Source organism: Rathayibacter sp. AY1D1, assembly GCF_002932635.1.
Classification (GTDB): domain Bacteria; phylum Actinomycetota; class Actinomycetes; order Actinomycetales; family Microbacteriaceae; genus Rathayibacter.
Genome location: NZ_PSVY01000001.1, coordinates 1 through 57,091, shown reverse-complemented (window position 1 = coordinate 57,091; position 57,091 = coordinate 1). Strand labels below are relative to the sequence as shown.

Below are 57,091 nucleotides of genomic sequence, written 5' to 3'. Positions count from 1 at the left end.
AGCTCGTCGAGGCCTTCCTCCGGCTGCTCCCCGACGGCTGCGTGCTCGACGGCGAGATCGTCCTGGCGACCGGCGAGCCGGGTGCCCAGCGGCTCGACTGGGACCTGCTCTCGCAGCGCATCCATCCGGCCGCGAGCCGCGTGAGGATGCTGGCGGAGACCACCCCGGCGATGCTCGTCGCCTTCGACCTGCTCGCCGTGGACGGGCGCAGCATGCTCGAGGAGCCGTACTCGGCGCGGCGGGAGGCGCTCGCCGCGGTGATGGCCGGCGTCCCGCATCCGCTGCACCTCGGCCGCGCCACCGACGACGAGGCCCTGGCGCGCGACTGGCTGGAGCGCTTCGAGGGCGCAGGACTGGACGGCGTCGTGGCGAAGCCCCTGGCCGCGCCCTACTCCCCCGGGAAGCGCGCCGTGCTCAAGGTCAAGCACAACCGCACGGCAGACGTGATCGCGATCGGGTACCGCGAGCACGCCTCCAAGCCGGGCGTGGGCTCGATCCTGCTCGGCCTGCACGGCGACGACGGAGAGGTCCGCCAGGTCGGCGGGGCCTCGGCCTTCAGCGACGAGCGTCGCGTGCAGCTGCTGGAGGAGCTCGCACCCGCGGTCGAGCGCGACGCGGGGGGAGCGCCGGTGCGCGGCGAGGGCGAGCGGAGCCGGTTCTCGAGCGGCCGCGACACCTCCTTCGTGCGTCTGCGTCCCGAGCTCGTGCTCGAGGTCCGCTACGACCAGCGCGAGGGCGACCGCTTCCGGCACACCGTGCAGTTCGAGCGCTGGCGCCCGGACCGCGACGCCGCCTCCTGCACCATGGAGCAGCTGGAGCAGCCGACCGCGTACGACCTCGGCGACGTCCTCGGCTAGGCCTTCTTCGCGCGGCTGGGCTGCACGCGGGGCGGCTCGCCCGGCATCTTGGGGAAGTCGGGCGGGAACGGCAGCTCGCCGAGGCCGGCGGCGACATCGCGCTCCCACCAGCCGAGCAGGGCGTCGAGGTGACCGGGGGCGTCGTGCATCCGGGCCCACGGATCACCGCGCTCGGCGAGGCGCGCCGGGACCGTGCGGATCGTGAAGGCCCGCGGGTCGACGCCGTCGAGCTCGTCCCAGTCCAGCGGAGTGGAGACGGGAGCGTGCGCGAGCGGCCGCGGGCTGTAGGCACCGGCGATCGTGCGGTCGCGGTTGGCCTGGTTGAAGTCGACGAAGATCCGCTCGCCGCGCTCCTCCTTCCACCACGCCGTCGTGACCTGCTCGGGCATCCGCCGCTCCAGCTCGCGCGCCGCGGCGATCACCGCGTGGCGGACGTCGAGGAACTCGTGCTCGGCGACGATCGGCGCGAAGACGTGCAGGCCGCGGTTGCCGGACGTCTTCACGAACGGGTCGAGGCCGGCCTCCCGCAGGACCTCCCGCAGCGCGTGCGCGGCGACGACCGCGTCGGCGACGTCGGTGCCGGGCTGCGGGTCGAGGTCGATCCGGAGCTGGTCGGGCAGGTCGGGCGCATCGGCGCGGGACGCCCACGGGTGGAAGACGACGGTGTTCATCTGCGCCGCTCAGACGGCGGCCGCGGGCTCGTCGATCACGAGCTGCGGATGCACCCGCCCGCTCGGGTACGTCACCGGGACGGACCGGACGTACTCGGGCGCGCCCTTGGGCGGGTTCTTCGAGAAGAACTGCTCGCCCTCGATCCCGGAGGAGAACCGCTGCAGCGAGACGGGGCGGCCGCCGTTCGCCGCGACGAACGGCTCGCCGACGGCGATCAGGTACTCCGCGACCTCGCGCTTGGTGATGCCCGGCTCCGGGAACAGCACGCGCTCGGGGCTCGAGATCCGCACCTCCCGGTCGCCGTGCGGTCCGGGGACGGTGAGGACGACGGCGTCGCTGCTGGGCATCTGCTGAGGCTAGCCCGCGGCGCCGCCCGGCGACAGGGGTCCTCCGGGGCGTCGCCGCAGCCGGATCGGGCCCTTCGCCCGCGAGGGGTCGACGACCTGTCCGCCCTGCACGATGTCGATCTCGCCCCGGTCGACCAGGCGGCGCGCGGCCCGGCGGACGGGCTCCATCAGCGGCCGCCACTCCTCGCCGCCGACCCGGCGCGCGACCTCGGACGGGCACGCCGTCGACGACGCCGCTCGCGCGAGCAGGACGGTGCGGATCTCCTCCTCGAGGCGCGCCTCCTCCGGTCCGACTCCGCGACGGCGGCAGGCGTCCGAGCAGTAGCGGACGTCCTCCCAGTCCCGTGCCCACTTCGCGCGCCACTCGATCTCGCGACCGCAGGAGGCGCAGGTCTTGCTCTCGGGGTGCGCGGTGGACGTGCGCTGACGGTGGGCCATGCCCTCGAGTCTGCGCGCAGACCGCGGCCGCGGCGACGGGTTGCGCTGAGGGCGAGCGACGGGTGCGCGGGCTCCGGCGCCGAGGACGGGCACCCGATGCGGCGTGATCGGGAACAGGGAGCGGCGGATCGGCGTTCCCCGAGGTGGCGGCGTCATACTCCGCAATAGGGCGGCCCTCCCCCGGTCGGTGCGCCAGTCTGGAGGAGCCGTGCTGCGGCGCGACGGCGGGCCACCACCCCGTGCCGCACCCTCGATCGATCAGGAGTCTCCGATGAGCCGCGAGAACCTCGCCACCACCCCGGACCGCGAGCCGGAGCACCGCGCCTTCGCCGGACTCTCCCCGGAGGACTTCAAGCTCGCGTTCCGCAACCACGCCGCCGGAGTCGCGCTGATCACCGCGGACCCGGGCACCGGCCCGGTCGCCCTGACCGCGACCTCCGTCTTCTCGGTGAGCGCCGAGCCGCCGCTGTTCGTCTTCTCGCTCTCGTCCGCCTCGTCCAGCTCTCCGGCCATCCAGGCGTCCGAGACGCTGGTCGTGCACCTGCTCGGGGCGGAGCAGCTCGACCTGGCGCGTCTGGGCTCGACCAGCGGCATCGACCGCTTCGCCGACACGTCGCTCTGGTCGCGGCTGCCCACGGGCGAGCCGTTCTTCCCGGGCGCCGCCGCCTGGATCCGCGGCACGGTGATCAACCGCATGGAGGCGGGATCGTCCACGATCGTCGCCGTGCACGCCCTCGAGGCCCACGTGCCCGAGGACTCCGAGACCACGGCGCCGCTCGTCTACCACAACCGCACCTGGCACCACCTCGGCGAGCACTCCCGCCTCAGCTGAGCTCCGCGGGCGCTCCGGAGCAGGCGGTTCAGGCCTCCGGGCCGGTCGCCACCGTCCGGCCCGGCGTGCTCGACCACTGCGACCAGGAGCCCGGGTAGAGCGCCGGCGCGAAGCCCGCGAGCGTGAGCGCGACGACGTCGACCGCGGCCGAGACGCCGCTGCCGCAGTACACGCCGACGGGGGCGTCCTCCCGTACGCCGAGCGCCTCGAATCCCGCGCGCAGGTCGGAGGCGGGCCGGAACCGCCCCTCGGAGTCGAGCGCCGCGGACGCGGGAGCGTTCCGAGCGCCGGGGATGTGGCCCGCCCGCGGGTCGATCGGCTCGACCTCGCCGCGGTACCGCTCAGGGGCGCGGGCGTCGAGCAGGACGCCCGCCGAGGGCAGCGCCGCCGCCTCGTCGATGTCCAGCACCGGGAGCCGACCGTAGGCCAGCTCGACGTCGCCCCGCTCGCGCGGGACGTCGCCCGTCTCGAGCTCCCGCCCCGAGCGGATCCAGCCGGCGAGCGACCCGTCGAGCAGGCGGACGTCCTCCACTTCCGTCGCCCGCAGCAGCCACCAGGCCCGCGCGGCCGGGACGCTACGCGCGTCGTCGTACACGACGACGGACCGGCCCCGGCGGAGCCCCCAGCCGCGCGCCGCCTCCTGCAGCACCTCGATCGGAGGCAGCGGGTGGCGCCCCTCCTCCGGCTCGCCGTGGGCGGCCAGCTCGTGATCGAGGTCGACGTGCACCGCGCCGGGCAGGTGGCCCGCGAGGTACTCCGGGCGGCCGTCGGGCCGGTCGAGGCGCCAGCGCACGTCGAGGACGAGCGGCGGCTCGGTGGAGGCCATGAGCTCGGCGAGCTCGTCAGGGGTGACCAGCAGGCTCTCGCGGCTGGAGGGGGTCGTCGGGGTCATGGCGTCCTTCCGATCCGCGTCGTCGGCGGAGTCCTGCCCCAGCATGCCGCGTCACCCGGCGGCGCGGGAGCTCGCGCGGCAGCGGAGCATCAGTGCGCAAGGCGCCTTGTCGATGGTCGTCCGCCGGAGAGCCTCTCGCGCAGGCGGGTTGTCTTCGCCACTCGATACCCGCGAGCGTGGCCCGGAGGCCTGCAGGGGACCGCTCGGACCTGAGAGAGGAGGGTGAGGCTCTCGTCGTCGGAGGACGGCCGAAGGCCCGCCCCTCCGGCAGGGGCGGACCTACGCTGCCTTCAGTTGGACTCGCAGGCGAACCCGTCGTCGTCCCTGTCGAGCCCTGCGACATCGCCGTAGTACGGGTAGTACAGGTCGAAGTACCGCTGAGCTGAGGCCTGGTCCGGGAAGTCGTCGCAGTTCACAGCGTCGCCGGGATAAGCAGGTCGTCCCGGGCCGGGCGCCGGTGCCGGCGCCGGTGCCGCGGCCTGCGTGCTCGCCCAGAGTGCGCGGCCCTGCGGCGAGTAGATCACCAGGTTGCCGTCGTTCTGCATGACCATCCGGGAGCCCGGGCTGCCCGCCGTGCCGGACTGCCAGCGTGCTCCTCCGGAGCCCGCGTAGACCACGGCGTTGCCGTCGGACTGCATCTCGAGCCGGTTGCCGCCTCCGGACGTGCCGGCCGCCCAGCGGGCCGAGCCGCGCGAGTAGACGACGAGGTTGCCGTCGCCCTGCATGACCGCCTCGCTCCCTCCGTCGGAGGAGCGCAGCAGCTGTCCGGAGGTGAGCCGGCTCCCGGAGGAGAGGGTGTCCCGGACGGCGGGCGCGGGCGGCGCCGGAGGGGTGTCGCTCGCCCACAGCGCGCGGCCCGAGGCGGAGTAGACGACCAGGTTGCCGTCGTTCTGCATCTGCAGGCGGGATCCCGGGTTGCCCGCCGTACCCGAGGCCCAGAGGGGTCGGCCCGAGGCGGAGGTGACCACGGCGTTGCCGTCGGACTGCATCGAGAGCGTCTCGCCCTCGCCCTGGGTGCCGGCGCCCCAGCGGACGTCCCCCCGCGAGTAGACCGCGAGATTGCCGTCGCCCTGCAGGGAGGCGCGCGACCGGCCGTCCGGCGAGGTGAGCTGCTGTCCCCGGCTGAGCCGCGAGCCGGAGGAGAGGACGTCGCGGATCTCAGGCGCGCGCGAGGTCGAGCTCGCCCAGAGCGGCCGTCCGGAGGCGGCGGTGATCACCAGGTTGCCGTCGTTCTGCATCCGCATCCGCGCGCCCGGGTTCCCGGGCGTTCCCGCCTGCCAGCGCACGCCGGACCCGGGGGCCGAGACCACCGCGTTCCCGTCGGTCTGCATCGCGAGGCGGTTGCCCGCTCCGGAGGTGACGGAGCTCCAGCGCGGCGATCCGTCCACGGAGACGACGAGATTGCCGTCGCTCTGCATCGCGGCGCGCGAGCGGCCGTCGGAGGCGGTCAGCTGCTGTCCCGGAGAGAGCTCGCGCCCGCTGTCGAGGACGTCGGCGATCGGCTCCGGCTCGGGCTCCTGCTCGTCGGCCGAGGACCAGGCCGTGTCCCCGTTCGGGCGGACGAGCACGAGCTGCCCGTCGTCCTGGATGAGGGCGAGCGCGCCGGTCTCTCCCGCGGTCCCGGACGCCCAGACGGGCGTGCCGGAGCCGGTCACGACGACGAGGTTGCCGTCCTCCTGCATCCGCACCGTGGTCGCTCCGGTGCCCTGGGTCCTGGTGCTCCAGACGGGGCGGCGCCCGGCGTCGTAGATCACGGCGTTGCCGTCCGCCTGCATCTCGAAGCTCGCGGAGTCTCCGTTCGAGAAGATGCGCTCGCCCGCGTCGAGCGAGTCGCCGCCGAGGAGGGCGTTCGTGTAGGTCTGCGATCCGCGCGCCTCTGCGGGCGGAGTCTCCCCCGGGACGAAGGCGGTCGGAGTCTCGGCGACGGCCTGCGTCGCGAGGGCGGACGGCGCCAGAGCGGCGGAACCGCCCGCGGCGAGCAGGCAGGCGAGGGCCATCGCCGCGAGGCGATGAGGAGGTCGTGGCACGGAGAGCCCTTTCGGAGGCGGCGGCGGCGGAAGCCGGGGTCGAGCGGAGCCTGGCACGCGCTCGCCACGGCCGTCCATCCGGGCCGCGCGGAACCACTCAGCCGGAGCGGGCGATCCGCGCCGGCTGCGCGGGCGCCGCCTCCGGACCACGGAGCCTCCGCCCGGCTCGCGCGCCCCGGTCGGGGGCGGCGGCGATCGACGCGGATCGACGGAGGACGTGCTCCCACGGCCGGAGCGCACCCCGCGCGGGCGCCCCGGGAGGCGGCTCGGACCTCCCGCGGCACGGAGGAGGTCCCCGTTCCTCCTAAAATCGGAGGCATGTCGAAAGTGTTGAGCAGTCTGCCCGTGGGCGAGCGTGTCGGAATCGCATTCTCGGGAGGCCTCGACACATCCGTCGCCGTCGCCTGGATGCGCGAGAAGGGCGCGGTGCCCTGCACGTACACGGCCGACATCGGCCAGTACGACGAGCCCGACATCGAGAGCGTCCCGTCCCGCGCAGCCCAGTACGGCGCCGAGATCTCGCGCCTCGTCGACGCGAAGAGCGCGCTGGTCGAGGAGGGGCTCGTCGCCCTGCAGTGCGGCGCCTTCCACATCCGCTCCGGCGGCAAGACCTACTTCAACACCACCCCCCTCGGCCGCGCCGTGACCGGAACCCTCCTCGTCCGCGCCATGCGCGAGGACGGCGTCGACATCTGGGGCGACGGCTCGACCTACAAGGGCAACGACATCGAGCGGTTCTACCGCTACGGCCTGCTCGCCAACCCCCGCCTGCGCATCTACAAGCCCTGGCTCGACGTGCAGTTCGTCAACGAGCTCGGCGGCCGCACCGAGATGTCGGAGTGGCTGGTCGCCCGCGGCTTCCCCTACCGCGACGCCACCGAGAAGGCCTACTCGACCGACGCCAACATCTGGGGCGCCACCCACGAGGCCAAGCGCCTCGAGGAGCTCTCCAGCGGCCTCGAGCTCGTCGAGCCGATCATGGGGGTCGCGTCGTGGCGCGACGAGGTCGAGATCGCCTCCGAGGTCGTCTCGGTGCGCTTCGAGGCCGGCCGCCCCGTCGCGCTGAACGGCGTCGAGTTCTCGGACGCCGTCGCGCTCGTGCTCGAGGCGAACGCGATCGGCGGACGCCACGGGCTCGGCGTCTCGGACCAGATCGAGAACCGGATCATCGAGGCCAAGAGCCGCGGCATCTACGAGGCCCCCGGCATGGCGCTGCTGCACATCGCCTACGAGCGCCTGCTGAACGCTATCCACAACGAGGACACCGTCGCCCAGTACCACTCGGAGGGCCGCCGTCTCGGCCGCCTGATGTACGAGGGCCGCTGGCTCGACCCGCAGTCGCTGATGCTGCGCGAGTCCATCCAGCGCTGGGTCGGCTCGGCCGTCTCCGGGGAGGTCACCCTGCGCCTGCGTCGCGGCGACGACTACACGATCCTCGACACGACCGGCCCCGCGCTGAGCTACCACCCCGACAAGCTCTCGATGGAGCGGGTCGGCGACGCCGCCTTCGGCCCCGAGGACCGCATCGGGCAGCTCACGATGCGCAACCTCGACATCGCCGACTCCCGCTCGCGGCTCGAGCAGTACGCGGCCGCCGGCCTCGTCGGCGGTCCGACCGCCGAGCTCGTCGGCGAGCTCGAGATCGGCGAGGCCGACGCGATCACCGAGGGCGGCGGGTCCGCAGCGGCCGATGCGCTCGGACGCGCCACCGACCTGGCCTCGGAGGGTGCGGCGTTCGACGCCGGAACCGACTGACCCCGCCCGTCCGACGCCCCCGCGCGCATCCGTCCCACCGGGACGCGAGGCGCACGGGGGCGTCGTGCTGTGCGGGGCGACCCGGCGCGCCGGGTGCGAGGGCGGGCCCGGCGCGAGAGCGGTGCTCCGGCGTTCGTCGCCACGGCCGTCAGGGCGCGGAGGATCGGACGAGCGCGAGCGCGGCGTCCACGGTGGCGAGCGACTGCGCCGGATCGACGCGGGCCAGCACGAGCGCGGCCACCAGGAGCGACACGAGGACGTCCGCCTGAGCCGACGCCCACGCCTGCGCGTCGGGCCAGCGGGCCAGCGCTCCGGCGCGCAGTGCGCCCAGCAGCTCGGCCCGGTAGTCGGCGATCACCTCGCGCACGGCGTCGTCGCGCGCGATCGGCGCGCCCGCGGCGTTGAGCAGCAGGCAGCCGCTCCTCGCGGAGAGCGTGCGAGAGTCGGCGAGCGCCGCCCGCAGCCCGGTGAAGTACTCCTCGAGCGCCGTCGGCGACGCCCCTCGCGGATCGACGAGCGGGGCGAGCCGGGGCCGCACCACCTCGTCGAGGTAGCTCTGCACGGCAGCGTCGAAGAGCCCGCGCTTGCTGCCGAAGGCGTGGTAGAGGCTGGAGCGGCGCAGTCCGGTCGCGGACTCCAGGTCCGGGAGCGACGCCTCCTCGAAGCCGCTCTCCCAGAAGACGGCGCGGGCGGCGCGGACGACCTGCTCGGTGTCGAAGCCCTGCGTGCGACCCACGGTGCTCCTCCTGAGGGGTGACAGCTGCGGCGCCGCACTGGCGCGGACCGCTCGCTCCAGTATATTGTGGACTGGTCGTTACACAATCGGTGCGGAGCCCTCCGCATCACGACCATCGCCTGGAGGCCCGCCGTGATCGTTCTCGGACTGGTGCTCGCCGCTCTCGCCGCGGCGCTGCACGTCTACATCTTCGTGCTCGAGTCGGTCCTCTGGACGACCTCGCGCGCCCGATCGACGTTCGGCACGACCGCCGGCGAGGCGGAGGCGACGAAGGAGATGGCCTACAACCAGGGCTTCTACAACCTCTTCCTCGCCGTCGTCACCGTGGCGGGCATCGTCGCCGTCGCGATCGGCGCCACCGCCGTCGGCGCGGCCCTCGTGTTCGCCGGCGCCGGATCGATGGTCGCCGCAGCACTCGTCCTGCTCCTCTCCGCTCCGACCAAGCGCCGCGCCGCGCTGACCCAGATGACCCCGGGTCTGCTCGCGGTTGTCGCTCTCGCCGTCGGCCTCGCACTCTGATCCCCTCCGCTCCACCACCACGAAAGGTCCTATGAGCACCGTCACCAGCACCCAGATCCAGCTCGTCCGCCGCCCCGACGGCTGGCCCGTCGCCGAGGACTTCCGGACCGCGACCGTCGAGTACGGCGATCCGGCCGCGGGCGAGATCCGCGTCGAGAACGCCTTCCTCTCGGTCGACCCCTACATGCGCGGCCGCATGAACGACGTGAAGAGCTACACCCCGCCCTTCGCCCTCGGCGAGACCATGACCGGCGGTGCCGTCGGCCGGGTGACCGTCTCCGACGACCCCGCGTTCCCCGTCGGCAGCGCGGTCCTGCACCAGCTCGGCTGGCGCGACGTCGTGCAGGCCGAGTCGTCGCAGTTCCGCGTCGTCCCCGAGATCCCCGGAGTGCCGCTCTCGCTCCGCCTCGGCATCCTCGGGATGACCGGACTCACTGCGTACGTCGGGCTCACCGCCATCGCGGGCATGAAGGAGGGCGACACCGTCTTCGTCTCGGGCGCCGCGGGAGCCGTCGGCTCGGCCGCCGGTCAGATCGCGCGCCTCCTCGGAGCCGAGCGGGTCGTCGGATCCGCGGGCTCGGCCGAGAAGGTCGCCCTGCTGACCGAGAAGTACGGCTACGACGCCGCCTTCGACTACCACTCCGGCCCGGTCCGCGAGCAGCTGGCCGAGGCCGCGCCCGACGGGATCGACGTGTACTTCGACAACGTCGGCGGCGACCACCTCGAAGCGGCCCTCGACGCCTTCCGCGACGGCGGCCGCGCGGCGCTCTGCGGAGCGATCGCCGGCTACAACAGCACCGAGAAGACGCCCGGCCCCGACAACATGGCGAACATCATCACCCGCGGTCTCACGCTGCGCGGATTCACGCTGTCCGGCTACCTCGACCACGCGCCGGAGTTCAACCGGCTGATGGCCGGCTGGTTCGCCGACGGAGAGATCGCCTACGACGAGACCGTCGTCGACGGCATCGACCACGCCGTGGACGCGTTCCTCTCGATGATGCGCGGCGGCAACACCGGGAAGATGGTCGTCCGCGTCTAGCGCCGACCCCGGTGCGGCGGGCGCGAGGAGGGGGCACCTCCGGACGCCCGCCGCATCGGTCCTCCGCCTCCCTGTCCGGGATCTCCGAGCATGCTCGCGGATCCGCGGGGCCGTTCGGTCCGGGCGGTGGCAGACTGCGGACATGAGCACGTTCTCGCACCGGACCGGCGCCTCCGCGCTGGCAGCAGCAGCACTCGTCCTCGTCCTCACCGGCTGCGCGGGCAGCGGCGGAGCCCCGTCCGCGCGGACGCCGCTCCCGACGCCGACCGCGACCGCGACCTCTTCGCCGACTCCCGCTCCGACGCCGACTCCCACCGTGACCGTGACGGTCACGGCGACCCCCGAGCCCTCGTCGACCGGTTCTCCCGCCGCGGATCCGGCGGCGGCGCGCTGCACGGGCTCCGACCTGACGATGGAGTACCGCCCCGACCCCGACGCGTCGGGTGCCGGGAACAGCGCCTTCGACCTCGTGCTCACCAGCACCTCCTCCTCGGACTGCGCTCTCGCGGGCATCCCCGGCGTCTACGCGACCGACGCCGACGGGAACCGGATCAGCGCGGTCGCCGACGCGTCCGGCCCGAACCCCGACGCTCCCGTGATCCTCGTCCCGGGCGCCCGGGCGGACGTCCGGGTCGCCTGGCACTCCCCCGGCGCCTACGGCTGCACGGTCGGGACCTCCGCGTACCTCGTCGCCGAGGTCCTCGACGCCCCGGACGGCGCGGTCCGCGCCCCCGCCGAGCTCCAGGTGTGCACCGACGGCACCGTGATGATGGACGCCTCCGCCTACACGCTGCTCTGAGCCCTCCCCGAGCGCGCACACCTTCCGCGCGGCCCGCTCACCGGGCGCGACCCCTTGACCGGGCGCGGCGCAGCCGGGACCCTCGCACTACACGTCCCCACCCCACCCCGGAGGTCACCATGAAGGTCGGCTCACTCGTTCTCCGTCTCGCCGTCGGCGGGCTCTTCGTCGGACACGGTCTACAGAAGCTGCGGGGCTCGTTCGACGGCCCCGGCCTCGACGGCACCGAGCAGATGATGTCGAGCCTGGAGATGCACCCGGCCCGGCGCAACGCCGTCGCCGCAGCGGTGACCGAGACGGCCGGAGGCGCCGCTCTCGCCCTCGGCGCCGCGACTCCGCTCGCCGCCGCCGGACTCGTCGCCACGATGGTCACCGCCGTGCGCAAGGTGCACTGGAGCAACGGCCTGTGGAACGCGGGCGGCGGGTGGGAGTACAACGCCGTCCTCGTCGCGGCGACGGCCGCGATCGTCGCGGACGGCCCCGGCGCGCTCTCGTTCGACGCCCTGATCGGCAAGCGCAAGTGGGGAGCCGGCTGGGCGCTGTTCGCCCTGATCGGCGGAGCGGCTGCGTCGACCGCCCTGATCGAGGCCGGCCGACGCGCCGCGCCGGTCGGAGCGGGCACCTCCGGCTCCGACGACGGCGGGTCGGACGACGACGGCGCCGACTCGACCGCCTCGTAGCCCCGCTCCGCCGCACTGTGCGGGCGCGGTAGCGTCGGAGGCGTGACCGAGACACGCGCCTCCGACCCCGACCGCCCCGAGACCGACGCGCTCGCCCTCTGGCTCGCGGCGGTCGAGCGCCTCGACGCTCAGGACGACCCGGACGGCGTCGTCGAGCGGATGCGCGTCCTCGCAGCCCGCTATCCGGGACACGACGGAGTCGCCGCTTTCGAGCTGGGCGGCGCCCTCGACAGCGCGGGACACGGGGCGGAGGCGGCGGTCGAGTACGAGCGCGCCCTCGCCGCCGGCCTGGATGACGAGCGGCGGGCGCGGACGACGATCCAGTACGCCTCGACACTCCGGAACCTCGGCCGCACCGACGAGGCGATCGACCTCCTCGCCGGCGCCGCTGCGCACCCCGCGGTGGGCTCCGCGCGGGAGGTGTTCCTCGCGCTCGCCCTGCACAGCGCCGGGCGCGTCGACGAGGCCCTGCGGATCGCGCTGGAGGCGCTGGCTCCGGGGCTCCCCCGGTACCAGCGCTCCGTCCGCGCCTACGCCGCCGCCCTCACCGACTCCGAGCAGTAGCGCGGGCGGCTCCTCCACACGGAGGCTCGGCGCGGCGAGCGCCGAGGCCTCCGGGGCGACGGCGCCGACTCAGTCCTCGAGCAGGATCGCGTCGATCTGCCCCATCGCCTGGCGGAGTCCCTCCTCCATGCCCATCTGGACCATCTGCTCGAGCTGCTCGACCGACTCGAAACGGCTGCTGAGGACCATCCGCGTGTGCCCCGGCTCGATCTCGTCGAGGGTGACCGTGGCCCGGGTGATCCCCAGCGCGTCGACCGGGTCGCGCCGCTCGTCGGCGAAGCCGTCCTCGAACTCGAACCGCGTCGGCTCCTCCACCCGGGTCACGCGCCACCAGCCGCGCGCCTGCTCGCCGTCCGGTCCCGTCATGACGTAGGCGCTCCGTCCGCCCTCGACCGGCTCGTGCCGCTCGAAGGTCGCCGGCCAGGTCGGCGGCCCCCACCAGCGCTCGAGGCGGCGCGGATCCGTCCAGAGGAGCCAGACGCGCTCGATCCCCGCGTCGAACTCGGCGGTCACGGTCAGGGTCAGTTCCTCGATGTCCTTCACGGACTGCAGCACGCTCATCGCGCCTCTCCCTCCAGCAGATCCCACGCGCCGGTCGGCTCGCGGGTGTCACTCCTCGTCGAGGAGGTCCGACATGCGGTCGATCCTCCCCGCCCACAGCTGCTCGTAGGCGTCGAGCAGGCGCGACGCCCGCCGCACTGCGGCGACCTCACCCTGCACCAGCTGCTCCCGCCCGCTCCTCCGCTTGCGGACGAGTGCCGCCCGCTCGAGGACGGCCACGTGCTTCTGCACCGCCGCGAACGACATCTGGTAGCGCGCCGCGAGTGCGGAGACGGACTGCTCGCCGACCAGCACCCGGGCGACGATGTCGCGGCGGGTGCTGTCGGCCAGCGCCCGGAAGAGCAGGTCGATGTCGGCGTCCGTTCGTACAACCATGTGGTTGCACATTAGGGGCCGTCACCTCCCCCGCGCAAGAGCATCCGTCTCCGGGGCGAGCGCACCGGCCGGCGCCCGACCTCAGGCGCTCGCGGCGTCGAGGGCCTCGGCAGCGGCCGCGAGCACCCAGTCCGGCAGGGGGCGGGCTGCGAACAGCGAGGCGTAGAGCCGGGCCATCGAGTCGTCGGGGTCGAGCCGCAGCGCCTCGTCGAGGTGGAGCCCGGCGAGGCTCGAGACTCCCCTCGCCCACCAGCACCACGCGAGAACGGTGAGCACGGAGGAGCGCGCCTCCTCCGGCGCCAGCGCGGCGGCACGGGCGAGGAGCCCGGTCGCCCGCGCCAGACGGGCGCGCTCCGGAGCGCGCCCGCTGCCGAGCAGCAGTGCCGACAGCTCGAGGTCGTGGTCGTCGTCCGTTCCGGCGCGGGCCTCGCCCACCGCGCCGGGCGGCACTCCCACTCCCGCCTGCGGGCTCCGCGCGATCTGCACGGTCACCCGGTCTCGGAGGGGCGGCGACTGCAGGGTCCGCACGATCAGTCCTTCGCGGCGGACGTCCCGCGGTCCGCTGAGCCAGCGCTCGACGAGCCGTTCCGTGTCGCCGACCAGGGGCGGCCGGCGGAGCACCTCCGCGACGAGCGCGCGATCCTCCTCGACGACCGGCGGCAGCACGGAGAGCGCGTCGATGTCCAGAGGCTCATCGGCCACCGCTCGGGCGAGGACGCCGGTCTCGCTCCGCTCGATCTCGAGGAGCGGACGTGGCCTGCGGCACTCCTCGGCGTCCGTGTAGCGCCCCCATCCGTCGGCGGCGATGCAGGCCACGGCGATGATGTCCAGGCGCGTGCGCTCCAGGCGCCGGAGCACCGCGCGGCCGAGGCCGAGATGCGGGATCCCCCGCTCCTCGGCGTAGCCCGCACGGGTGCAGACCACCACCAGCACACCGGTGGCCCGCGGCATCGTCTCCATCATGGCCGCGCAGCCGCCCGCCAGCGCCTCCGCCTCCATCCCGCGCAACGTCTCCGGGAGCGGGATCCGGAAGCCTCCTCCGGCGCGCGTGCCGAGGAACGGCACCACCACGACGGACTCCTCCGGACGGATGCCGATGATGGAGGGGACGGCCGCCAGGAGGTCCTGGATCGCGCTCGCCCGCAGGACTTCGGGATCGCGGCGGCGGGACGGAGGAGCAGGGGTTCGCTGTGTGGATGTCATGCCCGACACCCTGCTCGCGTCGCCGGCGGCGCAGGATCCCGCCGGCCCGGACCGGGGAGAACCGGAGCGGATCGGCGCCTGTGGAGGAGCGCCCGGGTCCGGCGGCTCAGCCGGCCGCGGGAGCCCGCAGCACCTTCGCCATCGGCCGTCCCTTCGCGATCTCGTCGATCAGCTTGTCGAGGTACCGGATGCGCTGCATCAGCGGATCCTCGATCGTCTCGACCCGCACGCCGCAGATCACCCCCGTGATCGCCGAGGCCTCCGGAGGCAGGCGCGCCGCCGCGAAGAACTCCTCGAAGGTCGTCCTGCTCTCGAGGTGCCGGGCCAGCTCCTCGTCCGAGAAGCCGGTGAGCCAGCGGACCGCCTCGTCGACCTCCTCCCTCGTCCGGCCCTTGCGCTCCGCCTTCGCCACGTAGAGGGGGTGCACGTCGGCGAACGCCACGGAGAAGATCCTGCTCATGGCCGGGAAGCGTACTCGCGCGACGCCCGGCGCGGCAGAGGCGCCCGCCCCGCTATCCTCCCCAGTGGCCCTCGCGCCTCCACCCCGCAGCCCACAGAGAGAACCACCGTGAGCCTCCTCCGCACCAAGTCCGTCGAGCAGTCGATCGCCGACACCGATGAGCCCGAGTACAAGCTCAAGAAGTCGCTGACCGCGCTCGATCTCACGGTCTTCGGCGTCGGAGTCGTCATCGGCGCCGGCATCTTCACCCTCACCGGCCGCGCCGCCCATGACATCGCCGGACCGGCGATCGTCCTGAGCTTCGTCGTCGCCGCCTTCGCCTGCGCCCTCGCGGCCATGTGCTACGCCGAGTTCGCCTCCACGGTCCCGGTGTCGGGCTCCGCCTACACCTTCTCCTACGCCTCCCTCGGAGAGCTCTTCGCCTGGATCATCGGCTGGGACCTGATCCTCGAGCTGTTCCTCGGAGCGAGCGTGGTCGCGCAGGGGTGGAGCGCGTACCTCGGGTCGCTGCTGCAGCAGCTGGGAGTGACCCTCCCGCCGGCGCTCACCTACGGCGGCGTGGTCGACGTGCCGGCGATCCTGCTCGTCCTCGTGCTCGGCGCGCTGATGACCTTCGGGATCAAGGAATCGCTGCGCGTCAACCTGGTGCTCGTCGCGATCAAGCTGTTCATCGTCCTGTTCGTCATCATCGCGGGCCTGCAGTTCGTCAACACCGCCAATTACACGCCGTTCGTCCCCGCCGCCGAGCCCTCGCAGTCCGCGTCCGGTCTGACCCAGCCGCTGCTCCAGTTCCTCTCGGGCATCGAGCCGGCCACGTTCGGGGTCGGCGGCATCATCGCCGGCGCCTCCCTGGTGTTCTTCGCCTACATCGGGTTCGACGTCGTCGCGACGACCGCGGAGGAGACCCGCCGCCCCCAGCGCGACCTGCCCATCGGCATCATCGCCTCGCTGATCATCTGCACGGTCCTGTACTGCGCCGTCGCCCTCGTCGTGACCGGCATGGTCCCCTACCGCGAGCTCGACCCGTCGGCCGCGCTCGCCAACGCGTTCGCCTACCACGGGCAGACCTGGATGGCGACGGTCATCTCGGCCGGCGCCGTCGCCGGTCTGACCACCGTCGTGCTGACGCTGCTGATCGGAGCGACACGCATCATCTTCGCGATGGCGCGCGACGGACTCCTCCCCCGGCGCCTGGCCACCGTCCACCCGCGCCTGCGCACGCCGTGGTTCACCTCCGTGGTCGTGACCATCGTCGTCGCGCTGCTCGCCGGGCTCACTCCGATCGGCGTGCTCGAGGAGATGGTCAACATCGGCACGCTCTCGGCGTTCGTGCTGGTCTCGGTCGGCGTCGTGGTGCTGCGCCGCAAGCGGCCCGACCTGAAGCGCGGTTTCCGGGTCCCGCTGAACCCGTGGCTCCCACTGCTCTCGGCCCTGATCTGCACCTACCTGATGCTCAACCTCTCGATCGAGACCTGGCTGCGCTTCCTGATCTGGCTGGCCGTGGGCTTCGCGATCTACTTCGCCTACTCGCGCAGCCACGCGAAGATCGGCACGCAGCCCTAGGGGGCCAGGCCCACCTTCGGCCTGGCCCAGGAGCGTCCGCGCGTGTCCTTGAGGATGTCGTACTCCACCTCGACGTGCGGCTCGATCGCGCTGTACTTGTCGTTCGGGGCGCCGATCACGAGCTGGAAGCCGAGACCGCGCCACGCACCGATCGCCCGCTTGGTGAAGTGGGCGTCGGCCTTGATCAGCGCCTCGTCCATGAAGACCGGGGCGTACCGGGGGCGGTCGGCTCCCGCGTCGCCGAGCTGGTAGCGCAGCGCTGCCCCGACGATGAAGGCGATCAGCTCCTGCGACTCCCCGCCGGACTTCTCACCGATGTGGTCGTACAGCGCCACGTGCGCTCGGGTGACGGCGTCCACGCGCTCGGCGCTGACCCGGACGTGGTTGCGGACGTCGACGAGGTCGCCGAAGTCGGGCGCGGTGCGCCGCAGCCGCTGGATGAGCCGGGACATCCGCCGGTAGACCTGCTCGCGCTCCTCCTCCGCGGACACGGCCTGGATCTGCGCGCGCACCTCGCGGAGCTCGCGGCGGAAGCGACGGCGCACCTCCGACTGGTTCTCGCGCGTCGTGATCTGCAGGCGGTGGCCGTCGTCGTAGAACGGCAGATCCTGCATGATCACGTTGATCGGCTCGATCCGCTCGCGGATCTCCCGCAGCGAGCGGCCGAGCGTGGAGTCGAAGCTCGTGAGGTCGTTGCCGGAGAGCGTGAGCAGGCTGTCGCGCCACTCGGTCTCGAGCCGGTGCAGGCCGCTGGTCTCGAGGGCGTCGAGCAGCCGCTCGAAGTCGCCCGCGGACGCCTCGGGGTCCGCGAGCAGGTTGGGGTTCGGCCAGCGGTCGAGGAAGCCGGCCATGATCCGGCCGGCGCTCTCGCGCTGCTGCTCGTGCGCCTCGGCCGCGGAGCGGCGGTCCTCCGCCAGTCGCTGCGCTGCCGTGGCGAGCGCTGCGTCGAAGCGGACCAGGACGTCCGAGGCGCTGCCGGACGCCGCGGCCTCGGTCAGCGTGAACCGGGCGTCGAGGAAGGCGCGCTGGTCGTCGTCGAGCTCGCGTCCTGCCTGCTCCGCCGCATCGAGAACCGCCTGGCTCGCGTCGACGTCGTCGACCACGACGGCCCACTCCGCCTCGATCCGCTCGCGCTCCACACCGGCGCGCGCGATTTCCTGGCGGAGGCGCTCGAGGCGGCCGCGCAGCCCGTCGATCTGCTCCTGCAGCCCGGCGAGCTCGGGGTTCGCCTCCGCCGCCTCGGCGCCGACCGCCTCCCAGCGCTCCTGCTCGGCGAGCAGCGACTCGACGTCGACCGTCTCCCAGCTCACCAGCGCGAGGCGGGCGTGGCGCGTCATCCGGTCGTCGAGCGCATCGAGGGCCTCCTCCGCCGCCGACGCCGCCGAGACGGCCGCCGCGCTGCGGGCCCGGGCCGCCTCGACCAGGGCGTTCAGCTCGCGGAGACGACCGGTGTTGGAGAAGCCGAGGACGTTCGCGGCGCCGTGGCCGCCGTGCGCACCGCGCTGCCCCTGCGAGAGCTGACCGGTGAGGGTCAGGGCGAGCCGGTGGCGCCCGAGCTCCGCAGCGCTGTCGACGCACACGTAGCCGAAGCGGTCCTCGAGCCGGTCCTGCAGCCAGCCGGTGAAGGCGGTGGCGCGGTAGTCGAGGCGCCCGGGCAGCGTCTGCGGGTCGAGGCCCCGCACCTCCTCGAGCCCGGTCTCCACGCCCTCGTAGCGGAGCCGGACCGGGAGCCGGAGGGAGTCGATGGCGCGGCGGAAGCGGTCGAGGTGGGCGGAGTCGATCATCAGCGTCGTCGCGAAGCCGCCGAGGGCGAGCGTGAACGCCTCGCGCCAGGGCTCGAACTCGGCACGCACCTCGACCAGCTCGCCGACGAAGGGCAGGTCGTCGGCGGTGAGGCTGGCTGCCTCCGCGACCCGCTCGCGCGCCTCGTGCAGAGGCCGGGGGATGCTGTCCCGACGGTCCGAGGCCGAGCGCTGCTCCGCCTCGAGCTCGGCGAGATCGCGCGCCGCGGCCTTCCGCTCGGCGACCGCGTCCGACCAGGCCGCACGGGTGCTGCGCTTGGCGTCGGCCGCGCTCGCCGCCCGGGCGAGCACCGCCTCGAACCGCTCGCGGGTGGTCTCCGGCTCGCCGAGAGCGCGCAGGTCCTCCTCGAGCCGGGCGCGGTTCTCGCGCGCCGCTCCCAGCCGCCGCTCCACCTCGCGGAGCTCGCGCTGGGCCGTCTCGAGGCGGTCGCCACCGGAGGCCCGCAGCACCTCAGCGAGCCCGTCCCGCTCCGACTCCGCCGCCTCGGCGAGCGCCCGCTTCTCGCGGAGCACGGCGTCGACGGCGCGGGTGCGCTCGCGCAGCTCGACCTCGACGTCGCGCAGCAGGCCGAGGCGCTGCTCAGCGCGCCACAGGGCCGCCGGCGACACCGGGGCATCGAACTCCCCGAGCGCGTCGATGAGGCGCACGCGCTCCGCGGACGCGGCGATGCGCAGGCGCAAACCCCGCAACGGCTCGAGTGCCGCGACCTGCTGGCGCGCGGTGAGCATCCGCTGCCGCGTGCTCTCGAGCTCGTCGAAGTGGGCGACGACCGCGTCGGCGGAGGCCAGGGTCTCGGGCTCCTCGAGCACGAGCCGCTTGTAGAGGTCGTCGACGGTCGTGATCTGCTGACCGGCCTGGATGCGGGCGAGCAGGCTCATCGCCTTCGATCCGGCTCCCGCCGCTCCGATGCCGAGCACCGCGTGCAGACGCGCCGAGAACTCGCGGTCGGTGCCGAGCGGATCCAGGCCCGCCGCGCGCAGCGACGCGTCGGAGAAGCGGTGCGCCGCCGCCCGGTCGAGCGCGGCGAGGTCGACCGGGCCCTCGGCGCTCGCGCGGATCCGCACGGTCTCCTCGAGCACCCGGGAGCCGGCCGGGACGTACCAGGCGCGGACCGCGCTGAAGCGCGAGCCGTCGTGGTCGACCCAGGTCATCGCGACGGCGGTCCAGGTGTCGACTCCGTCGCCGCGCAGGACGCGCATGGTCGTGCCCTCGTCCGTGCGCGACTCGTCGAGCTTGCCGCGCGCGTAGGAGAGGATGTTGCGCTGGTCCTCGCCGCGCGGACGGCCCGTCACTCCGCCGTTCGAGGCGCCGTTGAACGGCGTGGTGTGCGGCATCATCAGGGCGATGTAGGCGTCCATCAGCGTGGACTTGCCGGAGCCGGAGCCGCCGCAGAGCAGTGTGGCCCCCGGCGAGAAGCGGACCCGGTGCGCGCCGTCGTAGCCGCCCCAGTTGACCAGCTGCAGGTCCTCGGCGAGCCACTGCTGACCGCGGGAGGCGGCGGGGATCAGGCCGAAGAGGGTGTCGAGCATCGTCATCGGGGGTCGTCCTCCGGGTCGGGGGTGTCGTCGTCGGTCGGCTCGTCGTCCAGCGGCTCGTCGTCCAGCGGCTCGTCGTCCGCGACATCGACTCCGGGCAGGACGCCGTCCGTGGGCGGGTCCGCGTCCTCGTCGAGGCCGTCGTCCTCGAGCGCGTCGTCGTCCGCCTCCTCCGGATCGTCCGAGCCGGGCTCCTCGGCGGGCGCCGCTTCTGCGACCACCGAGGAAGCGTCTTCGCCCGCCCGCCCGCGCAGCCAGTCGCTCAGCTCCCGCAGCTTCGGCGCGCTCAGCACGATCTCCACGATCGAGCTGATCCGGTACCGCCCTGCGGACTCCTCGTCGACGATGCCGTCGCGCCCGAGCCGCTCCAGCGCCTTGCGGACCATGCGCTGCCGGCGGGCTGTGTCGCGCTCGGCGTCCGCGAAGTAGCTGAGCACCGTCTGCTCGACCTCCTCGACGTCCACGCGCGCCGACGCCTCGCCGGCCGCCGACTCCCGCTGATGGACCGTGCGCAGGTGCACCAGCACCAGCGTCTCGGCGCGGGTGTAGGGGAGGTCGCGCAGCAGCACCGGCATCTCCACCTCGTCGGAGCGCACCTGCTGCTTGTAGGCGACCCCGCGCTCGTGGTCGACGACGAGCCGCACGAACAGGTCGTTCAGCCGCGACTCGATCAGCTGCCGGTGCTCCTGGAGCACGGCCCACTGCTCGCGGTGGCGGTCGGCGAGGAGGAAGCGGCGCTGCAGCACGTGCACGAGCACCCGGCGCACCTCGGTGTCGAGGACGCCGCGGTCGCCGGGGAAGAGCTCGTCGGGGTCCTCCTCCATCGACACGGGCGCGATGAACGGATCGGCGGCGGTCCCGTCGGTCGCCAGGGTGTCACTCATCGTCGGTCTCCTCCTCGGTGCGGGCGGTCACGGATCCGAAGGCGAAGCGGCGCACGGTCCCGTCGGGTCGGCGCGTGCTCACGACGGAGTAGCCCTCGCGGTCGACGAGGCCCGTCCGGTGCGCGATCTCGAGCAGCCCGAGCAGGTCGACGGGCCGTCGCGTGTCCTCCGGAGCCGCGCTGAACGCGTCCGCCAGATCGAACTCGTCGCCGAGCTCCGCCACGTAGGCCTCCAGCTCCGCGTAGCGGGGACCGCCCCAGGCCCGGCTGTCGTCGCCGACGAACTCGGCGTCGCCGTCGTCTCCGGCCAGGGGCGCCGGCCCGCCGGCCGGACGCACGTCTCCCAGGGTCTGGCGCAGGTGGCCGATCCCGGCGACGGGCAGGTGCCGCAGCGGCGCGACCGGCGCGTCCGGCGAGATCCCGCCCGTCCACTCCTGGAGCCCCGCCATCACGTCGCGCAGCAGCTCGTCCACCTGGCGGTCGCGAGCCGGGTCGTGGGTGCGGACCTGGCCCGTGATGACGTGGGACGCGCGGCGCTGCGCGGTCAGGACCTCCTGCACGCCCAGCTCCACCCGGCGGCCGATCGCGGCCAGCTCCGCGCGCTGGGCGGGGTCCATCAGGCGGGAGAACGGCTGCACGAGCACGGTGTGCAGCTGATCGGCGAGCGCGTCGATCCGCTCGGGGTCGCCCAGGAGGCGGAGGGCTCCGGCGAACGCACGGCCCTCGCTGGTGGCCTGCATCACGTGCTGACCTCGCTCGAGGTACTCCCGCAGCACCTCGCCGGTCGGGCGGACGTCGCGGCGCAGGTCCGCGACCACGTCGCGCTGCATCGCCTTGATCGACTCCGCCACCCGCGCGAAGTCGGCCGGCAGCTCGCGGGCGAGGTGCACCACGTTCTCGGCCTCCTCCAGGAGCTGCTCGTCGTCGGCCGGCTCGAGACCGGCGCCCTCCTCGAGTGCGGCGATCTCGGCGTCCAGGCGCGCCCGCTCCTCGCGGAGCCGCGAGAGGCGGGCCTCCGGGTCGGGATCGACGTCCGCGGCCAGCCGCTCGACCGCCTCCAGCAGGGTGCGCACCCGCGAGTTCGAGACGCGCGTGCGTCCACCTCCGGTGCGCCCGGTGATCTCGAGGGCGCTCACGGCGTGGGCGCTCAGCCGGTAGACCTCGGCCTCGCCCTCGATCTGCGGCACGAGCCAGCCGACGCGGACCCAGTAGCGGCACACCTCGCGCGCCGTGCCGCTCGGCAGCGCGCGCTCGACCTCGTCGTACCCGGCCGAGCGCAGCTCCTCGAGCAGCTCCCCCACCTCGGCGTGCGCGTCAGCGACGGCCACCACCTGCCGGTCGACGGTGAACACGAGCGACAGGGCGGCGACGACGAACGGGGCGTACCGGCCGTGGAGGAGATCCAGGGTCGGCGTCCGGAAGGCGCCGAGGGAGCGCAGGTAGGCGGCCTCGGCGCGGGAGTTCGACATCGCCCTCAAGGATAGGCGGCGGGTCGGGCGCCCGAGGACGGCCGCGCCTGGGCCGCAATCCGACCAGCGCCTTCAGGCGCCGTCGGGGCGGAAGCCTTTGTAGAGCGTGAGCGCGAGGGCGGTGCGGTCGCGGAGGCCGAGCTTGCGCAGCAGCGCCGAGACGTGGTTCTTCACGGTGCCCTCGGCGAGCACGAGGGCGGCCGCGATCTCCCTGTTGTTCCGCCCTTCGGCCACCAGCTCGGCGACCACCCGCTCGCTCCGCGTGAGCAGCGTCAGCGGGCTCTCGCCGGTGCGACCCGGCTGGACGGCCGGCCGGGCGACGCGCGGATCGATCACCATCCCGCCGGCGATCACCGCGTCGAGGGCCACGACGAGACCCTCCACCGAGGTGTCCTTCAGGAGGAATCCGGAAGCGCCGGCCGAGAGGGCCGCCTGCACGAGCGCGTCGTCGTCGAAGGTCGTCAGAAGGAGGACGGGCAGACGCGGATGGAGCTGCGCACACTCGGCGGCGAGCTCCACGCCGCCCATGACCGGCATCCGCGCGTCGGTGACGACGACGTCCACCTCCGTCGTGCGCAGAATGTGCAGAGCAGCCTGTCCGTTCTCGGCCTGGGCCGAGACCACGACACCCTCGACCGTCGAGAGGAGCATGACCAGCCCACGGCGGATCATCTGCTGGTCCTCCACCAGCAGCACTCGCCTCGGTGTCGTCTCCGTCACGAGGCGCGGCTCTCCCGTTCCCCGTCGGCGCCTCCGAGAGGGATCGAGAGGCGCAGGAGGAACCGGTCGCCGATGCGCCGCGCCGTCAACCGACCTCCGCGAGCCGTCGCGCGATCGTCGAGGCCGCGCAGCCCGAACCCCAGCACAGGCTCGCCGTCGCTGATCCCGTTGCTCCTTCCCGCGCCGATGTCGCTGAGCAGCGAGAGCTCGAGCCGGACGTCGTCCGTCTCGATATCGATGCGGACTCTGCGGGCAGCGCCGTGCCGCAGAGCGTTCGTCAGCCCTTCCTGCACGCCTCGGTAGACGACGAGCGCGGTCTCATCGTCGCTGGTGAGCACACGGTCCGACGCCTCGTCGCCGACCACATCCACGGTCACGCCCGTGCCGCGGAAGGACTCCGCGATCAACTCCAGCGCAGCCAGGCCGCGGGCGCCCGCGTCCCGGAAGGGACTGAGCGCTCGTACCCACATCCGCATGTCCGCGAGAGCCTCGCTCGACGTGGATCGGGCCGTGCGGACCTCGGCCCACGCCTGCTCGGCATCGGCGGAGCGCAGGCGATCAGCGAGCTCGAGACTCATCGAGACGAGGGTCAGCTTGTACCCGAGGCCGTCGTGGAGCTCGCGTGCGCTCCGGGCGCGCTCGTCCGACAGCAGCAGCTCCTTCTCCGTCTCGGAGGCGCGATGCAACCGCCTGATCACACGCTGGTCGGCGGATCGCTCGCTCTCGAAGCCGCGAAGAGAGAGTCCCAGGGCGATCCCGAAGCACATCAGCACGGCCACGGGCACCACGTTGAGCAGACCGTCGAGCACTCCGGAGAGCAGCGCCCTCCCCGAGCCGACGGCGCCCCCGACATGGAGGGCCAGTCCGACGGAGGCGATCCAGATCATCGCGTGCGCCCCTGCGCGGAGCGAGACGTCGACCACCGCGAACGCCACGACGAGGAGGAGGACCGGGATCGTGAAATCGAGCCGGCCGAAGACGACGACCGGCGTCGCCGCGACGATGGACACCGTCGTCACGGCGACCCCGTGTCCCGCTCGGATCAGTCGGGGCCGGACGGCCCAGAGCCCGGCGATCACAGGCACCAGCGCGAGCCATGTGACCGCGACCGCTGCACCCGTGCCTCTCTGCGCGGAGTCCACGACGCCCAGGATCCCTGCCAGGACGAGGCAGCACAGGGCGATCGCCTGAAGTGCGATGACGGTCCTGTCCACGGTGCTCGACAGGGACGGCGCGACCGCGACCCGCTCGTGTCCTGCCGCTGACGGCGCGGAGATCTCCGCCGCCGTCTCCGGAGTTGAGCCCATGTCGACAACTGTAGCTCCGACTCCGGGATGCCGACCCGTGACCGCAGTCACGCCCTCACCGTGACTCCGGTCATCCTCATCCGTGACTTCGGCGGGAGGTGGTCGACTGCGGACCTTCCTAGCCTCGAAGTCAGCGCCGGGAGCCGCATCCCGCGCCGCGAGACAAGTCGGACAGGAAAGGGAAGCGATGCCGCTCGACCTCGAATATCTCCGGTACTGCCGCCCGGGCAACCCGTTCTACGCGGTCGCCGAGGAGGGGGACGACATCGATGGCGACGCCTTCGACGTCGCGTCCTTCGCTCCGGAGGACTGGCAGGTGAGGGAGTCGCGGCCGTGGCGGAACTGGATGCCGGACGGTTGCCTCCTCCCTCGTCAGGGATGGAAGCTCCACCTCTCGTCGACACTCGATGACGCGGAGAAGGTCCTCGCCGCTGCTGCACGCTACTGCTTCGCCTCCCGACTGCCTTTCAAGCATCTCTCGACCACCTCTCACCTTCTGATGCAGAACGGCAAGTACGCCGATCGAGCGGGAGCTGGGAAGTTCATCACCGTGTATCCCGGTTCGGACGACGAGTTCGCCCGAGCGCTGGAGGACCTCGACGTCCGTCTTCGCGGGTTCAGAGGCCCGTACGTACTGTCCGACCGGCGGTGGAAGTCCGGGCCTGTGCACTTCCGTTACGGCGCCTTCGTCCCGTCCGAGACGGAGAGCGGCTTCGTCTCGACGGTGCTCGACCCGGACGGGAACGAGGTGGAGGACGTCCGGCGGCCGACGTTCACACCTCCCCCGTGGGCTTCACTACCGGAGTCCGTCACTGTCGGGGCGGAGAACGAGGAAGAGGTCGCCTTCGGCTTCACGATGCTCTCAGCGCTGCACTTCTCGAACGGTGGTGGTGTCTATCTCGCTGAAGCGACGACCGACGAATTCGTGCCGATCGGGACGATCGTGGTCCTCAAGGAGGCGCGCCCGCACGCCGGGTTGGACGCCGACGGAGTCGACGCCGTGACTCGCCTGGCTCATGAGGAGGAGGTGCTCGTCGATCTGCAGTCCCTGGACTGCGTACCCGTCTTCTACGGATCCTTCACGGCCTGGGAGCACCGATACCTGGTCATGGAGTACATCGAGGGGAACGATCTGAAGCGCGAATGGATGACGAGGACTCCGCTGCTCCGACCAGCACCGTGGCGCGTCGGTGACCCTGCGTACACCTCCTGGCTGACCACGACCGTCGCTCGCCTCGACGCCGCTCTCGCCTCCGTGCACCGCGCAGGATGGCTGCTCGGCGACATCCACCCGAAGAACGTCATCATGCGGAACGGCACGCACCCGTGCTTCCTCGACTTCGAGTTCGCGCATCGAATGGATCCGGAGTGGCGTTGTCGCCAGGGAGCGCCCGGCTACGAGCCCCTGGAAGGCCTGAAGGGGACGGAAGCGGACGAGTGGTCGCTCGGCATCCTCGAACTCGATCTCCTCTTCCCCCAAGCGACGATCGCCGACCAGGGCAACGTCGCGAAGATCGAGCAGCTCCTCCGAGCAGCCGCAGACGATCTCGCGGTTCCGCCCGCCGTGCTGCGGTCGATCAGGACCTCCACCCTCGACGTACTCCCCGCCTCCGGTCAGAGGTCGATCGACGAAGACGTCGGTCGACTCGCCGCCCTCTCGGACGACCAGCTGCGCGGCCAGATCGCCCGCGGTGTCGCATCGGTGCTTCAGTGGACGGACGACTCGCCGGTCGTTCCCGGAGACATCCCTGTCCTCGCCCGCGACAGCGCGGACCACCGTGCCGGATTCCCCTACGGCGCGGCTGGAGTCGTCGCTGTCTTAGGACGATCCGGAGATGTCGACCTCGAGGCCGCCGATCACTGGCTCGCCGCTCACGTGGCCCAGGTGCGGTCGCGTGGTCTCTGCGGACTCGAGGGAATTCGCTACGCGGCTCGCCAGGCAGGACTCGCGCGCACACTCGAGGTGCTCGACCGCAGGCCCTCGGCCGCCCCTTCAGGTCCGACGCTGTGGTCGGGGTGGGCCGGTGCAGGGCTCGCCGAGCTCGCAGACGGAGGGGACCCGTCGGAGGCGGCCCACCATCTCACCACGCTGCTCGATGAGGACGTCCGAGGAGCCTCCGTCGGCCTCCTGCACGGATGGTCTGCGGCCGCGATCCTGTTCGCCCGACTCCACGAAGCCACTGGCGACGACTTGTACATCACGCTCGCGATACGAGCCGTCGACGCCGATCTGGCGCGCTGTGCGAACACCCGGAACAACACTCTCGAGTTCGATGAAGGATGGAGGACTCTTCCTTACCTGGGGATCGGCTCGACCGGGCCCGGCCTGGCGATCCTGGAGCTGCGGCGGGTCACGGGCGAGGAGCTCTTCGCCGATCCCCTCGCGTCCATCGACGCCGCCGCGTCCTACCAGCAGTGCGCGCAGGCCTCACTCGCCCACGGTCTGTCCGGATTCCTCGTCTACCTCCGCCGCCGCGTACTGCACCGCCCGAGCGCGAAACTCGAGGAGGTCCTCCGCTCGCACGTCCGGTCGCTGCGCCTGCACGCCGTGCTCGACGACACCGGCGTCTTCTTCCGCGGCAACCAGAACCTCCGACTCTCGTCGGACTACCTGACCGGCTCGCTCGGAGTGCTCGCAGCGCTCGACGAGCTCGAGACCGGACGCTCCGCCCTGCCGTTCGGACTCTGACCGAGTCGGCCCGAGACGAGGAGAGGAGGTGATCACATGAACCGGATCCTCGATTTCCAGACCCTCGAAGGTGAGGCCGACGCGCACGACGCCGCGCGCGTCAGCACCTTCAGCGTCATCTCGCCGTGCCCGGGCTGGCCCAGCTCTATCACGTGGGGCAACTGCTGATAGTCGCTACCGGGCGCCCGCGATCCAGCATGACGTGGATCGCGGGCGTCTCACGAGTAAGACGTCCCCACCTTCGTCGAGGAGAAACGCTCATGATCCCCACCCTCCAGGCTCGAGCCGTCGAGCAGGTCATCACCGTAGGCCGGCAGCGGACGACCGTCCTGCGGGGCTGCGACATCGATCTGGAAGGGGGCGGGCTCACCGCTGTCGTCGGCCGCTCCGGCTCCGGCAAGTCCTCTCTCCTGATGTGCCTCAGCGGACTGGACCGGCCGACGTCCGGCGTCGTCGAGGTCAACGGCCGGGACGTGAACAGGCTGTCAGCGGCCGATCGCGCTCGCATGCTCCGCGCCCAGATCGGGTTCGTGTTCCAGCAGTACAACCTCGTGCCCTTCCTCGATGTCGAGGAGAACATCGCGCTCCCCTTCAGGCTCGACCGATCACCCGTGCCGCACGACCTGATCGGTGGACTCGTGGAATCGTTCGGCCTGCGCGACCGGCGCCGTGCGCCGGCGCGAACGCTCTCGGGAGGTGAGCAGCAGAGGACCGCTCTCTGCCGCGCCCTTGCACGGCGGCCCGGCATCGTCTTCGCCGACGAGCCGACCGGCGCCCTCGACTCGCAGAGCTCGCGGGTCGTCCTGTCGACTCTGAGGACGATGGCGGACGAGGGCCAGATGATCGTGATGGTCACGCACGATCTCGACGCCGCAGCCCTCGCGGACACGGTCGTGGTGATGCACGATGGTCGGACCGTGCGGACGACCGGACGCTGCACCAGCCATGAGCTGCTGAGCATCCTCGAAGAGGCCGGGGCCTGACTCGTGTCCCGTTACGTCGTACGCCTGTTCGCCGACGAGTGGCGCCGATGGTCTCCCGCGATCGCTGTGGTCGCCCTGATGGCGACGCTGATCGGGTTGTGCGTTCAGCAGTTCGCCTCGACCGGCGACCCCGCATTCACCGCCGCTGTCACGGAGGCCGGCGTCGCGCTCGGGGAGTTCCGGATCCTCTCGATCACGATCTACACTGTCGTGGCGCTCGTCGGCTGGGTCGCCCTGACGATCGTCGGCCGAGCGAGCGTTCTGGCCACAGGACGCACGCACGCGCTCTGGCTCCTGCTGGGCGCCTCCCGAGCCCAGGTGTTCGTCGTCACTCTCCTCGTGCTCGGCATCGTGAGTCTCCTCGGCGCCGGCATCGGAGCGCTCCTCTCGACACTGCTGGCGTTCTGGGCGGTTCCCGCATTCAACGGTGCCGTCTCGTCCGAGGTCGATCTTCCGAGCTTCTCGCTCGCGCCCTGGGCTCCGGTGGTCACGCTGGCGCTCGGCACGCTCACCGCTCTGGCGGGCGGAGTCCTGCCCGCGCGCCGCGCCGCCCGCACGCCGCCGAGCGCCGCGCTGCGTGAAGTCAGGAGCGGTCGACCGGGTACGGCGATGCGCGCGGTGCGGATCGGCTGCGGCATCGCCCTCCTCCTCATCGCCTCCGGCCTTGTCACGGCATCCGCCTCTGCTCGAGAACTCGGAGCGACCGGACCGGCGCCGATGTTCAACCTGGCCGTCGACGTAGGAGGCAGCGTCCTCGTGGCCGTCTACCTCCTCTGCCCGGAGGTGATCGCGCTCGTCTTCCGGGCTCTGCACGCGCTCTCCGCCCGATCGGGTCTCGTCGTCGCGGCTCTCGGAATCCGCGCGGCAGCAGCCCGGGTGCAGGTCAGCACCGCCACGATCGCGCCGCTCACGGCAGGGCTGGGGGCGATCGCCGTGCTCCTGTGCGCGGTGGAGTCCGCCGTCGCCATGACGACGGCGGTCCGGCCCGGGACCCGCGCCGATCTCACCGATGTTCTGACGATCGTCGCAGTCGTAGCCGTGTCGATGCTCGCCACCAGCGCCACTGTCGTCGCTCTCTCTGCGCAGAACCGCGAGCGCGAGATCGCCCTGCTCCAGGCAGCGGGCCTGCAGCGCCGACAGATCATCGGGCTCGTCGTCTCCGAGAGCCTCGCGATGTCCCTCGCCGCTTCCACAGCAGCTGCCGCACCCGTCGCCGCCACCGGCGCGGTCTGCTGGCTCGTCAGTCGCGCAGCACTGGGCGAAGGGAAAGTGATCTGGCCGGTCCCGAGCGTCGTTCTCGGCCTCATCGGCTCGTGGATCGTGCTCTCGCTGATCCTCCTGATTCCCGCGCAGGCTCGGCTTCGCCGTCCCCCTGGACCGAGGTTGCGTGAGCAGGGTGTCTGACGTGATCACGGGTCGCGACGCACTGCCGCCTCGGGTTTCTGCGATCGCCGGACGGCTGCGACATCTCGCAGCTCTGCAGCCGTCGAGCGCAGCCGCGGAGCCGACAGGCCCCCGGCAGGTGCTCCTCCGGGATCCCGACGGGCGCCCCGTGCAGCACACCCTCGTCATCGCACCGCAGGAGTCTCTGGTGCTCTCGCCGGGCGCCGCCGCTTTCGCACTTGTGAGCGATCAGGACGGTGATGAGCATCACCGCATCCGCGTCGCCGTCGCGACCAGGAGCGGAGCCGTCGAGATCGTTCAGGACGAGCGCCCCGTCTCCCCGCGCATCCGATCGTTCTCGGACGGATTCCTCTGGATAAGGCGGAACGACGCGGGTCGGCCCTGGCAGGCGGTCTGGTGGCATCGCAGCCTGACGACTCCCCACGTGCTGCTCGAAGAGCCCGATCAGGCTCGGAGGCTCGATCTGCGCAGCGTCGCCGGGGCGATCGCCGTACTCGCATCGAGAGGGGCGCGCGACTCCCGGTACTGGGTGCTGACCGGAGAGGAGAGCAGTCCCCCGACGTGCCGTCGCCTCGACCTCGGCACGGAGAACGCGGATGTCTCCGCCTGCAGGGGCGGCCTCGCGGTCCTGTATCGACGGCACGGAGTCGTCCGGATGACCGGCTCGACGCGTCCTCTCGAGGTTCCCGTTCCGAAGGCCCTTCAGGCGGAGCACCTGCAGGAGGCCCAGGGTGAGCTCTTCGTACTCGGACGGTCGTCCGGCAGGAGAGCGGTGTGGCTGCCCGGCGGCGGGGCAGACGCGCTCTGGCTCGCGCCGGCGGCCGGGACCCTTGTTCCCGCCGTCGATCCGATCACCCGCCACCCGATCATGCTCGTCTCCTCCCCTGCTCACCGCGCCCACTGCGTCACCCCTGTACCGGGTAAGGCACTCGCCACCGAGGTCACAGAACGGATGAAGGTCACGTCACTCACTGCGCCGAGCCGGGACGGCACCCTCGTCCCGCTCACCCTGATGACTCCTGACGGCGCCGACAGCTGTCCCGTCGTCGTCCACGTCTACGGCGCCTACGGCATCAGCCTCGAGGGGCCGTTCGATCCCTTCACGGACGACCTCCTCGCGCGCGGAGCCGCGATCGCCTACTGCCATTTCCGCGGGGGCGGAGAGAACGGCCCGGAGTGGCATCGGCAGGCGACCGGCCTCGGCCGCGAGCGCCCGATCGAGGACCTCCTCGCCTGCCTGGCGTTGCTTCGTGAGCTTCCAGGGATCGACTCGCACCGGCTCCTTCTCACCGCGGCGAGCGCGGGCGCGCTGGTCGCTGCGACGGTCTGCCTCCGTCGCCCCGCAGAACTCCGTGGCCTCCACCTCGTGCATCCCTTCCTCGATCCCGTCGGCGCGCTCGATGATCGCTCCGCAGCCGCGGCGGCGTCCGACCGTGAGGAGTTCGGTGACCCTGACTGGATCCTCGCGAGCGGGCTCTCTCCACTCGCGACGATCGCCACAATGGTGGGGCGGAGCCGACCGCTTCCGGGCGCGTGGATTCGAGCCGGTCTCCGCGATGCCCGAGTCGACGCGTCGGCGATCGCGGAATTCGCAAGCGCCTACCGGGCAGTGGCTGAGCGCGACGATCCCGCGCACGTCGTCCTCCGTGCGACCTCGGGCGGTCACCTCAGCGGACTGACGCCCGAGGAGTCCCACCAGGAGAACGTCCTCGCTCACGCCTGGACGCTCGACCTCCTCGGCCTGGCCTGACCCGTCGAGCGCAAGGACGAGGGCGATCGTTCCGGCGGGAGCCGATCTCGTCCAGGCGAGAACTGCCCTACGGCGTCACTGGCCGGCACCCGACACCCCGCCCGCCGAGCCGTGCGGCATCGCCACGCACCGCCACAACGAGAACCCGGTGACCGCGGAGGCGTGCTCTCCCGACTCCGTCGCCGCCGGCCCCCACTCCTGCAGCTGTATGCATCCGTCCGCCACCACGGCCTTCCGCACCGACTCGGTCGGTGGCGCCGAGTTCTTCAGAACCAGCAGAGGCGTGCGTCCTGCCGCGATCATCCCGGCGACGTCCTGCTCGGTGAAGACCCGCGCCTGGCCGGAGTAGCCGCCGTCGGTGAGCACGCTCGCGCCGGTCGCCGTGATGATCGGCGCCGAGATCGCCCAGGAGTCGGTGAGGAACAGGGGCGCTCCGTCCACCCCGCCGCCGGCGGCACGAGCAGCGGCGACCAGTGCGGTCTCGTCGGCGGTCATCGAGTCGTGCCCGCCGACCGCGTCCGGCGACGAGACCGCGAACGGAGCCGAGGTCTCGGCCCTCTGCGGGAAGCGCAGGCCGACGAGCGCGTCCCCGCCCGACCCGTCGAGGGACGCGTCGAGCACCTGGAGGCTGAACGCGATCGGCCCTGCCAGGATCACGACGGCCGCTGCGAGCGCGATCGAACGATGCCGGGCCGCGCCTCTGCTCGCCGCCGCACCGCCCCTACTCCACCGGGCCGCCACCGCGACCACGACGAGCCCTGCTCCGGCGAGCGCCGCGAACGGCAGGCCCAGCACCGCGGGCAGCTGCCCGCCCACGGCGAGCACCGCGCTCCACGCCGTCTGCGCGACGAGGATGAGCGGCAGCACCAGCCGCGCGACGACCCGGGTCGACGCGAGCAGCCGCACCGCTTCCGCCCAGCCCAGCGCCGCGAGGAGCGCCAGCTGCACTCCGATCGCCGCGACGTACGCCATGTGCGGCACCGTCGCCACCGAGAGCACGCCCGCCGCTGTCACCAGCCACACCGCGAGGCAGACCAGGAGGGCGAAGGCACCGCGGGCACCTCCCCGCCTCCCCCGCCGCGGCCACCAGCGCACGGCGCCGAGCACCAGCCCGGCGAGCGCCGCGGGATACAGCCAGCCGACCTGCGTCGCGTACTGCGCCAGCAGCAGCTTGGCCGGCGAAGACCCCGCTGCTCCGCCCATCGTCGCCACGTGGGCGGAAGCGACGACGGCGCCGGGCACCGCTCCCGGGATCAGCCGGTCGAGCCCGTTGAACCCGAACACCATCGCGAAGACGTCGTTCCCCGTCGACCCGTCGATGTAGGGCCGGTCCCCTGCCGGCACCGCCTGCATCGCGACCATCCACGCCACCGAGGCGCCCACCGCGACGGCCAGGAGCCCGCCCGCCCAGGCGAGCGCTCGGCGCCACCCGCGCACCCCGACGAGAGTCGCCACTACGAGGGCGGGCAGGACGAACCAGGCCTGCATCATCTTCGCCTGGAAGCCGATCCCGATGAACGCTCCGGCCAACAGGAGAGGCCACCACCGCTCCGTCAGCACCGCGCGCTGCCACCACATCAGCGCGACGGCGAGCGCTGCCGTCAGCAGGCCGTCCTCCATCGGGTGCCCGAACATCGACACGAAGATCGGCGTGCTCGCCGCCGCGGCCGCCGCGACCAGCCCGAGCCCCCGGCCGCCCCATCGGAGCCCGACGACCGAGCACGCCGCGACGGTGATCAGCCCCTCGAGCAGCTGCGGCAGCGCGATCGACGACGTCGACATCCCGAACAGGCGGATGCTCAGCGCCTGCGGCACCGCGAACCCCGCCAGCTTGTCCAGCGTCACCGTGGCGGCGGGATCGAAGGCTCCGAACGCCAGCGCGTGCCACGACTCCGACATCGACCGTGCCGCCGCCTCGTAGAAGACGGCGTCCCCGCCCCGGGCGAGATTCCACCCGGTGAGCACCGCCGACCCGATCAGGATCGCCAGGAGGGTGAGCCGCGCCCACCAGGGTTCCCGCCACCAGCGGGCGAGCGGAGCGGAGTCGGTCACGTCCACCGACGCTAGGGAGCCGGCCTGCTGCCGCCCTTGCGGGCGGTCGGGGAGACGCCGTGCAGGCCGCTCCGGCCTCTCAGTCCGGACGCCGCCGGCACGGCCGACGACCAGGAAGGGTGCCGCGCCGCCCCGGTCACCCTCCAGGGTGCGGACATGCCCCGCTCCATGGCCGACCTCTCCTTCCGCCGCGCCCAGTGGGAGCAGCGCTACGCACCGCACGTGGCTCCCGTGAACCGCTGGGTCGACGAGCTGCGGAACCCCTACGGACGCGGCTGGCTGCCCTACGTCGCGCCCCTGCACGGCGGAATGGAGGCGCGCGTCCTCAGCGTCCTCCGCGATCCCGGCCCCGCCACTCAGGACGGCATCGGAAGCGGCTTCCTCTGCACCGAGAACGACGACCCGACGGCGGAGCTCATGGCCGGGCTGATGGACGAGGTGGGCCTCGCCCCCGTCGACCTGCTGCCGTGGAACGCCTACCCCTGGTACATCAACCAGGCGCCGAACGCCGAGCAGCTCGACGCCGGCGTCGAGACCGTCCTGCATCTGCTCGCGCTCGCCCCCGACGTCGAGGTGGTCCTCCTTCAGGGCGGCGACGCCGATCACGGCTGGCGGCGCCTCCTCAGGCGGCACCCGGCGATCGAGCGCGAGCGCGGCCTCACGGTGATCCGCACCTTCCATCCGTCCCGACAGGCGCTCTGGGCACGGGATCCCGCCGAGCGGGAGGCGCGCTCCGCTCGACGTCGCGAGGCCTTCGCCGAGGTCGCCGCAGCGCTCCGGTGAGCGGTCCGCAGCGTCACGACGAGGCCCGGAAACGACGGAAGCCCTGACGACGACCAGTGGTCTCATCAGGGCTTTCCGTCGACTTTGTACGACGCTACTCAAACATCCGCTACACACAGATCACAACGCGAGAGCTGCAGAATCTTGCGGGTCGAGCAGGGCGTCACCCTCGAAGAGGAACGCGCTCAGTCCGGAACGTGGAGGTCCGGCTCGGTGAAGCAGCCATGAATGAGCTTGTCGAGTTGAACAACAACGGCGCCCAGTCGACAGAGCTCATGCTCCAGTACGGCCTGTCCAAGAGCTCGGTGCTGAGCATCCTTCGCAAGCACGGAGGCCAGCTCCGGCGAAAGGGACTGACGACAGACCAGGAAGCCTTGGCCCTTCGGCTCCGAGAGCAAGGCCTGTCATATCGGCGGATCGCCGAGCGCCTCGGCGCAGCGAAGAGCACGGTACAACTCTGGCTCAAGCAGCAACAGGCCCGCCCGCAGTCAGTCGGATGACGACAACCAACGGAGGCGGCGTGAGAGTTTCGGAATACTTCCTCCTGTGTCTGACTCAGCCATCACTGGAGTTCCTCGACGTTCACATCGACGCCGACACGAGAGTCTTCGTCGATCCGCACGCGTTCCGGTTCCTAAAAACGGACTGGGCAATCGAGAGCGTGGCCCTCCTCGAAAATTTTTACGACCGCCTCCTCGAAGCAGTGCGCCGACGGGACAGGGTGGCGGCCACAGCACTGCTGCAATACTCCGGGGAGTCTAACGAAGCGCATCTTGGACTTTCCTCGCACGAGTCGCGTGGGAGCGGCGTCGGTACCGGGCTTGCCGACGACCTTTACGATGCCCTTGTAGGTAGTCGCGCGGTACTAACCGGCACCGCAGAGGATCTCAAAGAGACGGCTCTCTTCGTCCCGGGCATTTTGCATGACCGAATATCGGACATGACAAACAACGTCGTCCGCAGTCAATTGATTGAATTTACACAAGAGACTTCTCGTCGGCACAGGATACCACTCACTGCAAGCGTCGCATCAGGTCCAATGTGAGATAGAACCACTCATGCATGGACAAGCAACTTTCAGGAAATGCCTGTCGCGAACTCCACAAAGTTACTATTGATTTCACGCGCAGCCGTTTGGAAAACGCCCACGTTCGATCCGGATGACTACCTAAGGAATTTCGTGCTTGACTATATGCAAGCGCGAGAGCTCGCCAACCCAAATTCGAGGCTCGTTCAGCATCGTTCCCCAACCGGGAAATACAAAGGTGCTCCCTTTGTCACGAAGAAGTCGATCCTCGAAGCAAATTCCGGCACCGCAAAAGAGCTGAATATGAGCGTAACGGAAGAAGAAGCCGAAGTCTTTCACAAGTACCGGGAGGCGGCGGGCAAGAAGTCGGAGCCGCTTAGTCACGCCGCGATCGCACCTGTAGCGGGTACGCCATTGCCCGACTGGGACGACCTTTTGCAGAAGGTGCTGGATGTTTCGCGTGGGTCTGCCGGATGAGTTAGACGACGAGGATCTGAAGTGCTAGTAGAGGCCCTCAAAAGCGGTGAGGCGACTCTTCTCAAGTACTTGCGAGAGCGCTTCTTACAACTGACGTTGCCCTTATCGACTCCGCTCGATGTGGTCAAGATGCGAGGCAGAAATAAGGCAATGTCAAAACCCTCCCTCGGTGTTCAGTAGATGGCCGACTCTATTCGGCTGGCTGCATACCTCAGCATAATTTCGCTGAGCGCAAGCTGACCGATGCGCATTGTCGCCACGTCACGTCTGAGAACCCCGCGGAGCGACTCGACGGTGTGCTCTACCACATCCTGCTTGCGTTCGCTGCCCGAAACATCGATGATCGAAACTGCCGCTACCGTCCCGGATGTTTGCCTTCTCGTCTTGTAGCGGATCCCGACGACGACGGCCGGATCCGCGTGGGCTCCGAAGACCCACCGTGAGTGGACGACCGCATTGCGATCAGCGCGTCCTGCCTCGCTTCTTCGTTCAAACTGCTCGACCTTCCTGACCCCGCTCGTTTCCTCGTTAGGAAGATGGTCGAAGCGGTCTTGCAGATACTCGATTTGACCATTCACGGCTACAAGTCGTCCCAGTATCTGGAAGAAGTCAGGCTGCACGGTGTTGCCGAACGCATCGAGCGGCAGCCCGAACGCATCGACATCAACGTCGTGCCCCGTCGCCGACGCCCGCCTCGGGCTCTCCGCTTCAGTACCCATGCATTGATTGTGACCCAAGATCGCGCCCCCGCCCAGTGACGCGTTCGCCTGATGCGGCCAGCACACTGCGTACCGGGCGGAGACGTAGTCGGAGAAGGGTGCGCAAGACTGCGCTACCCGACGGAGCGGATCATCGCGAGGTTGGCGGCAAGGCTACAAACTGGCAGCAGGCGTTCGGAACTAGCTTGATTACAGGTGTTGTCATTTCGGGGGTCTTCGATCGATTCGCGCCAACTTCGGCACGAGATCAGGGGCTCGCGCACCGTTGCTGGGCTGCGGGACACTTGTATTCAGTGAGCGACGTCGGAGCGCTCAGCAAGAGCGAACGAGGGAGACGACGTGGCGTTAGTCCGGACTGCTACAGCGCGCCTGGGCAGGCCCACCCTGGCGAGCTGTTTCACGGTCTTCCGCGGCGCCCGCGAGGTGCGTCGGTGAACATGCTCAACGACGACACCGAGGTCGTGACCTGATGTGGATCACCGGCGAGGTCCAGCTGCCTGACGAGATCCTCGATGCTCATGAGCGCGGCGAGCTCGTGTTCTTCGTCGGCGCGGGAGCTTCGCTGGGCAAGCCTTCAAACCTTCCCCTGTTTGACAGCCTCGCGAAGAAGCTTGCTCGACTGGCGTCGCACCCGTTCTCGAAGCGCGGCGGACTGGACTTTTTCATCGGACAGCTGGAGTCTCTGGCCCAGGGATTTGACGCGCATGCCCACGCACACACCCTCATTTCCAATCCGAAGTCGAGATTCAATCCGCTCCATAGTGCGGTCGTCGACCTCGCGGGAATCGGAGGAGCGTTCCGCGTGGTGACCACCAATTACGACGATCACCTTGCGTCGGCTGCCGGCGGCGGTTCGATCACGGTCCCGGCCACCTGGTATGCCCCGGCGTTGCCACTCGGGCATGACTTCGCTGGGCTCGTGCATCTGCATGGTTCGGTACGGCGCCCGAAGGAGGAGATGATCCTCACTGACCGGGACTTCGGCCATGCATACATCACTGATGCGTGGGCAGCGCGGTTCCTGCTCCCCATGTTCGATCGGTTCACGGTGGTTTTCATCGGCTACAGCCACGACGACGTGATCATGCGGTACCTCGCGCTTGGGCTACCGTCGAGCGGCATGGGCGTGGCCTCTAAGCGGTTCGCGTTCACGAGCGACCCGACGAACAGCAAGTGGGGCTACCTAGGGATCCGGCCGATCGCTTACCCGGTGGTCGGGCGCGACCACCAAGCGCTGGTGGCGGCCCTTACCGCGTGGGCCGACCGCTCCAAAATGGCGCAGACTGACCACCAGTCGCGCGTGCAAGCGATCATCGCCGGCGGAACCCAACTGCCACTACCCGACCGCGACTACCTCCATACTCGTCTCCGGACTACTGACGGCGCCCGCGACTTCGCGATAGCGACCGAATCACTACCCAACGAAGCCAAACTCGAATGGCTGACCTGGCTGGAGGATCTCCCTGAGTTCAGAACCCTGTTCTCGCCGCTGGACGTGTCCGACGCGACAGCAATCCTAGGCAACTGGTTCGCAAGGACCTTCATCGAGTCGACGACGCTGAACGGCGCAGCCCTCCAAACCGTGCAGCGACTCGGGCAGTCGATGACCGCTTCGCTCTACCGGACCGCCACCTGGCTCGCCAACGACCTAAGCAAGCAAGACGCGTCTGCTGGAGAACGGTGGCAGGCACTCCTCGCCACCTCGATATATGGACAGTCGGCGCCGCTAGGAACCGATCTCCTCATGCCGTTCCTTCCCGATGCGACGGCAGCCAGCTTTGCGGTGCTTCGGACAGCTCTGCGGCCGTTCCTCAAGCTGGAGCGGCGCTGGTTCGTCGACGATTCCGCAGAGCGCACGACCCAGCCCGATGCGAAGGCCACCTGGAACGCGGAGGACTACGCGCTGACCCAACACATCCTGCTCGTCGTGCAGGAATCCAGCCCTGGAGATCGCTCCCTCGGCGGTATCCTGGAGGACTCCATCATCGCGGCCTACGACCTGCTTGATGCCTATCAGGGCGAGCAAGGCTGGGACCCGCTGACGCATCACCGATCCGCGATCGAGCCTCACCCCCAGGACGAATTTCGGGAGCCGCTCGATGCAGTCATCGACGGCCTCCGGGAATACGGGATCAAGGCGCTGCCCGTCTGGCCGGACCTGCCAGATCGATGGTGGAGCCTCGACCGAGCACTCATGCAACGCCTGGCCCTGCATCTGGTAGCCAACGACCCGGAACTGAGCGCGGACGATAAACTCTCGTGGCTCCTTGATCGCACCGGGCTCTATGCAGACGACCTGAAGCACGAGACCTATCAGGTACTCGCCGCCGCGGTCGGTACCGCGGCGCCGCCGCTCAAGCAGCGGGTCTTGGACGCCGCGGCCGCTGGACCCGACTACCCCGAAGAGATTCCCGATCGCGACCGCCACTTCGCGTATGCGAAGTACAACTTGCTCGCATGGCTAACGCAGGCCGACCCCGACTGGGCAGAGGCCCAAACCGCGTTCGACGCGGCCCAAGCTGAAAACCCCGGCTTCGGGGTGCGAGAGCATCCCGACTTCGACGGCTGGATGACAAGCGGATCCTGGGGCGGCACGCCGCCCATAGACATCGAGGAGTTCATTCAGGCGCTCGATCAGAACGTGAGTGCTGCACTCGATGACCTGCTGTCCCGCGACTACTCCGAACGCCACTTCGATCAGCCCGACTGGGGAGATGCGCTCGGGCTTGTGCGACTGGCCGCTGAGCGAGGCCCGGACCTTGGTGTGCAGCTCTGGGACGCCGTCCTGGGTCGCGACGACCTTCACGAAAAGCAAGTCGCCCTATGGCGCGCGATCGCGGAAGGCTGGGGGAAAGCCGAGCTAGGAGATTCGGGCCTCGGGGCTGTCCAGCGCCTCGGCGCACTGCTGACGGACAAGGACTCCGCCTATGCGATCGGACGTTTTCTGCTTGATCAGATTCGACAGCAGATCGACGCAGATGAGTCGCCGGTGCTCGCGCCCATGCGCGAGTTGGCGCGATCACTCTGGCGAGAGCAGGGAGCAGGGTTCACGCACCGAGAAGACTCGACCCCCCTGTCGTTCGCGCCGCTGTACATGAACTCGTGGCCCGGCTTCCTGGCCCAGTACTGGGGCAGTGAGGTCGATCGTCGCTGGCGCCACTCACGTGAGGATTGGGCTGGACTCAGCGCCGAGGAGTCGGAGGCGCTCGCCGCGCTGCTGAACGGCAACGAGGATGCACTGGACGCTACTCAGCCCGCGATGGCCGGAGAGCTGTTCTTCTACTTCGCCGCAGACGCCGACTTCGCGGCGGCGCACCTGCTTCCGCTCTTCAACGACCCACAGCGACACGCCTTTGGCTGGTACCCGTTCCTGCACCATCCGAGGTGGAATGACCGGATCCTCGCAGCCGGCCTGTTCGACAGCGTGGTCGCCGAGCTCGGCCGTCTCGACGAGCTGCCAGACCAAAACCTGCATCAAGTCTTCCTAGGGTTCGTGACCTCCGTTGTGTCCTACGCGGGCATCACGAGCACCGACCGGAGGCACCTGCTTGACCAGACAGTGGTCGCGTCAAACGGCTCACACGCCGCTGGCTTTGCCGAAGCAGTCGCCCGCTTCGTCCGTGAAGACGGCGTCCACGGCGCAGAGGTGTGGCGCCGGTGGCTCGGAAAGCATCTGGAACGCCGCCTCAACGGGCAGCCGCGTGTCGCATCCGCCGAGGAACTTGCGCGCTGGGCGGACGCCGTCCCCGCCCTGGGTGAGTTCGTCCCTGCCGCCGCGACGCTTCTCGGCGGGCACGGCATCGGTCTGGGCGAGCGGTTCTACAATCGGGAGTTGCCGGATGGCGTCCTCGCCGCCTACGGACATGAGCTCGTTGCTTACTTTGCCGAGCGCGTTCGGAGCACGACCAACTCTGACCACATGGTGAGGTACCGCGTGCGCAAACTGGTCGAGACGATACGAGCAGCGGTCGACGACGCCGTTGCCCAGCCACTAGTCGAAGCGGCGAGGGAGATGAGTTTCCTCGATGCTGCCGACTGAAGATAAGGGGTACGCGGTGGGGAACGAAGAAATAGAGCCTGTCGAGATTCGAGCCGTGTCCGAGCAGCGGTTCAACGCTCACGTGGTCTGGGCGCGCGGACCTGGAGGGTTGCCGCCGATTAAAGAGGTTGAGTGGCTGGAGATCGAGCCCGCGCGAGTCTTCGGGACGATCTTTCTGGACCTCACCGACAAGGACCTGCACAGCGCCGTCATGGCTCCGGACCTCGCTGGCAGGTACCGCGGCGTGGACATCCTTCAGGATCACGCGGACATCCGTGCGGCCGTAAAGCGGACTGCGGCGAGCATGGCTCGTGTTCACAACGACTACGACAACGAGCGAGCACAGGGCGATGAGAAGCCTTCGGTGGACTTCTTTGCGAAGGTGGCAAAGGAGAGCAAGCTGCACGAACGTTTCAAGTACCTTCGTGACAGCCCGAGTGCCATCGCGGCGAGGCGGCTGATCGAGGTTGCGATGCGTTGGTATGAGAACCAGGACGGCTCCTACATCGAGCAATTTCAGACGACCGGCTTCGATGCGCGGGTCTGGGAACTCTACTTGTGGGCCGTCCTGAGGGAGGCGGGCCACCGGGTAGAGCAGCCCAAGCCTGCGCCTGACTTCTTGGCACGAGGAATCGTGGGCGACTTCTATGTGGAGGCAACCACCTCGAACCCTCCCCCTGCCAATCAGGTAGTCCCGCTCCCCACGACCGAGGAGGACATCTTCGAGTACGTGCACAACTACCTGCCGACTCGGTTCTCGGGTCGGCTGTGGGAGAAGCTGAATGACAAGGGGTACTGGACCCGCGAGGGCTTGGATCTGGCTATCCCGTTCGTCATCGCGATCCAGGACTTCCACCATCCTCTCTCTATGACTTGGAGCCAATCGGCCCTCTACGAGTACCTGTACGGTGTGCGCATCGAAGACGTGGAGAGCGAGGGCAAGATGCAGAGAGTTGAAGCGCCGGTTGCTCAGATCAAATGGGGTACGAAGGAGTTCCCTTCGGGCTTTTTCAAGTTGCCCGACTCGGAGCACGTCAGCGCTGTCGCATTCAACGCGGCTGGAACACTGACCAAGTTCAACCGCATGGGCATCGCAGCGGGCATGGGCGATCCGAGTGTGGCGGTGAAGCACGAGGGGCGACGCTTCTCGAATGACAACACGGGTGTTGAGGAAGCCTTCTCGCAGATAGTGACTCCCGGTTACGAGGAAGACTGGATCGACGGCTTCACCGTCTTCCACAATCCGAATGCGCTCAATCCGCTTCCCTTCGAGGCGTTCCCAGGAGCCGCACACGTCTTGGAAGAGGATGGGTTGCGCAAGCAGGTCTTCCCCGCCGGTCACCTCGTGTCGAGCACGACGGACACCGTGTCGCACTACTGAGGCTGTCCGTAAACCATCGTTTAAGGCGCGCACGATCCTGCTCGAAGCGAGTTGATCCTGAACGCGCCCAAGCCAGTACTGGAGCGTCTGACAGCGGACCGCGGGCCTGACGAAAGGCTGCTGTGCGGCCCCTGCGTCGGCGTCCTCACCACAGCGGGCGTGCGGGACGCGACCAAGTGGGACGATCTCGTCACCAAGCTCGGCCCTCACTGACTCGACGCGGGCTCCGGCGCACCGGCGCGACCTGGATGGGCCGACGCAGGCACCCCCCTGCACGTGCCGCAACGCATCGTCGGGCACAAATCCATCGAGACCACCCGGGGGACCTGCACACAGATAGCCGGCACCTCGGCTCCGCAGCCGAACAAGCCAACGCATTCCTCGACGCCCAAGAATCGGTAGGTGCCCTCCCGGGTCTGCGGCGGGATGCGGCCCTCACCGCACCGCTGATCTCTGTCGAGATCCCCGAACGGGGCGTCGGTGTTCCGGCCGTGTCCCGGCGCTTGGCAACTGCCCGCTTTTCGACATCATCACCCAACGGGACCCAGTCCGCGAAGGTCCCCGTGACCCCTAGGACGGGAACGACAAAACCCAGGTGAGAGAGGCTCTCACCTGGGCTTTTCAGTCGGGCTGACAGGATTTGAACCTGCGACCCCTTGACCCCCAGTCAAGTGCGCTACCAAGCTGCGCCACAGCCCGTGGCAGACCGGGCCGAGGCCCGGGCAACTCGACTACCTTAGCGGATGCCGACGCCGGAAGTGAAAACGAGCGGGCCCCGTAGACTCGCTGCGCGGAACGCGTCGGCACGGGTCGACGCGCCGTCGGCAGCTCGGGAGGCGTCAGCAGTGGATGCGCGGCAGAAGCGATCACAGGTGGCCCTGCACCGGGCCATCATCGAACTCGCGACCGGCCGCGACGTCGCCACCCTCACCGTCTCGGAGATCACGGATCTCGCCGGCGTGAACCGCTCCACCTTCTACGCCCACGCCTCCTCCGCCGCAGAACTGCTCTGCGCCGCCCTGCGGGACGAGCTCGACGCGATCCGCGAGGGCTACCTCCAGCAGCTCCGGAGCGGCGCCGCGACCGACGCGAGCATCCGCGAGGGCACCTCGCGCGTCCTCGGCCACCTGGACGGTCACCGCGACCTCTACCTCCGCGCCTTCGACGCCCCCGGCGGCGACTCGGGCCTCCGCGCGATGCTCGCGGGGCACTTCCGCACCGCCGTCTCCGCGACGCTCGACACCGGGATCCTCGACGTCCCGGCCGCGGACGCACCGCTCGGGTTCCTCGAGGACGCGACGGCCTCATTCCTCGCGGCGGGCTCCGTCGGCCTGATGGAGCAGTGGCTCCGCCTGCCCGCGCCCCGCGATCCCGGCAGCTACCTCGCCGCCTACCGACGGCTCCTGCCGCCGTGGTGGCCCTTCGCCACCGGCGACTGACCGGCCTCCCGGCCCTGCCGACGCCCGCTCGGAGAGACGACCGCCCGGTTCGAGGGAGGCCTGTGGGCCTTCGGCAGCACCGCGCCGCCCGTCACTCCCGCTCGCGACGAGGCCGACCCGCTCGATCGAGCCGCATCGGAGCGGCATCCGCCCGCGCGACTCGATCGCTGCTCCTCCCGGAGACGCGGACGGCCCGCGGGAGGAGCTCCCACGGGCCGGACACGGTGCGGCTGCGCTCAGCGCGCGCGCTTCTCGCGGACGCGCATGTTGACGTTCACCGGCGACCCCTGGAAGCCGTAGATCTCGCGCAGGCGGCGCGCGATGTAGCGGCGGTAGCCCGGGTCGAGGAACCCGGTCGTGAAGAGGACGAATGTCGGCGGGCGCGACGAAGCCTGCGTGCCGAAGAGCACGCGGGGCTGCTTGCCTCCGCGGAGGGGGTGCGGGTGCGCCGCGGTGAGCTCGGCGAGGAACGCGTTGAACTTGCCCGTCGGGATGCGCGTGTCCCACGACTCGAGGGCGAGCTCGAGCGCCGGCACGAGCTTCTCGAGGTGGCGGCCGGTGCGGGCCGAGATGTTGACGCGGGGCGCCCACGCCACGTGGGCGAGGTCGGTCTCGATCTCGCGCTCGAGGTAGCGGCGGCGCTCGTCGTCGAGGAGGTCCCACTTGTTGAAGGCGAGCACGAGCGCCCGGCCCGACTCCAGCACCAGGTCGATGATGCGGACGTCCTGCTCCGAGATCGGCTGCGAGACGTCGAGGACGACGACGGCGACCTCGGCCTTCTCGAGCGCCGTCGAGGTGCGCAGCGACGCGTAGAAGTCGGCGCCCTGCTGGAGGTGCACGCGGCGGCGGATGCCCGCGGTGTCGACGAAGCGCCAGACCTTGCCGGCGATCTCGACCTGCTCGTCGACCGGGTCGCGCGTGGTGCCGGCGAGCTCGTTGACGACGACCCGCTCCTCCCCCGCCGCCTTGTTGAGCAGGCTGGACTTGCCGACGTTCGGGCGGCCGAGGATCGCGACGCGGCGCGGTCCGCCGACCTCGCGCTTGGCGACGGCCGACTCCAGAGGGAGCTTCTCGAGCACCGCGTCGAGAAGGTCGGCGACGCCGCGGCCGTGGACGGCCGAGACGGGGCGGGGCTCGCCCAGGCCGAGCGACCACAGCGATGCGGCGTTCGGCTCCTGGCGGGCGTCGTCAACCTTGTTGGCGGCGAGGAAGACCGGCTTCTTCGTCTTGCGCAGCAGCTTCACGACGTGCTCGTCGGTCGCGGTCGCGCCGACGTTCGCGTCGACGACGAAGATGACGGCGTCGGCGAGGTCGATGGCGATCTCGGCCTGCATGGCGACGGAGGCGTCGATGCCGCGGGCGTCGGGCTCCCAGCCGCCGGTGTCGACGATGGTGAACGCCCGGTCGATCCACTCCGCCTTGTAGGACACGCGGTCGCGCGTGACGCCCGGGGTGTCCTCGACGACGGCCTCGCGGCGGCCGAGGATGCGGTTCACCAGCGCGGACTTGCCGACGTTGGGGCGGCCCACGATCGCCACGACCGGGAGGGCGGGGAGGTAGCGGACCTCGTCCGAGTCCTCCCCGGCGAACTCGAGGAGGTCGAGGTCCTCCTCGTCGAGGTCGTAGTCCTCGAGTCCGCTCCGGAGCGCCTGCGCGCGTGAGGAGGCGAGCTGCTCGTCGAGGTCGCCGAGGCGCTCGACGAGGTCGTCGTCTCCGAAGTTCAGCTCGTCGTCACCGACGTGCGTGTCCTGTGCCATGACCGGCCCTTGCTCTCGAAGTTCGGACCTCGGCGACGACCGCGTCGACGGTCTGCTCGAAGTCGAGATGAGTGGAGTCGAGAAGAGTGACTCCTTCTGCGGCGTTCATGAAGTCGACCACCTGCGAGTCGGCGCGGTCCCTCGACCGCAGCGCCTGACCCGTCGCCTCGGCGGATTCCGTGGTGACCTCGCGCGAACGCCTGGCCATTCTAGCCTCTTCGCTCGCCGTCAGCAGGATCCGGACCGGAGCGGTCGGTGCGACGACCGTCGTGATGTCGCGGCCCTCGACGATGATGCCCTCCCGACGCGTCTCGCCGATGATCCTCCGGAACAGCAGGGTGATCCTCCGACGGACCTCGGGGACCTTCGCCACGGCCGAGACGCGCGCGGTCACCCGGGGCTCGCGGATGGCGGTGGTCACCTCGGTCGGACCGACCCACACCGAGTACGACTCGGGGTCGGTGCCGATGGAGTAGTCGAAGCCGTCGAGCGCGTCGACGATCGCGTCCTGGTCCTCGAAGTCGAGGCCGCGGTCGAGCCCGTGCCAGGCGAGCGCGCGGTAGGCCGCTCCCGTGTCGAGGAACTCGAAGTCGAGGCGGAGGGCGGCAGCCCTCGACACGCTGGACTTGCCGCTGCCGGCCGGGCCGTCGATGGCGACCACGACGGACTCGCCGAAGTCGCCCTGCTCGGCGGCCTCGGAGCGCGCCTCGCGCTCGGGAGCCGCGCCCCCGTCCTCCGGGATGCTCTGCTGTGCCCGGCGGGCGGGCGTCATCCTGTTCAGGCCGCCCTCCTGCCTGTTCTGCTCGGTGCTCATCCGGCGATCCTCCAGCCGCGTATGGTCAGTTCTTCGGTCAGCGGCGCGACCGCCTCGGGCACGACCGAGATCTCGGCGAGACCCACTCGACGCCCCTGCGCGTGCTCGAGGCGCACGTCCTCGAGGTTGACGCCCGCCTCGCCGATTTCCACCAGGAGCCGCGCGAGGGTTCCGGGAGAGTCGTCGACGAGGACGATCAGGGTCGAGAAGCGCTGGTCCTGGCCGTGCTTGCCGGGCAGGCGCGCCACTCCGGCGTTGCCCGCGGCGAGGTGCTCGGCGAGCACGCGGCGCGAGCCGGGCGCCTCGAGGTCGCGAAGCGCGTCGGCCACCGCGGCGACGTCGTCGCGGAAGGCGTCGAGCACCGCGACGACGTGCTCGCGGTTCGCGGCCAGGATCTGCATCCAGAGCTCGGGGGCCGAGGCCGCCAGGCGCGAGACGTCGCGGACGCCCTGCCCGGCGAGGCGGAGCGCCGCGTTCGGGGCGTCGAGGAGGCGCTGGCCGAGCAGTGACGAGATCACCTGCGGGGCGTGCGAGACGAGGCCGACCGAGAGGTCGTGCTCCTCCGGGTCCATCTCGACGATGGTGCCGCCGAGGTCGAGAGCGAGGCCCTCCACCCGCGCGAGCGCGTCGGGCGCGGTCTCGCCGTCGCGGCAGATCACCCAGGGCCGGCCGACGAAGAGGTCCCCCCGCGCGGAGACCGGTCCGCCGCGCTCGCGGCCGGCCATCGGGTGCGAGCCGATGTAGCGGGTGAGGTCGACGCCGCGGGAGCGCAGCTCGCGCAGCGGCTGGGTCTTGACGCTCGCCACGTCGGTGACGACGGCTCCGGGGTGCGCCGCGAGCTCGCGCTCGACGACGCTCGCGGTGACGTCAGGGGGGACGCAGACGACGACGACGGAGGGCCGGTCGTCGGCGGAGGCGGCGCGGCCGGCCCCGTAGTCGATGGCGAGGGAGAGGCTCGCGGGCGAGGCGTCGTCGAGGACGACGTCGATCCCGCGGGAGGCGAGGCCGAGGCCGATGGAGGCGCCGAGCAGTCCGGAGCCGACCACCCGCACCGTCCCGGTCGTCCGCATCGCGGGCGGCGCGGGGTGCAGGGGCTCGTTCACCCCGACAGCCTAGCGATCGGCGCGGCGCTGCTTGTCGGCGCCGGACCGGCGCGGAGGACCGTCGCTCCGCCCGCCGCCGGCGGAGGAGCCGCCGCGATCGGACGACCGTCCCGCCGAGCCGCCGCGGTCGGACGACCGTCCGGACGATCCGCCGCGATCCGAGGATCGCCCGGCCGAGCCGCGCTCCGCCGGGGCGACGCGCTCGCCGCTGTCAGGCCGGGGCCGCCGCGCACCCGCGCTCGCCTTCTTCGAGGGGACCGCGGGAGCGGCCGCCACCGCCTCGCCGCCCTGCCGCGCGATCGTGAGCAGCGCGCCCAGCTCCTCCCGGGTCAGGTCGCGCAGATCGCCCGAGCGCAGGGTGCCCAGGTGCAGCGGCCCGAACTGGCGCCGGACGAGCTCGATCACCGGGTGGCCGACCGCCGCCATCATCCGGCGGACGACCCGGTTGCGACCGGAGTGCAGGGTGATCTCGACGAGCGAGGCGTTCGAGCGGCCCTCCGGCCGGCCGAGGAGACGCGCCTTGTCGGCGGCCACCGGTCCGTCGTCGAGCTCGATCCCGGAGGTCAGCGTCGCGATCGTCTGCGGGAGGACCTGCCCGTGCACCTTCGCGATGTAGGTCTTCGTCACTCCGAACGACGGGTGCGCGAGGACGTGGGCGAGCTCGCCGTCGTTGGTCAGCACGAGCAGGCCCGAGGTCTCGGCGTCGAGGCGCCCGACGTTGAACAGCCGCTCCTCGAAGTTCTTCGTGTAGAGGCTGAGGTCGGTGCGTCCGTTCTCGTCCGCCAGCGAGCTGACGACGCCGATCGGCTTGTTGAGCATGACGTAGCGGCGCGAGGTGTCCAGCTGCACCGCGACCCCGTCGACCTCGATCCGGTCGGTCGCCGGATCGATGCGGCGGCCGAGCTCGTCCGCCACCTCGCCGTTGACGCGGATCCGCCGCGCCACGATCATCTCCTCGACCACTCGTCGGGAGGCGACCCCCGCTGCCGCGAGGACCTTCTGCAGTCGTTCGCCGTCGGGGCCGCTGTCAGGCGCGCTCATCGAATCCGTCTCTTCCGTCGCTCAGTAGGGGGGAGATCTTCGGCAGCTCGTCGAGCGAGGTGAGGCCGAGGTGCACGAGCAGCTGCTCGGTGGTGCCGTAGAGGACCGCGCCCGTCTCGGGGTCGTGGCCGACCTCCGCGATGAGGCCGCGGCCGAGGAGGGTGCGCGCGACGGAGTCGACGTTGACCGCGCGGATCTGCGCGACCTGACCGCGCGAGACCGGCTGCTTGTAGGCGATCACGGCGAGCGTCTCGAGCGCCGCCTGCGAGAGCCGCGTCGGGTTCTGCGTCAGGACGAAGTCCTTGACCACCGGGTCGTACTCGCGGCGCACGTAGATCCGCCAGCCGGCACCGACCTCGCGCAGCTCGAAGCCCCGGCGGATCGCCCCGTCGGCGCCGTCGTAGTCGGCGACCAGGCGCTCGATCGACTGGCGGACCACGGCGATCGGCCTCGACAGCGCGGTCGCGAGGGAGGCGAGCGGCTGCGGCTCGTCCGCGACCATCAGGATCGCCTCGATCGCCCGGTCGATCTCGAACGCGACGGTCCCGGGGCCGGCGTCAGGAGTCATAGTCGGCTCCGAGCGCGGCGAGGCTCGCATCGCTCCACTGCTCGGCGACCCAGCGCAGCGTGAGCTCGCCGAGCGGCTCCGGCTGGTCGAACGAGATCGCGGCGTGCCGGTAGAGCTCGAGCACGGCCAGGAAGCGCGCGACGATCACGCCTTTCTCGTCGGCGTCCGCGATCAGCTCGCCGAAGGTGGCCCTCCCGCGGGCGCGCAGCATCGCCACGACGTGGGCGGCCTGCTCCCGGATGCTGATCTGCGGGGCGTGCAGGTGGTCCAGGCCCACCGTCGGCAGCTCGCGCGGAGCGAGGGCGACGGTCGCGAGGGCGGCGAAGTCGGCGGGCGACAGGGTCCAGACGAGCTCCGGCTTCGCGGACCGGTACTCCTCCTCCAGAGGCACGTCGCGCACGTGGCGGGCGGTCTCGATCGCGATCCGCTCGGCGAACCACGACGACACCTGCTTGAAGGCCCGGTACTGCAGGAGCCGGGCGAACAGCAGGTCTCGCGCCTCCAGCAGCGCCGCGTCCTCCGCGTCCACGAGCTCGCCCTGGGGCAGGAGTCCGGCGATCTTCAGGTCGAGGAGCGTCGCGGCGACGACGAGGAACTCCGACGCGCGGTCCAGCCCCTCGAGCGAGTCGATCCCGTGCAGGTACGAGAGGAACTCGTCCGTCACGGCGCTCAGCGCGATCTCGGTGATGTCGACCTGCTGCTTCGCGATGAGGCTCAGCAGGAGGTCGAACGGACCCTCGAAGTTGGTCAGCGCGAGGTGGAACCCGGTGGGAGCGGCGCGCTCCTCGAGGAGGACCTCAGGCGACCGCGCCACGCGAGATCAGCTCCCTGGCGAGCTTGCGGTACGCCTTCGCGGCGTTGTGCTCGGGCGCGAACTGGGTGATCGGGACGCCGGACACGCTGGCGTCCGGGAACTTCACCGTGCGGCCGATCACCGTCTCGAGCACGCTGTCGCCGAAGGCGTCGACCACCCGGTCGAGCACCTCCCGCGAGTGCAGGGTGCGGGAGTCGTACATCGTGGGCAGGATGCCGTCGAGCTCGATCACCGGGTTGAGCCGGTCGCGGACCTTGTCGATCGTCTCGATCAGCAGGGCGACGCCGCGCAGCGCGAAGAACTCGCACTCGAGCGGGATGAGGACGCCGTGGCTCGCGGTGAGCGCGTTGACCGTGAGCAGGCCCAGCGAGGGCTGGCAGTCGATCAGGATGACGTCGTAGTCCGCGCTCACCTTGCGGAGCACCCGGGCGAGGATCTGCTCGCGCGCGACCTCGTTGACGAGGTGGACCTCGGCGGCGGAGAGGTCGATGTTGGCCGGGATGACGTCCAGGCCCGGCACGCGGGTCCTCCGGATCGCCTCGGCCGGGTCCTTCACGGTGCCGAGGAGCAGGTCGTAGATCGTGATGGCGTCGTAGGTGGTGACCCCGAGGCCGGCCGAGAGGGCGCCCTGCGGGTCGAAGTCGATGGCCAGCACGCGGCGGCCGTACTCGGCGAGGGTCGCGCCCAGGTTGATGGTCGTCGTCGTCTTGCCGACGCCGCCCTTCTGGTTGCAGAGCGAGATGATCCGAGCGGGGCCGTGACCGGTGAGCTCCACCGGCAGCGGGAAGTCGCGCAGGGGGCGGCCGGTCGGGCCGAGCGTCGGGGCTTCGAGACCGGTGAGCTCGGCCTTGTCGTCCGTCTTGCGTGTCACCTGCGTCGTCCTCGCTTCCGTGGCGGCGTGCGCTCCCGCGCGGCCTCCGACGAGTGTACCGGCGCCCCGCTCCTCGGCCGCCGCGCCCCGCCGCGCGGGGCCGCGGCTCTAGCGCCGCGCTCGCGGGTGCGCGGACGTGTAGACGTCCCGGACCGTGTCCGCCGTCACCAGCGTGTAGATCTGCGTCGTCGCCACCGAGGCGTGCCCGAGGAGCTCCTGCACCACGCGGACGTCGGCGCCGCCCGCGAGCAGGTGGGTCGCGAAGGAGTGCCGGAAGGTGTGCGGCGAGATCTCCCGGTCCAGCCCGGCCTTCTCGGCGACGGCGCGGATGACCAGCCAGGCGCTCTGCCGCGACAGGCGGCTCCCGCGGACCCCCAGGAAGAGCGCCGGCGTCGCGCGCCCCCTCCGCGAGAGCTCGGGCCGCGCACGGACGAGGTACTCGTCGACCGCCTCGCGGGCGAAGCGGCCGAGCGGCACCATCCGCTGCTTGGACCCCTTGCCCGTCAGCCGCACCACCTCCGCGGCGACCACGTCGTCGACGTTCAGGTCCACCACCTCCGAGATGCGCGCGCCCGTCGCATAGAGCAGCTCCAGCAGGGCCCGGTCCCGCAGGTCCGCGAGCTCCTCGCCGCGCGCCGCGTCGAGCAGTGCCGCCATCTGCTCGACCGTGACCGCCTTCGGCAGGGTCATCGGGATCTTCGGCGGCACCACGTCCCGGGCAACGTCGTCCGCGACGACCCCCTCCTCGAGGGCGAAGCGGTGCAGCCCTCGGACGCTCGAGAGGATCCGTGCGCGCGAGCTCGCCGCGAGCGGCCGCTCCGGGCGTGCGGCCAGCCAGGAGGAGAACTCCCCCACGTCGACCCGTCCGAGCTGCGCCAGATCGACGGTCCCGCGCTCCTCGAGCCAGCCGAGGTAGAGCTCCAGGTCGCGCCGGTAGGCCGCGAGCGTGTGCGCCGAGAGCCCGCGCTCCACGCTCGCCTGCCGGAGGTACGCCTCGGCGCAGGCGCGGGGGCTCACCCCCGGGGGTGGCGGACCCGCGGGTGGCGCGTCCACGGCGAGGACGCGTCGCCCAGCCCGTTCCAGTCGCGCGAGCGGAACGCGTGCGCCGCGAGCACCGCGATCGTCAGCGAGGGGTTCTGCACCCGGCGGGCGAGGACCGCCTCGACCGCCTCGTCCAGCGGCACCCACCGCAGCTCCATGTCCGCCTCCTCCGCCTCACGGTCGAAGGCGGAGCCGGTGGACGAGAGCCCGCGGGCCAGGTAGATCCGGATGACCTCGTCGCTGCCGCCCGGCGAGGTGGCGAACTCCGAGAGCAGGTCCCAGCGCTCGGCCTGCAGGTCCGTCTCCTCGCCCAGCTCCCGCTGAGCGGCGACCAGGGGATCCTCGCCCTCGACGTCGAGCAGGCCGGCCGGGATCTCCCACTCGCGGGTGCGGACAGGGTGCCGGTACTGCTTGATCAGGGCGACGCGGTCCTCGTCGTCGAGGGCCAGCACGGCGACGGCTCCCGTGTGATCAAGGAACTCCCGGCGCAGCTCGCCGCCGCCGTAGCAGAACGTCTCGGCGCGGACGCCCCAGACCATCCCGTCGAAGACGCGCTCACTGGTCAGGACCTCCGGCTCGACGAGCTCGTCCGACAGCGGCTCACTCATCGGCGCCCGCCTCCGATGCCGGGAAGAGGCGCGAGGCCTCCTGGCGCTCGAGGGCGGCGGTCACGAGGCCGCGGAAGAGCGGGTGCGCGGCGTTCGGGCGCGAGCGGAGCTCCGGGTGCGCCTGCGTGCCCACGTAGTAGGGGTGCTTCTCGCGGGGCAGCTCGACGTACTCCACGAGGTGGCCGTCGGGCGAGAGGCCCGAGAACCGGAGCCCCGCCTCGGCGATCCGGTCGCGGTAGCGGTTGTTGACCTCGTAGCGGTGACGGTGGCGCTCGGCAGCCTCAGGTGCGCCGTACACCTCGGCGACGATCGAGCCCTCGGCGAGCTCGGCCGTGTAGAGGCCGAGGCGCATCGTGCCGCCCATGTCCCCGGACGCGAGGATCTCGACCTGCTCGGCCATCGTCGCGATGACGGGGAACTCCGTCTCCGGGTCGAACTCCGACGACGAGGCCCCCTCGAGGCCGGCCTCGTTGCGGGCGTACTCGATGACCATGCACTGCAGGCCGAGGCAGAGCCCGAGGGTCGGTATCCCGTTCTCCCGCGCGAAGCGCAGCGCGCCGAGCTTGCCCTCGATGCCGCGGATGCCGAAGCCGCCGGGCACGCAGATGCCGTCGAGCTCGGAGAGCGCCTTGGCCGCAGCCTCGGGGTCCTCGAGCCCGTCGGAGGCGATCCAGCGGATGGCGACCTTCGTCTGCTGCGCGAAGCCGCCGGCCCGCAGAGCCTCCGTCACGGAGAGGTAGGCGTCGGGCAGGTCGATGTACTTCCCGACCAGGCCGATGGTGACCTCGTGCTTGGGCTCGTGCACGGCCTCGAGCAGTCGCGACCAGCCGTCCCAGACGACCTCGCCGGCCGGGAGGCCCAGTTGGTCGATGATGTAGGCGTCGAGGCCCTGCTCGTTGAGCATCTGCGGGATCTCGTAGATCGACGCGACGTCCTTGGCGTTGACCACGGCCTGCTCGTCGACGTCGCACATCAGCGCGATCTTGCGCTTGTTCGACTCCGAGACGGGCCGGTCGCTCCGCAGCACCAGCGCGTCCGGCTGGATGCCGATCGAGCGCAGCGCCGCGACGGAGTGCTGGGTGGGCTTGGTCTTCTGCTCGCCGGAGGCGCCCATGAAGGGCACCAGCGAGACGTGCACGAAGAAGACGTTGCGGCGGCCGAGCTCGTGGCGGACCTGGCGGGCCGACTCGATGAACGGCTGGCTCTCGATGTCGCCGACGGTGCCGCCGATCTCGGTGATGATGACGTCCGGCTGCGGGTCGTCCTCCGACTGGAGGCGCATGCGCCGCTTGATCTCGTCCGTGATGTGCGGGATGACCTGGACCGTGTCGCCGAGGTACTCGCCGGCGCGCTCCCGCGCGATGACCCGCGAGTAGATCTGGCCGGTCGTGACGTTCGCAGCCTGGTTCAGGTTGATGTCGAGGAAGCGCTCGTAGTGGCCGATGTCGAGATCGGTCTCGGCGCCGTCGTCGGTCACGAAGACCTCGCCGTGCTGGAACGGGTTCATCGTCCCCGGGTCCACGTTGAGGTACGGGTCGAGCTTCTGCATGACGACGCGCAGCCCGCGCGCGGTCAGCAGGTTGCCCAGGCTCGCGGCAGTGAGTCCCTTGCCGAGCGAGGAGACGACACCGCCGGTGACGAAGATGTGCTTCGTGATCTTCGAGGGGGCGTCCTGCCCGGCCGTCGAAGCGTTCCGGGTCGAGGACCCGGAGGAGCCCTCGGGATCCGAGGGAGAAGAAGAGGAAAGGCCCGCGTTCGTAAAGTCCACCACGGGGTTCCACCGTAACAGCAGAACGGCGGCGGCGGACCGCCCGGGACGGATCGATGTCGTCCCGGGCCGCTCGCGATCAGCCCCGCCGACTCGATTCGAGGAGCTCCCGCGCATGAGCGAGAGCGTTGGCGGAGTCGGTGAGCCCCGAGAGCAGGCGCGCCATCTCGGACACCCGCTCCTCGGAGTCGAGCTGCGTCACGGCGCTCGAGGTCACCGCGCCGTCCGAGCCCTTCTCGACGCGGAGGTGGTTCGTGGCGAATGCGGCGACCTGCGCGAGGTGGGTCACCACGATGACCTGCGACGTCTCGGCGAGCCGCGCGAGCCGTCGGCCGATCTCGATCGCCGCCGCTCCGCCGACCCCTGCGTCGACCTCGTCGAAGACGAACGTCGGCACGGGGTCGTTGGCGGCGACCACGACCTCGATCGCGAGCATCACCCGCGAGAGCTCGCCTCCCGAGGCTCCGCGGGCGAGGGGCCGGGGTGCGGCCCCGGTGTGCGGCTGGAGCAGCATCTCGACGGAGTCGCGCCCGTGGACGCTCGGCTCCCCCGCGGCCGTCACCTTCACGTGCAGGCGCGCATCCGCCATGGCCAGCGCGGTGAGCTCGTCGCTGACCCGCTCCCCCAGCTCGGCGGCCGCCGCGGTCCGCAGCTCGGTCAGCCGGGTCGCGAGGCGGTCGACGAGGTCCGCGTCGGCAGCGGTGTCGGCCTCGAGAGCCGCGATCCTCTCGTCGTCGCCGTCGAGCTCGAGCAGGCGGAGTCCGGAGGAGTCCACCAGGTCGAGCACGTCGTCCAGCGTCGGTCCGTAGGTGCGGGCGAGCAGGGACAGCTCCGCCCGCCGGTTCTCGATCAGCTCCAGGTCGTGCGCGCCGTCGAGGTCGAGCTCCGCCAGGTAAGAGGAGAGCCCGCCGGCGGCGTCGACGAGGAGCACCGCCGCCTCGCCGAGCGTCTGGACCGTCGGCTGCAGGCCGGCGTCGTGCTCGGCCGCCCGCTCCAGCACGCGCCGCGCCGTCTCGAGGAGCCCGAGCGCGTCCCGCCCGTCCAGCTCCTCGGACGAGATCGCCTCGCGGGCCTCGCCGGCGGCGAGCCGGAGCTGCTCGATGCTCCCGAGCCGGGCGGACTGCGCCGCGAGCTCTATGTCCTCCCCGCGCTGGGGGGCGACCACCTCGATCTCGGCGAGGGCCGAGCGGAGCCGTTCGGCTTCGCGGGCGCGCGTCTCCCGGGCCTCGGTGAGCGAGTCGAGCTCCTCCCGGTTGGCCCGCCAGCGCTCGAAGGCGCTCGCGTAGTCGCGGAGGGCGTCGGCGAGACCGGGTCCGCCGAACCGGTCGAGCGCCTCGCGCTGCGCCGCGGCGGAGCGGAGGCGGATCTGGTCCGACTGCCCGTGCACGACGACCAGCTGATCGGCGAGCTCGCTCAGCACGCTGACCGGTGCGCTCCGGCCGCCGACGACGGCTCGCCCGCGTCCCTCCGCCGAGACCGAGCGCGCGAGGAGCAGCTCCGGGCCGTCGAGATCGCCGCCGGCGTCGTGGACCCGCTCGGCGACCGGGCCCTGCTCTGAGACCAGCCAGCGCCCCGACACCCAGGCCTGCTTCGCTCCCGAGCGCACCGCGGACGCGTCCGAGCGCGCGCCCAGCACGAGGCCGAGCGCCGTGACCACCATCGTCTTGCCGGCGCCGGTCTCGCCGGTGACCGCGGTGAAGCCCGGTCCGAGCGGGAGCGTCGCCTCGGCGATCACTCCGAGGTCGCGGATCTGCAGCTCTTCGAGCATCGGGCCTTACTCCGTCTCCGCCGACCCCCGCCATCCGCGGATGGGGAGACCGAACTTGTGCACGAGTCGATCGGTGAAGGGGGCGTCGTGCAGGCGTGCGAAGCGCACGGGCACGGGCGAGCGCCGGTAGACGACGCGCGCTCCCGGCGGGAGCTCGTAGGCGCGCCGGCCGTCGGCCCAGAGGACGCCGACGCCGTCGGTCCTCTCCTTGACCTCGACGGCGAGGCTCGACGACGGGCCCACGACGAGGGGCCGCGCGAAGAGAGCATGGGCACTGAGCGGAACGAGGAGCATCGCCTCGACGGTCGGCCACACCACGGGCCCGCCCCCGGAGAAGGCGTAAGCGGTGGAACCGGTCGGAGTGGACACGACGATGCCGTCGCAGCCGAAGCTCGACAGCGGACGTCCGTCGACGCCCACCATGACCTCGAGCATCCGCTCGCGGCTGCCCTTCTCGACGGTCGCCTCGTTGAGCGCCCAGGTCTCGTAGACGACGGCCTCGTCGATCTTGACGCGCACCTGCAGGGTCATCCGCTCCTCGACCGCGTAGTCGCCGTCGAGCGCACGGGCGACCGCGTCGTCGAGATCGTCCCGCTCGCTCTCGGCGAGGAACCCGACGTGGCCGAGGTTCACGCCGAGCAGAGGGGCTGTCCCCGACCGGACGATCTCCGCTGCGCGGAGGATGGTCCCGTCCCCGCCGAGCACGAACACGAGCTCGATGGACTCGAGCGGCACGTCGGACCCGAGCACGGCGACGTCGCTCAGATCCGGAGCGACCGCGACGATGTCTCCCTTGTCGTCGGCACAGAGGACGGGGTGGGCGCCGGAGTTCCGGAGGCGCTCGACGACGAGGACCGCCGCATCGAGGGAGTCCGTCCGTCCGGTGTGGGCGACGACGAGGATGTTGCGCTCGTCACGAGGGGACTGCATCGAGGGTGTGTCCTTCTGGTCGGTCGACAGCGGCGGACACGATCGCGTCACCCGGTGGTGAGCGCGGTGACCGCGTCCCTCCATTCTGTCGGAATCGTTCCGCGGTCGCGGTGGAGGTGCGCCAGATACTCGCGATTCCCAGCGCCCCCCGGGAGTGGCGACTCGGCCAGCCCGACGACGCCGAGCCCCAGGTCCCACGCCGACCACAGGACGTCCGAGAGGGCCTCGCGACGCAGCTCGGGATCCCGGACGATCCCCTCCCGCACTCCCAAGCGGCCGACCTCGAACTGCGGCTTCACCAGCACCACGAAGTCGGCGAGCGGATCCACAGAGGCGGCGACCGGAGGCAGAACCATCCGCAGGGAAATAAAGGACACGTCGGACACGACCAGGTCCGGCACGATCGCGGTCCTGGCGGCTTCGGCGAGCCGGGCGGCGGTGAGATGCCGCGCATTGAACCCCTCCACCACGTGGACGCGATCGTCGGACCGGATCCGGGGAGCGAGCTGCGCGTGCCCGACGTCGAGGGCGATCACCGAGGCGGCGCCGCGCTCGAGCAGGACCTGCGAGAACCCGCCCGTCGACGCCCCGACGTCGAGAGCGTTCCGGCCGGCGACTCGCACCGTCGCGAAGGTGTCGAGGGCGGCGAGCAGCTTGTGGGCGGCCCGGCTGACGTAGTGGTCGAGGCCGGCGACCGCGACGTCCTGATCGTCGCGGACGCGGATCGAGGGTTTCAGTGCAGGGACGCCGTCCACCGTCACCAGACCGTCGGCGATCATCCGAGCGGCATGGGTGCGGGACCGGGCGATGCCCCGTTCCGCGAGAGCCGAGTCGAGTCGCGAGTCGTCGGTCATCGGTCGCGGTCCGCGTTCTCGAGTCGGATGCGCAGCTGCTCCTGCAGCTGGACGTATCCGGCTGCCCTCTCGTTGAGCGCAGCCTGCTCGATCCGGAGGAGCTCGTCTGACAGGACGTGTTCCTCCACGGCGTCGAAGCCGTTCTTAGGCGGCCTCGATTCCGGAGAGGGCGTCGGGTCGTGCTGAGTCATCGCTGCTCCTCGTTCCGGAGTCGGGCGACGACGGTCATCGTCGCTCCAGCCGGCCCTGTTCCTCTTCGAACAGAGACCGACCGGTTAAACAGCGATGGCCACCCATTTCTGGGTGGCCATCGTGAATGGTGTCCGGCGGTGTCCTACTCTCCCACAGGGTCCCCCCTGCAGTACCATCGGC

At 71.0% G+C, this 57,091-nt stretch carries 49 protein-coding genes, 1 tRNA gene and 2 pseudogenes (1 of these 52 cut by a window edge); 21 read left to right on the top strand and 31 right to left on the bottom strand.

Going from position 1 to position 57,091, the window contains the following annotated elements; translation table 11 throughout:
* Window positions 1–857, top strand: the 3' portion of a protein-coding gene (locus C5C56_RS00245) for an ATP-dependent DNA ligase (RefSeq protein WP_104269168.1). 196 nt of this gene lie to the left of the window's left edge; the window shows 857 of its 1,053 coding nt (coding positions 197–1,053); its start codon lies beyond the left edge, outside the window; it ends in the stop codon at window positions 855–857.
* Here the strand turns inward: C5C56_RS00245 and ligD are convergent.
* Window positions 854–1,876 (bottom strand): annotated as a pseudogene (ligD, locus tag C5C56_RS00240) (non-homologous end-joining DNA ligase). The gene C5C56_RS00245 and the pseudogene ligD overlap by 4 nt on opposite strands.
* A gap of 9 nt (window positions 1,877–1,885) precedes the next feature.
* Window positions 1,886–2,314, bottom strand: a complete 429-nt coding sequence (locus tag C5C56_RS00235; RefSeq protein ID WP_104233370.1) for a DUF2256 and DUF3253 domain-containing protein — start codon at window positions 2,312–2,314, stop codon at window positions 1,886–1,888.
* A 271-nt stretch (window positions 2,315–2,585) separates the two neighbouring features.
* On the opposite strand from C5C56_RS00235, the gene C5C56_RS00230 reads away from it, so the two are divergent.
* Window positions 2,586–3,146 (top strand): flavin reductase family protein, encoded by a 561-nt coding sequence (locus tag C5C56_RS00230; protein WP_104222547.1) that lies wholly within the window; start codon window positions 2,586–2,588, stop codon window positions 3,144–3,146.
* Window positions 3,147–3,174: 28 nt separating this feature from the next.
* Here the strand turns inward: C5C56_RS00230 and C5C56_RS00225 are convergent, their stop codons facing one another.
* The gene (locus tag C5C56_RS00225; protein WP_104319014.1) at window positions 3,175–4,038 is read right to left on the bottom strand and encodes a sulfurtransferase; all 864 of its coding nucleotides are present in this window, start codon (window positions 4,036–4,038) and stop codon (window positions 3,175–3,177) included.
* Window positions 4,039–4,328: 290 nt separating this feature from the next.
* Window positions 4,329–6,035, bottom strand: a complete 1,707-nt coding sequence (locus tag C5C56_RS00220) for an excalibur calcium-binding domain-containing protein (RefSeq protein WP_181136235.1) — start codon at window positions 6,033–6,035, stop codon at window positions 4,329–4,331.
* A 348-nt stretch (window positions 6,036–6,383) separates the two neighbouring features.
* On the opposite strand from C5C56_RS00220, the gene argG reads away from it, so the two are divergent.
* A complete protein-coding gene (argG, locus tag C5C56_RS00215) occupies window positions 6,384–7,820 on the top strand; it encodes an argininosuccinate synthase (RefSeq protein WP_104222545.1) in 1,437 nt (478 codons plus the stop codon).
* 148 nt (window positions 7,821–7,968) lie between these two features.
* On the opposite strand, the gene C5C56_RS00210 is transcribed toward argG, so the two are convergent.
* A complete protein-coding gene (locus tag C5C56_RS00210) occupies window positions 7,969–8,556 on the bottom strand; it encodes a TetR/AcrR family transcriptional regulator (protein WP_104255471.1) in 588 nt (195 codons plus the stop codon).
* 132 nt (window positions 8,557–8,688) lie between these two features.
* Here C5C56_RS00210 and C5C56_RS00205 point away from each other — a divergent pair, with 132 nt between their 5' ends.
* From C5C56_RS00205 to C5C56_RS00185, 5 genes are all read left to right on the top strand, one after another.
* On the top strand, window positions 8,689–9,075 hold the full coding sequence (locus tag C5C56_RS00205) for a DUF1304 domain-containing protein (protein ID WP_104318944.1): 387 nt from the start codon (window positions 8,689–8,691) through the stop codon (window positions 9,073–9,075).
* A gap of 31 nt (window positions 9,076–9,106) precedes the next feature.
* Window positions 9,107–10,117, top strand: a complete 1,011-nt coding sequence (locus C5C56_RS00200) for an NADP-dependent oxidoreductase (protein WP_104222542.1) — start codon at window positions 9,107–9,109, stop codon at window positions 10,115–10,117.
* A 142-nt stretch (window positions 10,118–10,259) separates the two neighbouring features.
* Window positions 10,260–10,916: a DUF4232 domain-containing protein gene (locus C5C56_RS00195; RefSeq protein ID WP_104273309.1), complete on the top strand. Its 657-nt coding sequence runs from the start codon at window positions 10,260–10,262 to the stop codon at window positions 10,914–10,916.
* Between the two features lie 119 nt (window positions 10,917–11,035).
* Window positions 11,036–11,596 (top strand): DoxX family protein, encoded by a 561-nt coding sequence (locus C5C56_RS00190; RefSeq protein ID WP_104222539.1) that lies wholly within the window; start codon window positions 11,036–11,038, stop codon window positions 11,594–11,596.
* Between the two features lie 42 nt (window positions 11,597–11,638).
* On the top strand, window positions 11,639–12,160 hold the full coding sequence (locus tag C5C56_RS00185) for a tetratricopeptide repeat protein (protein WP_258062165.1): 522 nt from the start codon (window positions 11,639–11,641) through the stop codon (window positions 12,158–12,160).
* A 69-nt stretch (window positions 12,161–12,229) separates the two neighbouring features.
* On the opposite strand, the gene C5C56_RS00180 is transcribed toward C5C56_RS00185, so the two are convergent.
* The 4 genes from C5C56_RS00180 to C5C56_RS00165 form a co-directional block, all read right to left on the bottom strand.
* Window positions 12,230–12,721 (bottom strand): SRPBCC domain-containing protein, encoded by a 492-nt coding sequence (locus C5C56_RS00180; RefSeq protein ID WP_104318943.1) that lies wholly within the window; start codon window positions 12,719–12,721, stop codon window positions 12,230–12,232.
* 48 nt (window positions 12,722–12,769) lie between these two features.
* Window positions 12,770–13,096: a helix-turn-helix domain-containing protein gene (locus C5C56_RS00175; protein ID WP_104319013.1), complete on the bottom strand. Its 327-nt coding sequence runs from the start codon at window positions 13,094–13,096 to the stop codon at window positions 12,770–12,772.
* Window positions 13,097–13,177: 81 nt separating this feature from the next.
* The gene (locus C5C56_RS00170) at window positions 13,178–14,299 is read right to left on the bottom strand and encodes a DUF4192 family protein (protein ID WP_104318942.1); all 1,122 of its coding nucleotides are present in this window, start codon (window positions 14,297–14,299) and stop codon (window positions 13,178–13,180) included.
* Window positions 14,300–14,405: 106 nt separating this feature from the next.
* On the bottom strand, window positions 14,406–14,759 hold the full coding sequence (locus C5C56_RS00165; RefSeq protein WP_104247170.1) for a DUF2200 domain-containing protein: 354 nt from the start codon (window positions 14,757–14,759) through the stop codon (window positions 14,406–14,408).
* Window positions 14,760–14,867: 108 nt separating this feature from the next.
* Between C5C56_RS00165 and C5C56_RS00160 the strand changes: the two genes are divergently transcribed.
* Complete coding sequence (locus C5C56_RS00160) at window positions 14,868–16,322, top strand: amino acid permease (RefSeq protein ID WP_104225409.1); 1,455 nt, start codon at window positions 14,868–14,870, stop codon at window positions 16,320–16,322.
* Here C5C56_RS00160 and C5C56_RS00155 read toward each other — a convergent pair.
* From C5C56_RS00155 to C5C56_RS00135, 5 genes are all read right to left on the bottom strand, one after another.
* The gene (locus C5C56_RS00155; protein ID WP_104318941.1) at window positions 16,319–19,660 is read right to left on the bottom strand and encodes an ATP-binding protein; all 3,342 of its coding nucleotides are present in this window, start codon (window positions 19,658–19,660) and stop codon (window positions 16,319–16,321) included. The genes C5C56_RS00160 and C5C56_RS00155 overlap by 4 nt on opposite strands.
* Complete coding sequence (locus C5C56_RS00150) at window positions 19,657–20,544, bottom strand: DUF4194 domain-containing protein (RefSeq protein WP_104288282.1); 888 nt, start codon at window positions 20,542–20,544, stop codon at window positions 19,657–19,659. Before C5C56_RS00150 ends, C5C56_RS00155 begins: the two co-directional genes overlap by 4 nt.
* Window positions 20,537–22,012, bottom strand: coding sequence for a DUF3375 domain-containing protein (locus tag C5C56_RS00145; protein WP_104269178.1), 1,476 nt, complete (start codon window positions 22,010–22,012; stop codon window positions 20,537–20,539). Before C5C56_RS00145 ends, C5C56_RS00150 begins: the two co-directional genes overlap by 8 nt.
* Window positions 22,013–22,084: 72 nt before the next feature.
* On the bottom strand, window positions 22,085–22,699 hold the full coding sequence (locus tag C5C56_RS00140) for a response regulator transcription factor (protein ID WP_258063291.1): 615 nt from the start codon (window positions 22,697–22,699) through the stop codon (window positions 22,085–22,087).
* Window positions 22,700–22,728: 29 nt separating this feature from the next.
* Complete coding sequence (locus tag C5C56_RS00135; protein WP_104222531.1) at window positions 22,729–24,039, bottom strand: sensor histidine kinase; 1,311 nt, start codon at window positions 24,037–24,039, stop codon at window positions 22,729–22,731.
* 187 nt (window positions 24,040–24,226) lie between these two features.
* On the opposite strand from C5C56_RS00135, the gene lanKC reads away from it, so the two are divergent.
* The 5 genes from lanKC (at window position 24,227) to C5C56_RS00115 (ending at window position 30,865) form a co-directional block, all read left to right on the top strand.
* The gene (gene lanKC / locus C5C56_RS00130) at window positions 24,227–26,728 is read left to right on the top strand and encodes a class III lanthionine synthetase LanKC (RefSeq protein WP_104318940.1); all 2,502 of its coding nucleotides are present in this window, start codon (window positions 24,227–24,229) and stop codon (window positions 26,726–26,728) included.
* A 36-nt stretch (window positions 26,729–26,764) separates the two neighbouring features.
* A complete protein-coding gene (locus tag C5C56_RS18210) occupies window positions 26,765–26,896 on the top strand; it encodes a hypothetical protein (RefSeq protein WP_258059251.1) in 132 nt (43 codons plus the stop codon).
* 92 nt (window positions 26,897–26,988) lie between these two features.
* Complete coding sequence (locus tag C5C56_RS00125; protein WP_104225415.1) at window positions 26,989–27,711, top strand: ABC transporter ATP-binding protein; 723 nt, start codon at window positions 26,989–26,991, stop codon at window positions 27,709–27,711.
* Window positions 27,712–27,714: 3 nt separating this feature from the next.
* Window positions 27,715–29,115: an FtsX-like permease family protein gene (locus tag C5C56_RS00120; protein ID WP_104318939.1), complete on the top strand. Its 1,401-nt coding sequence runs from the start codon at window positions 27,715–27,717 to the stop codon at window positions 29,113–29,115.
* 148 nt (window positions 29,116–29,263) lie between these two features.
* Window positions 29,264–30,865: a prolyl oligopeptidase family serine peptidase gene (locus C5C56_RS00115; RefSeq protein WP_146086432.1), complete on the top strand. Its 1,602-nt coding sequence runs from the start codon at window positions 29,264–29,266 to the stop codon at window positions 30,863–30,865.
* 75 nt (window positions 30,866–30,940) lie between these two features.
* Here C5C56_RS00115 and C5C56_RS00110 read toward each other — a convergent pair whose 3' ends face one another.
* Window positions 30,941–32,917 carry a glycosyltransferase family 39 protein gene (locus C5C56_RS00110; protein ID WP_104319012.1) on the bottom strand — a complete coding sequence of 659 codons (1,977 nt, stop codon included), beginning with the start codon at window positions 32,915–32,917 and terminating at the stop codon, window positions 30,941–30,943.
* Between the two features lie 156 nt (window positions 32,918–33,073).
* Between C5C56_RS00110 and C5C56_RS00105 the strand changes: the two genes are divergently transcribed.
* The 4 genes from C5C56_RS00105 (at window position 33,074) to C5C56_RS17430 (ending at window position 35,204) form a co-directional block, all read left to right on the top strand.
* Window positions 33,074–33,700, top strand: coding sequence for a uracil-DNA glycosylase (locus C5C56_RS00105; RefSeq protein WP_104318937.1), 627 nt, complete (start codon window positions 33,074–33,076; stop codon window positions 33,698–33,700).
* Window positions 33,701–33,924: 224 nt separating this feature from the next.
* Complete coding sequence (locus C5C56_RS00100) at window positions 33,925–34,200, top strand: helix-turn-helix domain-containing protein (RefSeq protein WP_146086431.1); 276 nt, start codon at window positions 33,925–33,927, stop codon at window positions 34,198–34,200.
* The gene (locus C5C56_RS17435) at window positions 34,197–34,745 is read left to right on the top strand and encodes a hypothetical protein (protein WP_146086430.1); all 549 of its coding nucleotides are present in this window, start codon (window positions 34,197–34,199) and stop codon (window positions 34,743–34,745) included. The genes C5C56_RS00100 and C5C56_RS17435 overlap by 4 nt, the downstream gene beginning before the upstream one ends.
* A 39-nt stretch (window positions 34,746–34,784) precedes the next feature.
* Window positions 34,785–35,204, top strand: a complete 420-nt coding sequence (locus tag C5C56_RS17430) for a hypothetical protein (protein ID WP_146086429.1) — start codon at window positions 34,785–34,787, stop codon at window positions 35,202–35,204.
* A 173-nt stretch (window positions 35,205–35,377) separates the two neighbouring features.
* On the opposite strand, the gene C5C56_RS17425 is transcribed toward C5C56_RS17430, so the two are convergent.
* Window positions 35,378–35,923, bottom strand: coding sequence for a hypothetical protein (locus tag C5C56_RS17425; protein ID WP_146086428.1), 546 nt, complete (start codon window positions 35,921–35,923; stop codon window positions 35,378–35,380).
* Window positions 35,924–36,392: 469 nt separating this feature from the next.
* Between C5C56_RS17425 and C5C56_RS00090 the strand changes: the two genes are divergently transcribed.
* Both C5C56_RS00090 and C5C56_RS00085 read left to right on the top strand, forming a co-directional pair.
* Entirely contained in the window at window positions 36,393–39,962 is a 3,570-nt protein-coding gene (locus tag C5C56_RS00090) for an SIR2 family protein (protein WP_104318934.1), read from the top strand.
* 16 nt (window positions 39,963–39,978) lie between these two features.
* On the top strand, window positions 39,979–41,343 hold the full coding sequence (locus C5C56_RS00085; protein WP_146086427.1) for a hypothetical protein: 1,365 nt from the start codon (window positions 39,979–39,981) through the stop codon (window positions 41,341–41,343).
* 625 nt (window positions 41,344–41,968) lie between these two features.
* Here C5C56_RS00085 and C5C56_RS00080 read toward each other — a convergent pair.
* Window positions 41,969–42,042, bottom strand: a tRNA-Pro gene (locus C5C56_RS00080).
* 173 nt (window positions 42,043–42,215) lie between these two features.
* Here C5C56_RS00080 and C5C56_RS00075 point away from each other — a divergent pair.
* The gene (locus tag C5C56_RS00075) at window positions 42,216–42,782 is read left to right on the top strand and encodes a TetR/AcrR family transcriptional regulator (protein WP_104318932.1); all 567 of its coding nucleotides are present in this window, start codon (window positions 42,216–42,218) and stop codon (window positions 42,780–42,782) included.
* A 236-nt stretch (window positions 42,783–43,018) separates the two neighbouring features.
* On the opposite strand, the gene der is transcribed toward C5C56_RS00075, so the two are convergent.
* The 14 genes and pseudogenes from der to C5C56_RS00005 all read right to left on the bottom strand — a co-directional run bounded on the left by der (window position 43,019) and on the right by C5C56_RS00005 (window position 56,910).
* Entirely contained in the window at window positions 43,019–44,539 is a 1,521-nt protein-coding gene (gene der / locus C5C56_RS00070) for a ribosome biogenesis GTPase Der (RefSeq protein WP_104222506.1), read from the bottom strand.
* Window positions 44,514–45,353: a (d)CMP kinase gene (cmk, locus tag C5C56_RS00065; RefSeq protein ID WP_258063288.1), complete on the bottom strand. Its 840-nt coding sequence runs from the start codon at window positions 45,351–45,353 to the stop codon at window positions 44,514–44,516. Before cmk ends, der begins: the two co-directional genes overlap by 26 nt.
* Window positions 45,350–46,423, bottom strand: coding sequence for a prephenate dehydrogenase (locus C5C56_RS00060; protein WP_104319011.1), 1,074 nt, complete (start codon window positions 46,421–46,423; stop codon window positions 45,350–45,352). The genes cmk and C5C56_RS00060 overlap by 4 nt, the downstream gene beginning before the upstream one ends.
* A gap of 303 nt (window positions 46,424–46,726) precedes the next feature.
* Window positions 46,727–47,497, bottom strand: a pseudogene (locus C5C56_RS00055) (pseudouridine synthase); the annotation flags it as partial.
* A complete protein-coding gene (scpB, locus tag C5C56_RS00050) occupies window positions 47,484–48,065 on the bottom strand; it encodes an SMC-Scp complex subunit ScpB (protein WP_104238575.1) in 582 nt (193 codons plus the stop codon). The pseudogene C5C56_RS00055 and the gene scpB, both read right to left, overlap by 14 nt.
* Entirely contained in the window at window positions 48,055–48,879 is an 825-nt protein-coding gene (locus C5C56_RS00045) for a ScpA family protein (protein WP_104267431.1), read from the bottom strand. The genes scpB and C5C56_RS00045 overlap by 11 nt, the downstream gene beginning before the upstream one ends.
* A complete protein-coding gene (locus C5C56_RS00040; protein ID WP_104222502.1) occupies window positions 48,863–49,750 on the bottom strand; it encodes a ParA family protein in 888 nt (295 codons plus the stop codon). The genes C5C56_RS00045 and C5C56_RS00040 overlap by 17 nt, the downstream gene beginning before the upstream one ends.
* 108 nt (window positions 49,751–49,858) lie before the next feature.
* A complete protein-coding gene (xerD, locus tag C5C56_RS00035; RefSeq protein ID WP_104318931.1) occupies window positions 49,859–50,767 on the bottom strand; it encodes a site-specific tyrosine recombinase XerD in 909 nt (302 codons plus the stop codon).
* Window positions 50,764–51,399 carry an NUDIX hydrolase gene (locus C5C56_RS00030; RefSeq protein ID WP_104318930.1) on the bottom strand — a complete coding sequence of 212 codons (636 nt, stop codon included), beginning with the start codon at window positions 51,397–51,399 and terminating at the stop codon, window positions 50,764–50,766. Before C5C56_RS00030 ends, xerD begins: the two co-directional genes overlap by 4 nt.
* Window positions 51,392–53,056, bottom strand: coding sequence for a CTP synthase (locus tag C5C56_RS00025; RefSeq protein WP_104319010.1), 1,665 nt, complete (start codon window positions 53,054–53,056; stop codon window positions 51,392–51,394). The genes C5C56_RS00030 and C5C56_RS00025 overlap by 8 nt, the downstream gene beginning before the upstream one ends.
* 190 nt (window positions 53,057–53,246) lie before the next feature.
* Window positions 53,247–54,935 (bottom strand): DNA repair protein RecN, encoded by a 1,689-nt coding sequence (gene recN, locus C5C56_RS00020; RefSeq protein ID WP_104318929.1) that lies wholly within the window; start codon window positions 54,933–54,935, stop codon window positions 53,247–53,249.
* A 6-nt stretch (window positions 54,936–54,941) separates the two neighbouring features.
* Entirely contained in the window at window positions 54,942–55,865 is a 924-nt protein-coding gene (locus tag C5C56_RS00015) for an NAD kinase (RefSeq protein ID WP_104222498.1), read from the bottom strand.
* A 47-nt stretch (window positions 55,866–55,912) separates the two neighbouring features.
* The gene (locus C5C56_RS00010) at window positions 55,913–56,719 is read right to left on the bottom strand and encodes a TlyA family RNA methyltransferase (protein WP_104318928.1); all 807 of its coding nucleotides are present in this window, start codon (window positions 56,717–56,719) and stop codon (window positions 55,913–55,915) included.
* Window positions 56,716–56,910 (bottom strand): hypothetical protein, encoded by a 195-nt coding sequence (locus C5C56_RS00005; RefSeq protein ID WP_104318927.1) that lies wholly within the window; start codon window positions 56,908–56,910, stop codon window positions 56,716–56,718. Before C5C56_RS00005 ends, C5C56_RS00010 begins: the two co-directional genes overlap by 4 nt.
* Between the last annotated feature and the right edge of the window lie 181 nt (window positions 56,911–57,091).

Bases quoted from the DNA above. Each gene is read 5' to 3' on its own strand.
- C5C56_RS00235 (WP_104233370.1), bottom strand. From the start codon at position 2,314: ATGGCCCACCGTCAGCGCACGTCCACCGCGCACCCCGAGAGCAAGACC.
- C5C56_RS00230 (WP_104222547.1), top strand. From the start codon at position 2,586: ATGAGCCGCGAGAACCTCGCCACCACCCCGGACCGCGAGCCGGAGCAC.
- C5C56_RS00225 (WP_104319014.1), bottom strand. From the start codon at position 4,038: ATGACCCCGACGACCCCCTCCAGCCGCGAGAGCCTGCTGGTCACCCCT.
- C5C56_RS00220 (WP_181136235.1), bottom strand. From the start codon at position 6,035: ATGGCCCTCGCCTGCCTGCTCGCCGCGGGCGGTTCCGCCGCTCTGGCG.
- argG (WP_104222545.1), top strand. From the start codon at position 6,384: ATGTCGAAAGTGTTGAGCAGTCTGCCCGTGGGCGAGCGTGTCGGAATC.
- C5C56_RS00200 (WP_104222542.1), top strand. From the start codon at position 9,107: ATGAGCACCGTCACCAGCACCCAGATCCAGCTCGTCCGCCGCCCCGAC.
- C5C56_RS00195 (WP_104273309.1), top strand. From the start codon at position 10,260: ATGAGCACGTTCTCGCACCGGACCGGCGCCTCCGCGCTGGCAGCAGCA.
- C5C56_RS00190 (WP_104222539.1), top strand. From the start codon at position 11,036: ATGAAGGTCGGCTCACTCGTTCTCCGTCTCGCCGTCGGCGGGCTCTTC.
- C5C56_RS00180 (WP_104318943.1), bottom strand. From the start codon at position 12,721: ATGAGCGTGCTGCAGTCCGTGAAGGACATCGAGGAACTGACCCTGACC.
- C5C56_RS00175 (WP_104319013.1), bottom strand. From the start codon at position 13,096: ATGGTTGTACGAACGGACGCCGACATCGACCTGCTCTTCCGGGCGCTG.
- C5C56_RS00170 (WP_104318942.1), bottom strand. From the start codon at position 14,299: ATGACATCCACACAGCGAACCCCTGCTCCTCCGTCCCGCCGCCGCGAT.
- C5C56_RS00165 (WP_104247170.1), bottom strand. From the start codon at position 14,759: ATGAGCAGGATCTTCTCCGTGGCGTTCGCCGACGTGCACCCCCTCTAC.
- C5C56_RS00155 (WP_104318941.1), bottom strand. From the start codon at position 19,660: ATGACGATGCTCGACACCCTCTTCGGCCTGATCCCCGCCGCCTCCCGC.
- C5C56_RS00150 (WP_104288282.1), bottom strand. From the start codon at position 20,544: ATGAGTGACACCCTGGCGACCGACGGGACCGCCGCCGATCCGTTCATC.
- C5C56_RS00145 (WP_104269178.1), bottom strand. From the start codon at position 22,012: ATGTCGAACTCCCGCGCCGAGGCCGCCTACCTGCGCTCCCTCGGCGCC.
- C5C56_RS00135 (WP_104222531.1), bottom strand. From the start codon at position 24,039: ATGGGCTCAACTCCGGAGACGGCGGCGGAGATCTCCGCGCCGTCAGCG.
- lanKC (WP_104318940.1), top strand. From the start codon at position 24,227: ATGCCGCTCGACCTCGAATATCTCCGGTACTGCCGCCCGGGCAACCCG.
- C5C56_RS18210 (WP_258059251.1), top strand. From the start codon at position 26,765: ATGAACCGGATCCTCGATTTCCAGACCCTCGAAGGTGAGGCCGACGCG.
- C5C56_RS00125 (WP_104225415.1), top strand. From the start codon at position 26,989: ATGATCCCCACCCTCCAGGCTCGAGCCGTCGAGCAGGTCATCACCGTA.
- C5C56_RS00105 (WP_104318937.1), top strand. From the start codon at position 33,074: ATGCCCCGCTCCATGGCCGACCTCTCCTTCCGCCGCGCCCAGTGGGAG.
- C5C56_RS00100 (WP_146086431.1), top strand. From the start codon at position 33,925: ATGAATGAGCTTGTCGAGTTGAACAACAACGGCGCCCAGTCGACAGAG.
- C5C56_RS17435 (WP_146086430.1), top strand. From the start codon at position 34,197: ATGACGACAACCAACGGAGGCGGCGTGAGAGTTTCGGAATACTTCCTC.
- C5C56_RS17430 (WP_146086429.1), top strand. From the start codon at position 34,785: ATGCCTGTCGCGAACTCCACAAAGTTACTATTGATTTCACGCGCAGCC.
- C5C56_RS17425 (WP_146086428.1), bottom strand. From the start codon at position 35,923: ATGGGTACTGAAGCGGAGAGCCCGAGGCGGGCGTCGGCGACGGGGCAC.
- C5C56_RS00090 (WP_104318934.1), top strand. From the start codon at position 36,393: ATGTGGATCACCGGCGAGGTCCAGCTGCCTGACGAGATCCTCGATGCT.
- der (WP_104222506.1), bottom strand. From the start codon at position 44,539: ATGGCACAGGACACGCACGTCGGTGACGACGAGCTGAACTTCGGAGAC.
- cmk (WP_258063288.1), bottom strand. From the start codon at position 45,353: ATGAGCACCGAGCAGAACAGGCAGGAGGGCGGCCTGAACAGGATGACG.
- C5C56_RS00060 (WP_104319011.1), bottom strand. From the start codon at position 46,423: ATGCGGACGACCGGGACGGTGCGGGTGGTCGGCTCCGGACTGCTCGGC.
- scpB (WP_104238575.1), bottom strand. From the start codon at position 48,065: ATGACTCCTGACGCCGGCCCCGGGACCGTCGCGTTCGAGATCGACCGG.
- C5C56_RS00030 (WP_104318930.1), bottom strand. From the start codon at position 51,399: ATGAGTGAGCCGCTGTCGGACGAGCTCGTCGAGCCGGAGGTCCTGACC.
- recN (WP_104318929.1), bottom strand. From the start codon at position 54,935: ATGCTCGAAGAGCTGCAGATCCGCGACCTCGGAGTGATCGCCGAGGCG.
- C5C56_RS00015 (WP_104222498.1), bottom strand. From the start codon at position 55,865: ATGCAGTCCCCTCGTGACGAGCGCAACATCCTCGTCGTCGCCCACACC.
- C5C56_RS00010 (WP_104318928.1), bottom strand. From the start codon at position 56,719: ATGACCGACGACTCGCGACTCGACTCGGCTCTCGCGGAACGGGGCATC.
- C5C56_RS00005 (WP_104318927.1), bottom strand. From the start codon at position 56,910: ATGACTCAGCACGACCCGACGCCCTCTCCGGAATCGAGGCCGCCTAAG.